Below are 53,634 nucleotides of genomic sequence, written 5' to 3'. Positions count from 1 at the left end.
CGTGCGCAACCAGCGGGCCGCTTCGGGGGCGTTGTGCAGCATCTGCATCAGAACGACTCCTCGACCGATTGGGCCACGATTTGTGGCTTGACGGCCATGTCGGGCTGCACACCCATCATGCGCAAAGTTTGCTGCACCGTCTGGCTGAACACGGGCGCCGCCACATCGCCGCCGTAATAGCGGCCATTGCTGGGTTCATCGATCATCACCGCGACAACAATGCGCGGTGCCTCGATCGGTGCCAGACCAACAAAGAAGCCACGGTATTTTTTACCGGCATAGCCTTTGCCTTCTTGTTTGTGTGCCGTGCCGGTCTTACCGCCCACGGAATAGCCCATGGTCTGGGCTTTTTGTGCGGTGCCACCGGGGCCTGCAGCCATTTGCAGCATCTTGCGCATGGCTTTGGCATTTTCTGCGCTGATGACGCGCACACCCGCCACCTGTTGCTCAGCCTTCATCAAGGTGGCAGGCACCACCTCACCGTCGCGTGCAAACACGGTATAAGCCCTGGCCACCTGGAACAGGCTGCTTGAAATGCCATAGCCATAGCTCATGGTGGCCTGCTCGATGGGTCGCCAGGTTTTATAGGGGCGCAAGCGGCCACTGACGACCCCGGGGAAAGGCAGTTGCGGCTTTTGTCCAAAACCCACCTGTGCAAACATCTCCCACATCTCGCGGGGCTGCATTTGCATGGCCATCTTCACCGTACCCACGTTGCTCGATTTCTGAATCACCTCGTTGACAGTGAGCACGCCATGCGGATGGGCGTCGGTGATGGTCGAGCCGGTGATGGTGATGCGGCCAGGGGCGATCTGAATGGGGGTCTCCGGCTTGACCAAACCTTTTTCCAGCGCCAAGGCCACGGCAAACGGTTTCATGGTCGAGCCGGGCTCGAAGGTGTCCGTCAAGGCCCGGTTGCGCAACTGCTCACCACTCAAATTGACGCGTTTGTCCGGCGAATAGCTCGGGTAATTGGCCAGCGCCAAAATTTCGCCTGACTGCGCGTCGAGCACGACCACGCTACCGGCCTTGGCTTTGTGCTCCAGCACGGCCTCGCGCAACTTTTGGTAGGCAAAAAACTGGACCTTGCTGTCAATACTTAGCTGCAAGTCTTCGCCGTCGATGGGCGGTACGGTCTCACCCACGTCTTCGACCACGCGACCCAAACGGTCCTTGATCACACGGCGCGAACCCGGCTTGCCAGAGAGCTGTTTTTGGAACACCAGTTCCACACCCTCCTGGCCTTGGTCTTCCACATTGGTGAAGCCCACGATGTGCGCAGCCGCTTCGCCTTCAGGGTACAAGCGCTTGTACTCCTTGATGTCGTACACACCCTTGATGCCCAATGCCAAGATTTCTTTGACCACCGGCTCATCGAGCTGCCTGCGCAGCCAGACAAAGGTCTTCTCGTCGTCCTTGAGTTTTTTGTCCAGCTCAGCGGAGCTGATGCCCAACAGGCGCGCCAGTTCACGCAGTTTGGCGGGGTCGCGCTCGATGTCTTCCGGGTTGGCCCAAATGCTGGGCGCCGGCACACTCGACGCCAGCAGCATGCCATTGCGGTCAAGCACACGCCCACGGTTGGCGGGCAAAGTCAGCGTCCTGGTAAAACGAACTTCGCCTTGGCGCAAGAAAAAGTCATTGGCGAAAACCTGCACATAGGCCGCACGTGCGATCAAGCCCGTGAAACCCAGCGCAATGGCCGCCACAATCAGTTTGCTGCGCCAAACCGGGGTCTTGCTGGCCAGCAGCGGGCTCGATGAGAGCTGGACACTGCGGCTCATGGACGCGTCTCCTGGCCTGCTGCACCTTGGGTGGAAACGTATTGGGTGATGGCGGGTGACGCCGTGCGCATTTGCAACTGCTGACGCGCAATTTGTTCCACACGCAGCGGTGTGGCCTGGGCACGGCGCTCCACCTGCAGGCGATCGTGGTCCACCTCCAGACGCTTGGCCTCTTTTTTGGCCGACTCGAGCGCCATGAACAAACGACGCGTCTCGTACTGGCTGTGCACCAAGAGCAACGCACTGACCAAAGCGGCCAACAACAGAAAGATGCTCAAGCGGGTCATGCTGGCACCTCGGTGCGCTCAGCCATGCGCATGATGGCGCTGCGCGAGCGGGGGTTGCCGCGCACCTCCTCCTCGCTGGGTCGCACGCGACCACAGGCTTTGAGGCGCATTTTCACAGGCGCTGCAAAGGGCACACGTCGGTCCACCACTTCTTTGGAATGCTTGGCGATGAACTGCTTGACGATGCGGTCCTCCAGCGAATGGAAACTGATCACCACCAAACGCCCACCTGGTGCCAGCACCTGCAAGCTGGCCTCTAGCGCCTGTTCGAGCTCTTCAAGCTCGGCGTTGATGAAAATCCGAAAAGCCTGAAATGTCCGCGTTGCAGGGTTCTGACCCGGCTCGCGGGTTTTGACCGTGTCAGCCACGAGCTGGGCCAGATCGGTGGTGGTTGAAATTGGGCCCCGCTCTTGTCGGCGAGCCACAAGCGCCTTTGCAATCTGAAAAGCAAACCGTTCTTCGCCATAGTCACGTATCACCTCCGTGATTTGATCCACCTCTGCAGTGGCCAGCCAATCGGCCACACTTTGTCCGCGCGTGGTGTCCATGCGCATGTCCAGTGGTCCGTCAAAACGAAAAGAAAAACCCCTCTCGGGGCTGTCAATTTGGGGAGAGCTGATGCCCAGGTCCATCAAGACGCCATCGACACTGCCGGATGGCAGCTCACCCAGATTCGAAAAGCCTTCGTGGCGGATCGAAAATCGGCTGTCTGCAATCCGTCCAGCCTCTGCAATCGCTTCGAGGTCTTTGTCAAAAGCCTGCAAACGACCTTGCGCCGAAAGGCGCGAAAGAATCAAACGGGAGTGCCCACCACGCCCAAAAGTAGCATCTACATACGCGCCGTCGGCACCCGCAGTGGCCTCAAACAACTCGTCCACGGCCTCATTCAAGAGCACAGTGGTGTGGGTCAGTGCAGATTCAGTCATCGCGTTCAGAACGAAAAATCCTTGAACACATCGGGCATCTCGCCCTGCATGGCCTGCGCCTCTTGCGCGTCATAGCTGGTTTTGTCCCACAACTCGAAATGGTTGCCCATGCCCAGCAGCATGGTGTCTTTGGAGATGCCAGCGGCCTGGCGCAACTCGGGCGAGATCAGCACGCGACCCGTGCCATCCATCTCCACATCCATGGCGTTGCCCAAAAAGATGCGCTTCCACCACTGGGCAGACATGGGCAATTGGGCAATGCGCTCGCGGAATTTTTCCCACTCAGGGCGAGGAAACACCATCAGGCAGCCGTGCGGGTGCTTGGTGATCGTCAGCTGACCCTGCGCCGTGGCGCTCAGGACGTCACGGTGCCGGGTCGGTACAGACAACCGCCCCTTGGCATCCAGACTCAGCGATGAAGCCCCTTGAAACACAGCCACGACCTTTTTCAGTTGAAAGGCACCAGCAGAGACACTTTTCCCCACTTAATTGCACTTTTTTGCACTGTATCAGGAATTCAGTGCAACTCAACAGGTGTAGATCGATTTTTTTCAATGAAATCAAGGGCTTAGCGGTGAAATTGAAGCCTAATGAAAGCGGAATTTCTTTGTAAATTAGACACTTACAGACGGCTCTGAAAGTAACCTGTGAAGGATTTTAAAAAATCAAAAATAACAAATGCATTAAAAGCAAATAAGCCTTTCCAGGCCCGACCGGTACACCCCGGACATGAAAAAGCCCCTGTTCAGGGGCTTTTTCATGCATGAGCCGAGGGTCCGCCGCGTCAATCACCGAACATTTTTTGCTTGAGCTCACGGCGCTGCTGCGCTTCAAGGGACAAGGTCGCGGTAGGACGAGCCAACAAACGCCCCACACCAATGGGTTCACCCGTTTCGTCGCAGTAGCCGTATTCGCCACCATCGATCAAGACAATGGATTGTTCGATTTTCTTGAGCAACTTGCGCTCACGGTCGCGGGTGCGCAACTCCAGGGCATGCTCTTCCTCGATCGTGGCACGGTCGGCGGGATCGGGCACCACCACGGTGTCCTCGCGCAAGTGCTCGGTGGTGGCACCGGCACTGTTCAGAATGTCCTGTTTGAGAATGGCCAACTTGCGGCGGAAATACGCCATCTGCACGCTGTTCATGTACTCCGCATCAGGCATCGCCAGAATTTCGGCATCACTCAAAGCCTCCACTGGCTTGCTCTGCCAGTTGTTGGCCAGCTTGGGGTCTTTCTTGATCGGTGCAAAAGGAGCAGATAGCGTCGCCACAGGGGCGCTGGGCATGAAACTGGCCTTGGCGGCCGTAGAGGCCACTGCAGGTGGCAAGGAAGGCACAGTGATCTGGGCAAGACGTGCAGAGGGCCGGGTGGCACGAATCAATTGATCGGGGGCCGCCGCCACAACAGGCACCGCTGCCGGTGTGGCAGCTTGGGCGACCTCAGGAGTCGGTGTCGCCACTTTTTTTACAGTCATAGGTTTCGCTTCAGGTACAGAGATCATCTTGGGAGCAGCAGGCTTCGGGGTCGCCTTGGCCTTGGGGGCCGGAATGGGCTTGGGGCTGACAACACGCGCTTTCGGAGCGGCTGGCGCAGCAGTTTTTTTGGTGTTCTTGGCTGGTGCGACTTTGGCAGCTGCAACAGGTTTGGCCGTCTTCAGGGTTTTGACAGGTGCCGCCGCCGTTTTGGCTTTCACCTTGACGGGTTTGGATGGCGCAGGAGCAGCAGATTTAACGGGCGATGGCTTTTTGACCGGTGCTGGCTTTTTGACCGCCACTGCCTTTTTGGCGGGTGTCGGCTTTTTGATTGGCACTGCTTTTTTGGCGGGTGTTGCCTTTTTGGTTGGCGCTGCTTTTTTAGCCGGCGCCGCCTTGGCTTTGCTGGAGGTCACTTGGGTGGCCGCTTTTTTGCTCGAGGTCTTCACGTCTTGTCTCCTAGCCGTGTGAAAGGGCAGGCCCAAACCTCTTGCCACACTGCAGCAACCGATTAAAAAACCTGTTCATTTGCATACAAAACCCTTGTTATAGACCTTATGGGGTTCACCAGCCCACCCGTAAAGGGGGGGCTTCAGGCGGGCGATTGTAGCGATAAGAACGATCAAAAAATGTCGCGCAACTTATTAAAGACAAGTTCAAGCCCACCGCCAGACTGGCCAGCCGTCGTGGACAGGCGCCTCAAACCAGACACTGCTCCAAGCCTTGGAGCAAGATATCTTTGGGTAAATCGATGCCAATGAATACCATTTTGCTCGTTTTGACCTCACCGTCCGCCCACATAGGGCCCAAATCGCTGCCCATGAGCTGGTGCACGCCTTGGAAAATCACCTTGCGCTCGGTGCCACGCATGTTCAACACGCCTTTGTAACGGAGCATGCGGGGGCCGTAAATATTGACAATAGCGCCCAAGAAGTCTTCCAGCTTGGCCGGATCAAAGGCTTTGTCCGAGCGGAAAACAAAACTTTTGACATCGTCATCGTGGTGATGGTGGTGGCCCTGCTCGTGGGCGTGCGAGGGATGGTCGCAGTGCTCACCGTGCTCATGGTCATGTGCGTGGTCGTGTTGGTGAGAGGGGTGATCGCAATGCTCGCCATGCGCGTGGTCATGGTCGTGGGCATCGTCCTTCAAAAAGTCCGGGTCGATGTCGAGTTTGGCGTTCAGGTTGAAGCCCTTGAGGTCGAACACCTCAGACAAGGCCACCTCGCCAAAGTGCACCACCTTTTGCGGCGCACGCGGGTTCATGTGTTTCAGGCGGTGCTGCAAGGCGTCCAGCTCCTGGGGCGAGACCAGGTCGGCCTTGCTGATGAAGATCTGGTCGGCAAAGCCCACCTGACGACGCGCTTCTTGGCGGTCGTTCAGTTGCTGTGCCGCGTGCTTGGCGTCCACTAGGGTCAGGATGGAGTCGAGCAAAAAGGTCTCGGCGATCTCGTCGTCCATGAAAAAAGTCTGCGCCACCGGGCCGGGGTCGGCCAAGCCTGTGGTCTCGATCACGATGCGGTCGAAGTTCAACAAGCCTTTGCGGCGCTTGGCGGCCAGCAGTTGCAAGGTCACACGCAGGTCTTCGCGGATGGTGCAGCAGATGCAGCCGTTGCTCATCTGGATGATCTGCTCGTCGGTGTCCGAGACCAAGATGTCGTTGTCGATGTTTTCCTCGCCGAACTCGTTTTCAATCACAGCGATTTTTTGGCCATGGGCCTCGGTCAGCACGCGCTTGAGCAGTGTGGTTTTGCCCGAGCCCAAAAAGCCGGTCAGGATGGTGGTGGGGATCAGGGACATGGCGCGGTTCCAGTTCAGGACAAGACAACAAGAGTTGGGGAGTGTAGCGACGAATTCAAGCTCGGCATGAGCCCTGCGGGGATGGCCTCACAAGGCATTTGCAGCGCAGGCCCCAGCCTCATTTGCGCTTGGCGCGAGGATGGGCCGCATCGTAGGTTTTGGCCAAGTGCTGAAAATCCAGCCGTGTGTAAACCTGGGTGGTGCTGATGTTGGCGTGCCCCAGTAATTCTTGTACGGCCCGCAAGTCGCCGCTGGACTGAAGCACATGGCTGGCAAACGAGTGGCGCAGCATGTGCGGGTGCACCGGGGTGGCCAAGCCCGCCAGCAGGCTGCGGCGCTTGAGGCGCTGCGCCACACCGCGCGGCGTCAGGCGCGTGCCTTGGCGGCCGGGAAACAGTGCCAACGCCAAAGGGGATGCCCCTTTGGCAGGCTGCGTCAGCATGCCCGTCAACTGTGGCCGCACGGCCAGCCAGTGGGTCAGCGCCTCGATGGCAGATCGCCCCAACGGCACGGTGCGGCGCTTGCTGCCTTTGCCCTGCACTTGCACCTCGGCGTTTTGCAGGTCGATCCAGCCGCGCCCTGCACGCGCCGCTTCGGTGCTGGCCACCACGTCCAGCCCGGTCAGCTCGGCAATCCGCAGGCCGCAGCCGTAGAGCAACTCCACCATGGCCGCATCGCGGGCTTCGAGCCAGGGATCGTCGTTGTCTTCTTCGTGCTCGGCCAGTTGCACGGCTTCGTCCACGCCCAGCGCTTTGGGAAGGGGCTTGGCCACACGCGGGGCCCGCACATCGGCCACCGGGTTGTGCGGGATCAAACCCTCGCGCCCCAGCCAGGTGTAAAACCCGCGCCAGCCCGACAAGATGAGCGCAATGCCCCGCCCGCTGCGTCCGGCGCTGTGCATCTGCGCCACCCAGCGGCGCACATGGCCGCTTTGCACCTGCAGCAAAGGCACACCCGATGCCGCTGCCATGTCGGCCAAGCGAATCAAGTCCAGCTGGTACAGGGTGCAGGTGCGCTCGGCCAGGCGTTTTTCAAAGCGAACATGGTCCAAATAGCGGGTCACCAGCGGGTCGGTGGCCTGCTCAGCCGACATGGCTCAGGCCCGCTGATGCAGAACCGACAAGGCCGCTCCGGCCAACTCGGCCAGGCGCTCCAGCAGGTCGGTGCCCATCTGGCTGTTGAAGCGCTGGGCGTCAGGAGATGCCAGCACCAGCAAACCAAAAGCAGGTTGCCCCGGTGCCGCACGCAAAGCGAGCAGCGCCAAAGAAGCCGCCTGAGTGGGCTCATCCAGCCACTGCACGGCTTCGTAACCCGAGTTCGGTCCAACGTAAGGCGTATCCAGTGAAGTGGCCAGTACCTGCACCGCTTCGGTCACGCCCTGCGCATATGCCGCTTGGGCATGCGCATCCTGCAGCGACCACAAACGCAAAGCCACCTGCGGCACCTGAAACAATTCGCGGATGTTGTCCACAGCCGACGCAGCCAGTTGGTCCTGCGGCGTCACCAGCAGCTCGCACGACCAACGGTGCAGCTTGTCGGTCAAGATCATGTTCTCGTTGCCGTGCCGGATCATGTCCATGATGCGGTGCTCCAGACCCTTGATCTTGTCGCGCAGCATTTGCGCCTGGCGCTCTTGCAAGCCCACCGTTCGGTGGCTTTGCGGGTGGGTCAGCTGCACGGTGGCCAAGAGCGAGGCATGGCGCTCGAAAAAGTCCGGTGTGTTCACCAAATAATCGGCGATGTCGTCTTCGGTGATCGGGCTCATGGGTTCAGGCGTCGTCATGGGGAGGCTCCAAAAATTCAAAAGGTCAAAGCGAGTCAGGCACGTCGATGCTGCCCTCAAAAACAGAAGTGGCCGGACCGGTCATCAGCACCGGGCTGTCGGCTTGGCCTGCCCATTCAATGGTCAGCACACCGCCATGGGTCTGCACATCCACTCGCGAGTCCAGCCAGCCTTGGCGAATGCCCGCCACCACGGCCGCACAGGCGCCTGTACCGCAGGCCAGGGTCTCGCCCGCGCCGCGCTCGAACACTCGCAATTTGATCTGGCTGCGCGAAACGATCTGCATGAAGCCCGCATTCACCCGTTTGGGGAAAGCCGGGTGGTTTTCAATCAGCGGCCCTTGGGCCAACACAGGGAAAGTGTCCACATCGTCCACGCGCTGCACCGCGTGCGGGTTGCCCATGGACACCACCCCCACACGGGCAATGCCCAGCTCGCCCAGAGCCAAATCAAACACGGGCCAACCATTGACCTGGTCGCTGATGAGGCCCATGGGGTTAAAGGGCACACGCTCCCAGTCAAACACCGGCGCGCCCATGTTCACGGTGACGCGGCCGTCGGGGTTCATGGTGAGCGCGATCTCACCTTGCTGCACCTTCACCCGCACGGTGCTTTTGTCGGTCAGGCCCTTGTCGCGCACATAGCGTACAAAGCAGCGGGCCCCATTGCCGCAATGCTCCACCTCGCCGCCATCGGCGTTGTGGATCACGTATTCAAAATCCAGTCCTGGCGCTGGCGAAGGCCGCACGGTCAGGATCTGATCGGCCCCCACGCCAAAGTGGCGGTCGGCCAGAAAACGGTACTGGGCCGTGCTCAGCCCCAGGCGGCCTTGGGTCTCGTCGAGCACGACAAAATCGTTGCCGGCCCCTTGCATCTTGGTAAAGCGAATGTGCATGGCGGCGATTATGGCCCGGAGATGGGGCGCAAGCCGCCTGATAATGGGGCATGGCACGCACATCCCAACTCCTTTACCCCCAACGCGAACCTGCCCCTCTGCGCCCAGCGGCCACCGTGCTGCTGCTGCGTGACGGGACACAAGGCATCGAAGTGCTGATGACCCGTCGCTCCATGACGGCCAGCTTTGCGCCAGGTGCCTATGTCTTCCCCGGTGGCGGCATCGATGCCGCCGACGCCCAGGCCCACGGCATGGCGCAGCGCCGCCCCACGCAAAGCGACTTGCACCTGACGCAAGCCATTGCAGCGATTCGCGAAAGCTTTGAAGAACTGGGCATTTTGTTCGCTCGCCATGCCGATGGGCGCTGGGCAGACAACAGCGACATTGCCCACATCGACCGAAAAGCCCCTTTTGCCGCCCAATGCCAGGCACGTGGCCTCACGCTGGCAGCCGAGCAGGTCTTCGTATTGGCCCACTGGATCACCGACCGCGACCTGCCGCGCCGCTTTGACGTGCCCTTTTTGGTGGCCCGCATGCCCGAGGGCCAGACCCCGGTGGCCGACGAGTCCGAACAATTCGAACCCGTTTGGGTGCGTCCAGTTGATGCGCTAAAACGCCACGAAGCGGGTGATTTTTTCATGGTCTACCCGACCATCCGCACACTGGAGCGCCTCAAAGCCTTTGCCAGCGTGGATGCGGTGTTGCAGGCCTGCGCCGTGAATGACGAGCCGCTGTGGACCAGCTGCCCCCGTGCCGGCTGGCTCGCGGGCAACGAAGCGCGCTACATGGAGCACGAGGCCCCGTTTGGCGAGTTGGCCCTGGTCACGCCCGACGGTCAAATTCACCACCACCTGGACTGGCAAACCGACCAGCCGGTGCCACTGCTCAAAAACGTGCAGCGTCTCACAGCCCCCAACCCCGGCGTGATGACGGGCCCCGGCACCAACAGCTATTTGGTGGGCGACCCGAACACCGGCTACATCGCCATCGACCCCGGCCCGGCCGACGACGACCACCTGCAACGCATTTGGCGTGCCGCAGGCGGGCAAATCAAAGCGATCGTTTGCACCCACTCACATCCAGACCACTCACCCGGCGTGGCCCCTTTGCAGGCGCTGTGCACCCACAAGCCGCCCATCCTGGGGCTGGCCTCCAAGCCCACGGCCCGCGCCAACAGCCGCTTCACCCCCGAGCGTGAGTTGGCAGACGGCGAAAAACTGGTGCTGCAAGGCATTGGCGTGGACGGCGAGATGACCCACACCCTGCGCGTGGTGCACACCCCCGGCCATGCGGCCAACCACCTGTGCCTCATGCTCGAAGAAGACGGCCTGATGTTTTCGGGCGACCATGTGCTCAACGGCAGCACCACCGTGATCGACCCGCCCGACGGCCACATGGGCGACTATTTGGATTCGCTGGACAAACTGGCTGCAGCCTGCGTGGCCGGTGGCATCGAATTCATCTTGCCCGCGCACGGCCATGTGCTGGGTTTTGCCCACCAGGCCATCACGCACCTGAAGGCCCACCGCTTGAAGCGCGAGGCCAAAATCGCCGCCGCCATGCAGGCCCTGCCCCAAGGCAGCTTGCAAGAGTGGGTGGAAAAAGCCTACGACGACGTGCCGCCCCGCCTGTGGCCGGTGGCCGCTCGCTCGCTGCAAGCGCATGTAGACCACATCCGCGAACAAGCCCTGTCTTGATTCGCTTTGAGCATTTTTGAAAGCACCGATGATTTCCTCTGAAGAAGGCATTCGCCTGGCCAAACGCGTGGCCGCCGAGCAAAACTGCTCGCGCCGCGAAGCCGAAGCCCTGATCGTGGCCGGTGGTGTGCAGGTCGCGGGCAAAGTCGTGACCGATCCGGCCCGACGTGTGCGTGAAGAACAAACCGTGTTGGTGAACCGCCTGGTCTCCATGGCCGCACTGGCTCCCATGACCTTGGTGCTGTTCAAACCTGCGCACCGGGTGGCCAACCTGGCCTGGCTGCAAGACACCGTGGGCCTCAAAGCCCCCCAGCCGGGCATTTGGGGACCCGAGCGTCTGGCCAAAATGCAAATGCCGCTGCCGCTGGCCAAACCGGCCAGTGGGTTGTGCATTTTCACGGACGATGTGGCGGTACTGCGCCATTTGGAAGACCGCCGCAGCCCGATGGAGCAAGAGTGGATGGCGACCGTGGGCGGCGAAGTGCCCGAGGGTCTGATCAAGTCACTGAACGGCCCTGGCATTCGCACCAGCATCAACCGCCAAACCGACACCCTCACGGTGCTGCGCATCGCCGGCAAAGACATTGACGGGCTGGATCTGGGCCGCTGGCTGGACGAACAATGCCCGTTGCAAGACCTGCGCCGCCAGCGCGTGGGGCGCTTGAGCGTGGCACCACTTGAGCCGGGTCAATGGCGGCAACTTGAGGGCTATGAGCGCTTCTAGTTGATTTCCGACAAAAACACACAGGATTTACCCTTGAAATCAAACGGGCAATCCCCATTTGTGTCAAGAGTCTGAGAAAATTACTGTTCAGTCACATTTGCGTACCCCGCAGCCCGTGACCGGGGCAATCCCATGAGGGCTTGTCCAACGAATTAAGGAGCACACCATGCGTTTGAGCACCAAAAGCCGATTTGCCGTCACCGCCATGATCGACGTTGCACTGCGCGAAGACCGCGGCCCCGTGTCGCTGGCCGCCATCAGCGTGCGCCACCAAATTTCGCTGTCCTATTTGGAACAGCTGTTCAGCAAGCTGCGCCAGCAAGGCTTGGTCGAGAGCACACGCGGACCCGGCGGCGGTTATTCGCTGTCGCGCAATGCAGAAAAGATCACGATGGCCGACATCGTGGGCGCTGTGGATGCGCCATCTGACGACGAAGCCGGTGCCGATGGCAGCTGGATGAACAGCGAGCTGTGGGCCAGCCTGAACGAAAAAATGCTGACCCATCTGCAATCCATCAGCTTGCGCCAATTGGTGGCCGAACAGCGCACCAAAGGCGTCACCGTGGAGCCAGCGCCGCAGCCTGCCGTCAAGCGCGGCGTGTTTGCCAAGCCCAAAAGTGCCTTGAAGATCACGGCCCCCAATTCGGTGTTTGCGTTGGCCGGCACCCTGATGCCTTCACGCGGCTAACACACAGCGACGCAAGTCGAGACAACAAAAAACCCGCTTCGGCGGGTTTTTTGTTGTCTGGGAAAAAGTGTGAAGCCCACCGATAAGCCGGATTCTGTGCACAGCGGTTGCCCGCTGCGTGACCGCCATTACTCTGGGCCGGGGGTTGCCCACCCGGCTCGGTGCTACCTACCCGCCAACTCACCCCGCGGAACCACAGGGAGAAGGCATACGGCGAACCGCACACCCTCAGAAAGGCCTACTTGGTATTGCTGCGCGTAGAGATTGCCCGTTTCACCCGAACTCAATCGGCTCGTCTCTGTTGCTCTGATCCTCACCTCACGGTGGAGAGGTGTTACCTCCTACGCTGTCCTGTGCAGTCCGGACGTTCCTCCAGTGCTTCCTTTCGGAAATTGCACCAGCGACGGTCTGGCGAGCTTCACCAAGTGATTATCGCCTGTGGGCATCAGCTCACGCCGCAATGGGGCATTGAATTTTTGTGGAAGCGACGTCCTCGTCGCGATAATGCATCCTCAGTCCACCCACATTCGTCGGGAGGGCGCGGCTCCCACACACCACCGAGACAGGACCCCTCATGAAAGCCCACTCCATTCTCGACACCATCGGCCACACGCCCCATGTGCGCATCCAGCGCCTGTTTGGTACTGGCGCGAATGTCTGGATCAAATCCGAACGCGGTAACCCGGGAGGCTCCATCAAAGACCGCATCGCACTGGCCATGGTCGAAGACGCTGAAAAATCGGGGGCCTTGAAACCCGGCGGCACCATCGTCGAGCCCACCTCGGGCAACACCGGCATAGGCTTGGCCATGGTGGCGGCCGTCAAAGGCTACAAGCTGGTGCTGGTCATGCCCGACAGCATGAGCGTCGAGCGCCGCCGCCTGATGCTGGCCTATGGCGCGAGCTTTGACCTCACGCCCCGCGCCGAAGGCATGAAAGGCGCCATTGCCCGGGCTCAGGCCTTGGTGGCCAGCACCCCCGGCGCGTGGATGCCCCAGCAGTTTGAAAATCCGGCCAACATCGAGGTGCATGTGCGCACCACCGCGCAAGAAATTCTGGCCGACTTTCCCGGCGGCATCGACGCGCTCATCACCGGCGTGGGCACGGGCGGACACCTGACAGGCGTGGCCCGTGTGCTCAAGGCCAAGTTCCCGAATCTCCAGGTGTTCGCGGTCGAGCCTGCTGCCTCTCCGGTGATCTCGGGCGGGACACCCGCACCCCACCCGATCCAGGGCATTGGGGCCGGATTCATCCCCAAAAACCTCGACACCTCATTGCTCGACGGCGTGATCCAGGTCGATGCTGAAGCCGCCCGCGAATACGCACGCCGCTCGGCCCGCGAAGAAGGCATGCTGGTCGGCATTTCATCGGGCGCCACGCTGGCGGCCATTGCCCAAAAATTGCCCGAATTGCCTGAGGGGGCTACGGTGCTGGGCTTCAACTACGACACGGGTGAGCGTTATTTGTCAGTCGAGGGTTTCCTGCCCAACTGAGCTGCGCACGGCGATAATCATCACTTCTTGCTTGATAACCACAAGCCACAGAGACTGCCATGATCCGAATTTCAGAACTCAAACTCCCCTTGTCGGCCCTGCCGGTCGACGTGCGCCGCGCTGCCGATGCGCCCTCCGAAACCGACGAAGACCGGTTGCCCACGCCGCACCCCATCGATGCGTTGCGCCAACTGGCGGCGCAAGCACTGGGCATCAGCGCCGCCGACATCACCACACTCAACGTCTTCAAACGCAGCTTTGACGCCCGCAAGGCCGACTTGCTGGCGGTCTACATCGTGGACCTGTCGCTGGCCGATGCGCAGACTGAAGCCGCCTTGCTGCACAAGTTCGAACAAAACCCGCACATCCAAGCCACACCCGACATGGCGTGGCACCCGCCCTGCCAAGCCCCAGCCAGTTTTGGCGCTGCACAAGGCGAGCGGCCTGTGGTGGTTGGCTTTGGTCCTTGCGGCATGTTCGCCGCCCTGGCCTTGGCGCAGATGGGCTTTCGGCCCATCGTGCTGGAGCGCGGCAAGCCCGTGCGCGAGCGCACCAAAGACACCTGGGGCCTCTGGCGCAAAAAGGTGCTCAACCCCGAGAGCAATGTGCAGTTTGGCGAAGGCGGTGCAGGCACATTCAGTGACGGCAAGCTCTACAGCCAGATCAAAGACCCGCGCCACTTGGGTCGCAAGGTGATGGACGAGTTCGTCAAGGCCGGTGCGCCTACCGACATCTTGTACGCGGCGCACCCGCACATCGGCACCTTCAAGCTGGTCAAGGTGGTCGAGCACATCCGCGAGCAGATCATTGCGTTGGGCGGCGAGATCCGCTTTAAGCAGCGCGTGAGCGATGTGTTGCTCGCGCCCACCGCAAATGGCCAGCAACTCACCGGCTTGCAGGTACAAGACCTACGCACGGGCGAACACCACACCCTGCACACGCACCACGCCGTCATGGCCCTGGGCCACAGTTCGCGCGACACCTTTGTCATGCTGCACCGCCGGGGCGTGGCCATGCAGGCCAAAGCGTTTTCGATTGGCGTGCGCATCGAGCACCCACAAAGCGTGATCGACCAAGCCCGTTGGGGTCGCCACGCTGGCCACCCGCTGCTGGGTGCAGCCGATTACAAGCTGGTGCACCACGCGCAAAACGGCCGCGCTGTCTACAGCTTTTGCATGTGCCCCGGCGGCACGGTGGTGGCCGCCACCAGCGAGCCGGGCCGTGTGGTCACCAACGGCATGAGCCAGTACTCGCGCAACGAGCGCAATGCCAACGCAGGCATGGTGGTGGCCATCGACCCGCCCGATTACCCGCTGGACACCGCCGCCTGGCAAGCCGCCTTTGGTGAATCAGATGGCGCGCAGTTGGCGCAAGAAGCCCACGGCTTGGCCGCGCATCAACCGCCCCAAGCGCATCCACTGGCAGGCATCGTGCTGCAACGCCAACTCGAAACGCGGGCCTTTGAAGTGGGTGGCAGCAACTACGAAGCACCTGGCCAATTGGTGGGTGACTTTTTGGCGCAGCGCCCCTCCACCACTTGGGGCAGCGTGCTGCCGTCTTACAAACCCGGCGTGAAGTTGGTCGATTTGGCCGATGTGTTGCCGGGCTACGCGGTCGAAGCCATGCGCGAAGCGCTGCCCTTGTTTGGCCGCAAGATCAAGGGCTACGACATGGCGGATGCGGTGATGACTGGGGTGGAAACACGCACCTCGTCGCCCCTGCGCATTCCGCGCGGCGAGGACCACCAAAGCACCAACACCCACGGCCTGTACCCGGCGGGCGAGGGTGCCAGTTATGCGGGCGGCATTTTGTCGGCGGGCGTGGATGGCATCAAGGTGGCAGAGTCTTTGGCTCGGCACATCACGGCCCGACTCAACCCGGCTTGACCGACCTCAACTCAAAGCGGTGCGGAATTCGGGTGGGGCATGCTGGCGTGACACGTGCAGGCCTGATTCAAGAGTTGTAAAGGGTTGGTGGTGCGCAAGCAGCCATCTTTCACGATGTAGCCTTGGTCTTTGATGGCCTGCGCACCCACAGCGTCCGATGAGTTGAGCCAATCCTGCATGCCACGCGGCAGGCTCTGTAAACGCAACAACAACTCGGGCTTGGGAGATTGCGCCAAGCCATGCAGCAGCCAACTGGCCAAGCGTTGCGAGGGGCTGTGGTGCTGCGCACAAAATGACCACTGTGCCAATTGACCGATGAGGCTTTGCGCGGCCGATGTGGTGTGCCAAAGCCATGACGCAAAACGCGAGGGGTTTTGGCGCACCAAAGTCCAGTCCAACCGGTAAACATGCCCCGGCGATACCACATGCACCTGAACAGGCGCACTCTGGGCCGAAGGCAGCAGAACACAGCCGCGGTGGCCCACCAACGCCACTGCTGCCTGCATCGAATGCGTCGGCACCCAACTGATCAGGGCATCCACCGGGAAATACACCCATTCGCCGTGTTCTTCTTGCAAGGGGCCTGACGGCAAATTCAAGCGCATCACTTGTACATCATCGCCCCGGGCGCGATCACTCAGCATCGTGGCCAGCAAGGCGTTTTCAATTTTTACCATGGATAAGGGATTCACTCCGGAAGCCCTGCTGGGCATTCTGGAATTTTATGTTCTTTAACGAACACACAAGCCCTTCGCTAAATGTTCAACTCCATCTGGCCGGGGCATATACTTTCTGGACATCAAAAATCTCCCCTTCCGCTGGCCTTTTTATTCACTCGGCAACGCCTTTCGACCGCCGTGCTTTCGGGTAACTTTCAGTGACGCTCTCGACCAACGGACTCATCTTTCAACTGGCCAAGGAAGATCAGAAACAGTTGCAGAGCATCTGTCAACCGGTCGCGCTCAAGGCTGGTCAGGCATTGGGGCAATCCAGCCTGAATGACAGCCCAAGAGTCTATTTTTTGACCGGTGCCTCTGTCGCCCTGCTGGTACAAAGTCCTGAACAACAGACACTGGCTGTCGGCCTGGTTGGACAAGAAGGCGCGATTGGTCTGGGTGCCTTGCTGAGTTCAGCGCCTGGCTTTTTGCATTACCGTGTTCAGACCGGAGGCCATGCGTGGTGCGCCAACAGCCAAGAACTGGCCTTGCTGCTGCACCAAAGGCCCGGCATGCTTTGGACGGTTTCGCAATACTTGTGGCAACTGGCCGAACATGTCGCGGCGATGTCGGCCTCCATCCAATTCGACGCCATCGACACCCGACTGGCCCATTGGCTGGTGTTGTCGAGTGAGCGTGCGCAAAGCACCCGCTTGCCCTTGACCCACGAGCACCTGGCCCAAATGCTCGGGGTTCGCCGGGTCAGCATCACTCTCGCAGCAGGCGCACTCAAAGAGCGGGGCTTGATCGATTACCAAAGAGGCGTAGTCAACATCCTGCATCTGGCGGGTTTGCGCGAGGTGGCGTGGCCCCAACAAGCCCTCCCCGTCAAGCCACAGGTGTGAATCGCGGCTTCGAAAAAAAATCCCCAATTGGGGATTCGCATGTTCGGCAACGCACATAAAAACCAGGATTCACGCACTTTTACCCAGCCTGAACAAACTGGATTTTTAAAACCCAATGAATTTTTGATGGCCACAAGGCTAAACAGACACCATCTGGTTGCGAATGGCATAGCGCGTCAGATCAGCCACCTTGTGCAAACCAATCTTTCGCATGATGTTGCGGCGGTGCACCTCGACCGTGCTGGGTGCAATTTGCAGATTGCGGGCAATTTCCTTGGAAGAATACCCATCGGCAATCAGGCGCAGCACCTGCTCTTCACGACCGCCCAAGTGGCCCTTCACGACGATGTCACCCGAGCGGGCTTTGCGCACACTTTCCATCATTTCTGACGCCGCCGCTTGGCACAAATACACACGCCCCGCCGCAGCCGCACGAATCGCCAACATCAGTTCGTCCATGCTGCTGGTAGTAGAGACATAGGCTTTGGCACCCGCATCCAAGATTTCGATGATCGAGTGGCGATCCGAGTCGCTGGAAAAAGCAACCATCGTCTTGGATGGCTGGTGCTGAGCGATTTTTTGCATCAACCGCAGGCCCTGCGCGTCATTAGCCTGCATGCCGATCAGCACCACATCCGGGTCCACCTCGTCACACATGGCAGGGGTCTGCTCGCTGTTATCTGACAAACCCACCACATCCATGTCATGGTGTGTGCGCAATACGGCAGCAATGGCTTCAGACACGAATGTGTGTTTGGAAGAAAGCAAAACTCGAATGGACATATCAACATCTCCAGATGGGGGCGACAAGGCCCTGCAGTGACCAAGACAAACCATGTATTCATGGCGACCCACTGATACAACACGGCTTCGCAGCAGGTTGTTGACACAGTCTATGCGTGGGCTGTCCTGATCAATGTGCGATACGGCACAGATGAAGATGAATGAAACCAATTTTTCACCGGATCACTGAAACAAGTCTCCCCCCTTAGAAACCAAAAGATTGCTCGCAGATGCAGGGGTGGCGTTGATTTTTTCATGAATGCTCAACACCTCCTTCAAATGTTCATGCGCATTGAATACATGGTGCTTGGACAGCTTGGCATGGTGCAGCGCCGCCTTCAAAGCACCCGCCTCATGGTGCCTGCCCGCTTCCTTGTTGCGCTGGTAAGCATGGAGCAGCTCTTCGGATGCGCGCTGATAGTGCTCACCGATATGCTGTGCAAACGCATTCTCAATGAGCTGGTTTTCATGTGCCATATCCATTCCTTGTTCGACCTGTTCAAACCATTCGTGCCATCAAACCAAACCATGCTCTTGCATGTAGCGTTGCAATGACATGCGTCCTGGACAATTGAGCTTTTGGTAAATGTGGTGCAAATGCAATTTGGCCGTGCCCTCACTGATGAACAGCTTGTTGGCGATCTTTTTATTGGGCCACCCCTCGGTGACCATGCGTGCCACCGTCAATTCACGGGGTGTCAACAGGTGCGAAGCTTGGGCATTTTTCTTTTGTTGCTCCAGCAAAAGCGACATGGTCTTGACAGACAGGTCCCGATCCAGCCACTTGACCCCTTCATGCACCGACTTGATGCAGCGGGTCAGCACATGCTGAGGTTTTTCTTTGGATACCAGTCCCGGAACATCGAGGTCCATTGCACGCATGACCTCTCCGATGGGTGCACCCGTGAACACCACAGGCCGTGTTGGCAACTTCTGCACTTTGATCTCTTCGAGCAAGGCCAGGCCGTTTCTGTGCGACAAAGACAAGTCCATCACCAAGATGTGTGGCCGATGCTTCTGCACAGCGTGCAAGGCCTCATCCCCGTTCCTGACACACGACTTGACTGAAAAATCAGACGATTCTTGGAAAACATGGGTCAGGCCTTCCAGCATCACGGGATACGGATCAGCCAGCACAAGATCAATGCGCATGAGAAAAAGTCCTCTTCCTTTTTAAGGTCCTCAGCCCATGGCGGTCATCTAAATTCATGATCTGATCCTTGCATCCAGAATAGGTCACCGCAGCTTGGTGCGTGATCCTCTGAATTGGTGAGCCGCGCTACATTCAAACCAGTAATGGCAGGAAAACAGGTAACTGGGCCGGTCCAACCCACCCAGGCAACATCTTGCAAAAATCAAGAGACAATCAGGTCATGCAAGTCCCAGCCCACGACACCCCTCAACCACGCAACCCACTGCATGGACTGACCCTTGAGACCATCGTCACCCGATTGGCCGACCACTACGGCTGGGCAGAATTGGGCGTACAGATCCCGATTCGCTGCTTCACCCACGACCCGAGCGTAGGCTCCAGCCTGAAATTTCTGCGCAAAACACCTTGGGCCCGCGAGAAGGTGGAGAGCCTTTACCTGTTCATGCTGCGTGAGATCAAACGCCAACAAGCTTCAGAAACTTGAAGCCCGGTGTGACAAATCACAGACAAACGCGTCTGCCGCTTTTATCGTGAGGGCTTGTTCTTCTCTCACCTTGAAAGCGAGTTCACATGAAAGACCCTCAGACCACCATCGACAAAATGGCCACCGCAGCCGCTGACGTTTCGGCCAGTGTGCAAGAGGCAGCGCACGAGGCCAAACCCGCCTTCGAAAGGCTGGCCGAACGGCTCTCGGACAGCATCAGCGACATGGCACACCACAGTCGGGACATGGCCATCGAAACCCGAAAATTGCTGGCCCAAAAAACACATCAAGCGACCTCAACGGCCGAGCACTGCATCCAGCGTGCGCCCTTCAAATCCGTGTTCATTGCCGCAGGTGTGGGCGCAGTTGCGGCCACGCTGGCCAGCTGGCTGATGCGCCCACGCGATCGTTGAGATCTGGCCGATCAAACGGCACGGGAGTACCCGGTCAAACCACAAATCGCCTGATGCCATGTGTCTGTCAGCGCAAGGCCAACATCGTGCCTCGGCACTTTTTGGTCCCACAGCGGCAGGCATAGCGGGCCTTCAGGTTTTCGCTCATGGGCTCGTCGCTGAACAGACCATAGTCAAACGTCAGCTCTTCACCCTTGAACACGGGCCTGCGCGTCAAGATGAAGATGCGGCCCCGGTCCTCGTCGGGCACGCAATTGGGACGGCACGAGTGGTTGATCCATTTCGAGGCGTTACCGCCATACAGCGCATCAATCACCCGACCATCGTCCAGATGAAAGTAAAACGTGTGGTCAGGGTTGGCTGCGTCATGCGGGTGACGGCGGATCGCCTCGGACATGGTGATGACCTCGCCCACATATTCAATGACCCGCTCGCCTGCGGCCAGGTGACGCGTGGCGAACACGCCTTTGCCGTGCACGCGAGAGGTCAATACTTCGATGTCACTCAACGGTAACTGACTTCGCCAAATTGCGCGGCTTGTCCACATCCGTCCCCCGCGCACACGCCGTGTGGTAACTCAGCAGCTGCAGCGGCACCACATGCAAGATGGGTGAGAGCACGCCGTAGTGCTCAGGCATGCGAATCACGTTCACACCTTCGCTGCTCTCTATTTTTGTGTCGCCATCGGCCAGCACATAGAGCACGCCGCCACGGGCGCGGACTTCTTGCATATTGCTCTTGAGCTTTTCGAGCAGCTGGTCGTTGGGCGCGACGGTGACCACCGGCATGGCGCTGGTCACCAAGGCCAGCGGGCCGTGTTTCAGCTCGCCCGCAGCATAGGCTTCGGCGTGGATGTAGGTGATCTCTTTGAGCTTGAGCGCGCCTTCGAGGGCGATGGGGTAATGCGTGCCCCTGCCCAAGAACAGGGCGTTTTCTTTGCTGGCAAATTCCTGTGACCAGGCGATGATTTGCGGCTCCAGCGCCAGCACGGCTTGCAGCGCGGCGGGCAGGTGGCGCATGGCTTTGATGTGCGCGGCTTCTTCTTCGTCGCTGAGGCGCCCTTTGGTCTGCGCCAGCGCCAAGGTCAGTAAGAACAAGCCTGCCAACTGCGTGGTGAAGGCTTTGGTCGAGGCCACACCGATCTCGGCCCCGGCGCGGGTCACGTAAGCGTGTTTGCACTCACGCACCATGGCGCTGGTGGACACGTTGCAAATGGTGAGCGTGTGCACCATGCCCAAGCTTTGTGCGTGGCGCAGCGCGGCCAGGGTGTCGGCGGTTTCGCCGCTTTGGGTGATGGTAACGATCAGCGTGTTGGGGTTAGGCACCGATTCGCGGTAGCGGTATTCGCTGGCGATCTCGACCTGGCAGGGCACTTTGGCAATCGCTTCGATCCAGTACTTGGCCACGCAACCGCTGTAGTAGCTGGTGCCGCAAGCCAAGATCAACACGTTGTCGATGGCTTTGAAGGTGGAATAAGCGCCGTCGCCAAACAGCTCGGGCGTGATGCCCTCCACGCCTTCGAGCGTGTCGGCAATGGCGCGGGGCTGCTCGAAGATTTCCTTTTGCATGTAGTGGCGGTACGGCCCCAGTTCGGCCGCGCCGCTGTGGGCGTGCACGGTCTTCACGGCGCGGGTCACGGCCTTGTGATCGCGGTCCACCACCCAGTATTTGCCCAGCTGGATGTCGACCACGTCGCCCTCTTCCAGATAAACAATCTGGTCGGTCACGCCCGCCAATGCCATCGCGTCACTTGCCAAGAATGTTTCGCCCTGGCCCACGCCCAAAATAAGCGGTGAGCCCGCACGGGCACCGATCACGCGCTGTGGCTCGTCTTTGTGGAACACGGCAATCGCGTAAGCGCCGTGCAGCTGGGGGATGGCGGTTTTGACGGCTTCAAAAATGTCGCCGTCGTACACGCTGTCCACCAGGTGGGCGATGACTTCGGTGTCGGTCTGACTCAAAAACACATAGCCCTTGGCTTGCAGGGCAGCGCGCAATTCTTCGTGGTTTTCGATGATGCCGTTGTGCACCAGCGCCACTTTGCCTGGCTTGGCCTCGGCCGCACCCGTGCCGTGGCTGAAGTGCGGGTGCGCGTTGTGTACGGCGGGCGCGCCGTGCGTGGCCCAGCGGGTGTGGGCGATGCCGGTGCCGCCTTCGATGTGGTCGGCGGTGACTTGGTCCATGAGTTCTGCCACACGCGAGGTGCTGCGGGCGCGTTGCAAGCCACCCTTGCCCCCCAGACTGGCCGCGTGCACGGCCACGCCACACGAGTCATAGCCCCGGTATTCAAGCCGTTGCAGGCCTTGCACGAGGATGGGAACGATGTTGCGGGAAGAGACTGCGCCGACGATGCCACACATGTTGAAGCTCCAAAACAGGGAATATGCTGGATGCTAGAACGATCAGAAAGAAATTTCACATCAATTTATTGATTTAATTTAAAGAATAATTTCATAAATTCAATACATTGAAATTTAATTTCAATAAAATGATTTTTATGGAACCCAATGAACTCGATGCGATTGATCTGCAACTGCTCGACAGCCTGCAACGCGACGCCAGCTTGAGCAATGTGGCGCTGGCCGAAAAGGTCAACGTCTCACCCCCCACTTGCCTGCGCAGGGTCAAGCGCTTGGTTGAAGGCGGTTGGGTTGAGCGGCAGGTGGCCGTGCTCAGCACCGACCGCCTCGCCGCCACCTTGGGACACGGCCTGACAGCGATGGTCGAGGTGTCTCTGGACAAACAAGGCAGCGAACACCTGGACGCATTTGAAGTCCGGGCCGTGGCGCACGATGCGGTGCAGCAGTGCTGGCGTGTGTCGCCCGGGCCTGACTTCATGCTGGTGGTGCAAGCGCGCGACATGCCGCATTACCTGGCCATCAGCCAGACGCTTTTCACGCAAGACGCCAATGTGCGCAATGTGAAAGCGTTTTTTGCGACCAAGCGAGTCAAGTTCAGCACCACTTGGCCAGTGCTGAAGCCGCCTGCCGCTTAATGCACGGATCGCAGCCGTCGACGGGTCGGGCTTAGTGAGATTGCGCCCCTGCGCGCGAATGCATGTTCAGAGAAAGCGCCTGAAAAAAGAAGCGATCCATTCAACATTCGGCTGCAGGGGCAGCCTCCCACAAAAAATCGGTGAGGCTACAGCCCCACCCCATAGAACAGCTTCAGGCCTTCGGCTTTTTCACAGGCCGCGCCCAATTGGCGATGCTCACTTGTTTGCCCCGCGCCACGCTGAGCGAGCCGGGTTCGGTGCTCTTGGTGATGGTCGAGCCGCCGCCCACGGTGCCGCCCGCGCCAATCGTCACCGGGGCCACCAGCACGCAGTTGCTGCCGATGTGCACATCGGCTTCGATCACGGTGCGGTGTTTGTTGGCCCCGTCGTAGTTGGCGGTGATGGTGCCTGCGCCGTAGTTCACGCGCTCGCCCACGGTGGCATCGCCCAGATAGGCCAAGTGGTTGGCTTTGGCGCCTTTGGCCATCGTGGAGTTTTTCACCTCAACAAAGTTGCCGATGTGCACTTCAGAGCCCAGCTGCGCGCCGGGACGCAAGCGGGCAAACGGGCCTATCAAAGCGCCCTCGCCCACCGACACGCCGAGTTTTTCGCCGTCGATGTGGGTGAAGGGGTGAATGACCGCGTCTGCGGCGATGGTGCAGTTGGCCAGCACGCAGTTCGCGCCGATCCTCACACCCTCGCCCAAAGACACCTGGCCTTCAAAAATGCAGTTCACGTCGATCTCGACGTCTTGCGCGCAATCGAGCTGGCCACGCAGGTCAAAGCGAGCGGGGTCTTTCAGGCGCACCCCTTGCTCCATGAATCTGTGGGCTTGGCGCAGTTGGTGGGCGCGTTCCAGTTCGGCCAATTGCACTGGGCTGTTGATGCCCGCCACTTGCAGCGGATCAGAGATTTTGTGGGCCACCACAGGCACGCCGTCGGCCACGGCGAACTTGACCACGTCGGTCAGGTAGTACTCGCCTTGGGCGTTCTGGTTGTCCAGCCGGGCCAGCCAGGCTTTGAGCAGGCGGGCTGGCACGGCCATGATGCCGCTGTACACCTCTTGAATCTGGCGCTGCGCGTCGCTGGCGTCTTTGTGCTCGACGATGGCCTTGACGGCATCGCCATCGCGAACGATGCGGCCATAACCCGTGGGGTCGGCAAAGTCGATGGTGAGCAGTGCCAGCTTGTCTCCGCCGCATTGCGCGATCAGCGCCTGCAGGGTGTCGGCCTGGGTCAGCGGCACATCGCCCGAGAGGATCACCACCACACCATCATCGGCCAGCGCAGGCACGGCCTGCTGCACGGCGTGGCCTGTGCCCAGCTGTGGCTCTTGGCGCACGCATTGCACCGCCAGTGCTTGGCCTGGGGCCAGCAGTAACGGCTCGACCTGGTCAGCGCCGTGGCCGGTGATGACCACCGCCGAGCGAGCGTTGAGCTGCGCTGCTGTGTTGAGCACATGCTGCACCAGCGGCACCCCGGCCAAGCGCTGCAAGACTTTGGGCAGACGGCTTTTCATGCGGGTGCCTTTGCCAGCGGCCATCACGACGACATCGACAGGAAATGGGGTGTTTGCACTCATGGATTTCTTTCAAAAGCAGGGCCGAGCTCAGGGCGCGGCGCACTCGGGGATTATCGCCAGACTGACGCCCCTCATTGCCACTTGAACCCGTTCAAGTCTCGGGTTTGGTATTGGGTGGACAATGTCTGTGGGTATTGGCCGCCCAAGCCGATACAAACCCCCTACCTTTCGGAGTTTTGCATGCGATCACCTTTATGGCTGGCACCCCTCTTTGCGGTGGCCTGCTTTCTGGCGGCTTGCGGGGGCGGCGGGGGTGGCGGGTCGCCTACCAGCGACGCACCGAGCAAGCCGTCCGGCACTGCCAGCACCACATGCGATTCCAGCACTTTATGGGCCGCCAATCCAGCGGCATCGGGCACACGCATACCGGATAACAGCACAAGTGGCATCTCAGTGAATTGGGACAATCAAAATTGCAACTTGAAATCCGTCTCAGTTGCCACACTCGAAATCTGCTTGAACCACCCACGCCCTTCGGACCTCGTGTGGACCATCACACCGCCTTCAGGCAACCCGCTGACCGTGACCGCACCTGCCGACTGGAACGGGACAGGAACGGCCTGTGATTCCGGACAAGGCAAGCTCCAACGCATCGACCTGTTGCCAACGGTTCAATCCACCGTCAAAACCATCGGTCAATGGACACTCAGCGTCAGCGACCAAAATGCAGGCGATTCAGGAACATTGATTCAATGGCGGATAGTTGTTCAAGGGCTCAACTGATGCGCACATTCTTGATCTGCCTCTCGCTGCTTCTTTTGCAAGGCTGCAGCGCCATCAAGCTGGGCTACCAACAACTGCCTACGCTGTCGTATTGGTGGCTGGACAGCGCCATCTCCTTCAACAGCGAACAATCCTTGCGCGCCAAAGAGACGCTGGAGCAACTGCACCAATGGCACCGCCGCGAAGAGTTGAGCGGTTACGCCGACTTTTTGCAGCGATCGGCTCAGTGGAGCCAAGGCACCGTGGAAAACACCCAGGTGTGCAGCGCCTTGACCGAAGTGCAAACCCGGCTCGACCGATTGATGCGCGAGGCGGTGCGCCAAGCTGCCCCGGTGGCCATGATGATGGGGCCGCGCCAGCTCAGCCACATGGCACGCCAGTGGGAAAGCAAGAACGAAGAGTGGGAAAAAGACTGGCTGCGCGGCGATGAACAGGCACGCATGGAGCGGCGGGTGGAACGGGTCGTGAACCGTTACAAGGATTTTTACGGTGGACTCAATGCTGAACAAAACGCCTTGATCAAAGCCCAACTGGCACAGTCACAGTGGACCGCCGAGTGGGGCCGCCAAGACCGCCAACGACGACAAAAAGACCTGCTGGCCACGCTGCAACGGGTGTCACAAGGTCAGATGCCCGTGGCCCAGGTCGAGACCGAGTTGTGGAACGTTTGGCAGCGCTGGCTCAAACCACCAGACGCTGCAGGCGCGGCTTTGATGCAGGCCATGTCCCAGCAGGCCTGCAACAACCTGACCCAGCTGCACAACACCACCAGTCCTGAACAGCGTCAGCGTGCCGTACGCCGCATCCGCGCCTACGAACGCGACTTGCGCGACCTGATCCTGCCCTGAGGGGCATCCCGGGTTGGCCCCGGGTGCCCAAGCTCAGTCAGCTTTGCAGCGCTTTCCACATCTCCATGTCGCGCTCGGCCGTCCAGATGCGGGGGTTCTTGATGCCGCTGGCCTCGTCGTAGGCACGGGTCACGTCAAACGGCAGGCAGTGCTCATAAATGAACACATGGCCAAAGACCGGGTCCATGCTTTGGCGGGTGTGGGCCATGGCGGCTTTGAGGTCCATCTTGGCGGCCACAGCCTCTTTGCCTGCTTTGTAGAGGGTCTCGACCCAGCGCTTGGTGTAGTCCAGCGCCTTGTTGACGTTGGCGTTGCCCTTCATGGCTTCGCCGCGGCCAGGCACGATGAATTCGGCATTCAGGGCGCGCAGGGCTTCGAGCGTGGCGGGCCACTCTTCGAGCTGAGCGTCACCGGTGTAGACACCTGCTTCGTATTCGACCAAGTCGCCTGAGAACAGCACTTTTTCTTCGTCGACCCAGGCGATGGTGTCGCCACGGGTGTGGCCAGGGCCCGGATGCCAGATTTGCACGACCACACCGCCCAAGTTGATGCTGAGCTTGCCAGGCACTTCGCTCTTGGTCGGGTCGCCGCCGCCCACCACCATGGTCGGCCAGGTCAGGCCAGGCACGCTGTCTGCACCACGGAACAGGCGGGGGAAGCGCTCCATCTCGCTTTTCATGTCTTGCGCGCCGCGCTCTTTGATCAAGCCCAAAGTGCCTTCGCTGGCGATGATCTCGGTTGCGCCTTCGGCGGCATAGGCATATGCGCCCAACACACGCACCGCGTGGTAGTGGGTCAGCAGCACGTATTTGATGGGCAGGTCGCTGACGGTGCGGATCTTTTGGATCAGGTCCTGCGCCATGGCCGGTGTGGCCGTGGCGTCGCTCACCATGATGAAACGGTCACCAATGATCACCCCCGAGTTGGGGTCGCCTTCGGCGGTATAAGCCCAGCAGTGCTGGCTGAGTTGCTCAAAGGTGATCTTTTTTTCGCTCAGGTCGGCTTGGCTGGCGAAGGCCTTGGTTGGGGCCTGGGTCGATGGTGTGGACATGGAAATTTCTCCGGTCAATGAATGGCGTGGATTTTACCTAAACGAAATGCATTACGGATTGGTAAATTCTAGGACCATCAGCCCAAACCCTTTTCCAGCATCGCAATTACTTCTTCGGCAAAGGCCGCGTAGCTGATCGGGCCACCCGGACGCAGCCAGGTGAAAGTCCAGTTGATCATGCCCAGCAGCATCATGGTCAAGGCGGTCTGGTTGGTCGGGGTCAGGCGGTCGGGGTAAGCGCGTTTCATGAAACGCGTCATGGCCGCGACGATGTCGCGCTGGCGGTTGAGGATCAAATCTCTGGGCGAAATCTGAGCCGCGCCCAGAGCGGGGTCGGGCGCATCGCTCAAAAACTGTGTGTCGTTCAACAGCGCCGCGTGCCGGGTGGCCGAGGTTTCGTATTCCTGCAAAAACGCCCGCACCAACTCGTGCAGCGTGGCGCGCTCGTCCAGATTCTTGCGCTGCGCTGTCGCCTCCGTCTGCGCAATCAGCGCCAGCAAGCGCTGGGTGTGGCGGTCCAACAGGTCAAACAGAATCGCTTCTTTGCTCTCGTAATAGTGGTAAAGCCGCGCCTTGGAGGTGCCACACGCGGTGGCGATCTCGTTCATGCTGGCCGCAGGGTAACTGCGCTGGGCAAAGCATTGCGCCGCGATGTCGAGGATCGCATCGCGTTTGATGTCGTGGGTTGCTGATTTGGGTCGGGCCATGGCGGCATTCTGCCAGCCATGGCCCCACGCCATGCGCAAGCCTGCTTGTCAAACTGCGGGCCTGCAGGCTCAGACCGGAAAATCGCCTGCCTTGCGGCTGTGGGGCCTCTCAGCCCACCACCGAAGCCCAGCCAGCGCACCGCTGGCCAAACGGGCCGTAGCCCAGCCCACTTGCCACCAGGCCTGCAGCCACTGCCCCATCAACAGCGACAAGCTGGCCTGCTGGGAACCCTGCAGCACCATTTCAGGGGGCATTTCACGCCAATCAAAGTGCAAGGTGTCATGGGCATGACGGGCCTCCATCACCAAGCGGGCCCCGGCAGGCACGTCGATGATTTGCCCTGCCGTCAAAAAATGGTCGCCATCGGTACGGGCCCAATGCTCGATGGGTTTGTCCCAGGTGATCCATGCGCAACCTTGCACGATCAACAACTGGCTGTTTTTGTGGGGCAACAGACTCATGGCACGCTGAGGGGCCAAGCGCCAAGTGCCTGCCCGGCGGACAGCTTTGAGTTTTTGACAGTCTTGCAAAGAAGCACAAAGTTCGGGTTCGGACATTTCCATCTCCTGGTTTCCATCGGCACCGACAACCTCGTCGGTCACCCCATGGTGCATCCCAAAGTATTCAGCGTCCAATGCCAATTTTTACCTGCATTTATGCACCAAAAGCATTAATTAACGCGGGCACCCCCCGTATCATTCACCTCACCATGCCAACCCACTTAGCGCCCGCCGCCCGCACCCGCCCCATTTCCATGAGCCACGTGCGGGCGTTTGACGCGGTCGCCAGGCACCTGAACTTTCGGGTGGCCGCAGAAGAATTGGCGCTGACCCAAAGCGCCGTGAGCCGGCAAATTCAGGCGCTGGAGCACGAAGTGGGCACAGCGCTGTTTTTGCGGCACACACGCTCGGTGGAGCTGACCAGCGCGGGCAGTTTGCTGCACCGCTCGGCGGGCGCTTCACTGGAGCGGATTGACTCGGCGGTACGGCAAATCCGCCAAAGTACGGGTCGCAAAAGCGTGTCGATCACCACCTGGGCTTCGTTTGCCAGCATGTGGCTGATTCCCCGGCTGGAAGCGTTTCAGCGCGAGCACCCGGACATCGACATCCGCATCGACGCCACCGATGCGGCTGTGGACATGCACAATACCGATGTGGATCTGGCTTTACGCTACGCCAACCCCAACCACATCAGCGAATCCGCTGAACGCCTGTTTGGCGAACAGCTGACCTTGGTCGCCAGCCCCTGGCTTTTGAAATCACAGCCCATCCGCAACGTGGCCGATTTGATGCGCTGCACGCTGATTGAAGCGGGCGACGCCTACCGCACCCAACACATGAAATGGCTGAGCTGGCAGCGCTGGCTGGAGACCTTCAGCCCCCATGCCCACGGCAAAACAGCCGCCCCATCTCCGGCGCGCTGGCTGTATTTCAACTATGCCCACCAGATCGTGCAGGCAGCGCTCACCGGCCAAGGCGTGGCGCTGGCGCGTCAGCCGCTCGTGGCGGAAAGCCTGGCCAACGGTGACTTGGTGGAAGTGTTGCCAGAAATGCAGCTGAGTTCACCGCTGGCTTATTGGTTGCTGGTGGCGCCCCGCAGCAAGCTGCGGCCCGAAGTGAGCGCTTTTTGCGACTGGCTGCGCCAACAAGCACACAACACCCGCCTGGCCACGGGCGATGTGCCTGACCCGGAGACGCTGACCTCACCCGATTGAGGTCAATCGCCCAAAATCACCCAAGCCCACATCAAACGGGCCAGACCACGCCGTTGTCGTTCAGGATTGCATCCAGCGGCTCGTCGTGGTCTTCGGGCTCCAGATCGTCCAAAAACCCATGGGTGTAGCCCAAACCCACCGTGAACGGCTTGGGCTGTAAGGTGGCCAGCGTGCGGTCGTAAAAACCACCGCCGTAACCCAAGCGGTAGCCGCCAATGCCATAACCCACGCAGGGCACAAACAGCAAGGTGGGCACGATGACTTCAGTGTCTTTGGGTTTGGGGATGCCGTAGGCGTCTTCTTCCATCGCACAGCCGGGGTACCAGGTGTGAAACGTCAAGGTTTTGTGCAGCTTGTTGACCACCGGCAAGCCGATTTGGCGGCGCTGCGGCTCGCCGTTCAACTCACCATCTTCCTTCCAGCGGTGCAGCACCGGCAGCGGATCAAACTCGCCCTTGATGGGCCAGTACGCGCCAATCACGGTATCGGGACGGTCAAACAGCCAAATGCGCATGACGCGCTGCAAGGCTTCGGCCCGCGCCAAGCGGTCGGGCAGGTGCAACCTTTCTTCAATCAAGGCTTTTCTCAAGGCGCGTTTAGCTTCGGCTTTGTCCATAATCGACCCATGAAATTCACTCAGATTCTGACACTGCTTTGTGCCATGTCCGCAACAGGCCTTTGGAGCCCCCACGCACACGCCCAAGCTCAACCCGCCAACAAGGGCGACGAGCTCATCCTGGAGATGCACCAAGCCTTCAGAAAAGGCGATAAAAACCGATTATCTGCACTGCTGCCCCAAGCCCGTGGCCATGTGCTGGAGCCTTTGGCCGCTTATTGGGAAATGCGCGTGCGCTTGGACACCGCGCCCGAGACTGAAATTCGCGGTTTTTTGAACAGCTATGCAGGCAGCTACTACGAAGACCGCCTGCGCAACGACTGGTTGCTGCAGTTGGGCAAACGCCGCAACTGGGCGACTTTCACCGCCGAATACCCCCGTTACCGCATGCGCGATGACCGCGAATTGCGCTGTTATGCCTTGGCCACCGAGGCGATGAACAGCAAAGCCGACGTGGCCGAAGAAGCCAAGCGTCTTTGGTACAGCCTGCGTGAAGCCGATGACGGCTGCACCTACGTGGCCGACCACTTGCATTCGGGCAAACAGATCAACGGCCTCGATTTGTGGCGCAAAGCCCGCATCGCCATGGACGCAAACCGTCCAAGGGCGGCACAAGCGGCGGTGGACATCGAAGCACCCCGACTGTCCGAACAAGTGGCCCTGATCCACGCCGACCCGGCCAAATACCTGGACAAACACATCCTGGCCATCACCAAGAGCCGCAAAGAGTTGGCGGTGCTGGCCCTGATCCGTCTGGCCGCCAAAGACCCGGATGAAGCGGCCGATTTGCTGAACCGGCGCTGGGCGATCCAGCTGAGTCAGGAAGAGCGCAACTGGACATGGGGCGTGATCGGCAAGCAAGCCGCCCAAAAACTGCAAGACAACGCCGCCAGCCACTTTGCCAAAGTGCAAAAAGACAGTGATCTGAACGACGACCTGCTGAGTTGGAAGGTGCGCGCTGCACTGCGGCAGGGCCAATGGCGGCAGGTGCTGACCGCCACCCAGGCGATGAGCCCAGAATCGCAAAAAGACCCTGCCTGGGTTTATTGGCGTGCCCGCGCCCTGATGGCCACAGCGCAAGACACGGCCCAGCGACAAGAAGCACAAAGCCTGCTGCGCAGCATCGCCAGCGTGAAGGGTTTTTACGAACAACTGGCATTGGAAGATCTGGGTCAGCCCATCACCGTCCCCGAGCGCCCCATGGCGCTGACGCCCCAAGAGAAAGCCGCGGCCCTGATCAACCCCGGTCTGCAACGCGCCTTGTACGCCATCCAGATGGGTCTGCGCCCCGAGGGCAACCGAGAGTGGAACTACAGCACCAACCTGCACACGAGCGGCGGCATGAACGACCGCGAGTTGCTGGCTGCTGCCGAGCTGGCTTGTCAGCGCCAAGTGTGGGACCGTTGCATCAACACCAGCGAGCGCACCAAAGATGCCATCGACTTGGAGCAGCGCTTTCCGATGCCGCTGCGCGAGATCGTGGTGCGCCGCGCTGGCGAGATCAAACTCGATCCGGCTTATGTCTACGGCCTGATCCGCCAGGAAAGCCGCTTCGTCATGGACGCACGCTCACATGTGGGTGCGTCGGGCCTGATGCAGGTCATGCCCGCCACCGCGAAATGGACCGCCAAAAAGATAGGCCTCACCAACTTCACGCCGGACCAGATCACCGACCGTGAGGTGAACGTGGCCATAGGCACGGGTTATTTGAAACTGGTGCTGGACGACTTCGAGGGCTCGATGCCTTTGGCCACAGCGGCCTACAACGCCGGGCCGGGTCGATCGCGCAACTGGCGCAACGGCCCGGTGCTGGAAGCCGCGATCTGGGTCGAAAACATCCCGTTTCAGGAGACGCGCGATTACGTGAAGAAAGTGCTGTACAACACCACCAACTACGCCGCCATCCTGACGCGCCAGCCGCAGTCTCTCAAAGCGCGCTTGGGCAACGTGGGTCCCCGCAATTCACCCCTGGCCGAGGTGAACAAAGATTTACCTTGAGTCAGGCCCACCCCTGTTTTCAGGCCACCGGGCCCAGGAGTGCATCCAAATTGGCCTGGATTTTTTCTTCGATCTTGCCGCTGTAAGCCCCCAGCAGAAAGCCCAGCTTGATCTGCAGGTCAAAACGGGACGCCGTCACCGTCAGCTCGCCATTGACCCCACTGCGCTCAAATCGCATGCGGTCCAAGGTCTCTCCAGGCTCTGACGCGCAGGTCATGCCCCAGTCTTTTTCGGCCTGCTCGCGCCAGCGTTGGGCCACCATGCGCGCGCCGTCCAGGCCCAAGGTGTGTTCACGTTCAATTTTCAATTCAGGCATGGGGTTCTTTCGAAGTGACTCCGGCGGCGATGGTGGCCGCGAACTCGGCATCGGCAGCCACCTCCACCAGGCAGTCGTAAAACACGGGCGCACGGCCCAAATCGGTCAGGTGCTGGCTGGTCAGCTCGTTCACATTGGTACCGTTCAGGCCCAGCTTGCGCCACCAAATGCCCAAGCCATGGACCACGCCGGCTCGCGCACGCTGATTTAGCCGCGCTTTGCAGTGGTAGGTGCCCCGGTCGTTGAACACACGCACCACCGCACCGTCGGCGATGCCCCGCGCTGTCGCATCTTGCGGGTGCATCTCCAACACGGGCTCGGCTTCGATGTCGCGCAGGCTTTGCACGTTGACGAAGGTGGAGTTGAGAAAGTTGCGCGCAGGCGGTGAGATCATGGCCAACGGGTAACGGGCATCGCTGCCAGCCGCTTCGTAATTGGGCAGGTGGTCGGGCAGGCCATCCAGGCCCTGATCGGCCAAGCGTTGGCTGAAAAACTCGCACTTGCTCGAGGGCGATGGAAAGCCGCCTTGCGCAAAAGGCGCATCGGGCACGGGCAAAGAAACAAAGCCATGCGCCAGCAGCTGCTCGAAGTCTTTTTCATCGCCGATGGCGCTGCGGCAAAGACTTTCGTCGCTCTCGGCAAAACACGGGGCGTCAAACCCAATGCGCTGGGCCAACGCACGGAAGATGTCGGTATTGGTGCGTGCACCGCCCACAGGGGCAATGGCGGGGCGGTTCAGCAGCACGTCGGTGTGGCCGTAACTGGTGTGGATGTCCCAGTGCTCCAGCTGCGTGGTGGCGGGCAGGATGTAGTCGGCGTAGTCGGCCGTGTCGGTCTGAAAATGCTCCAACACCACGGTGAACAGGTCTTCGCGCGCAAAGCCTTGCACCACCTTGCCCGATTCGGGGGCCACGGCCACCGGGTTGCTGTTGTAAACGATCAAAGCCTCAATCTGCGGGCCGAATGCGGGGGACGCCGGGCGCAACAAATCGTCACCAATCGTGCTCATGTTGATCGTGCGCGGACGCCGTTCGCCCAGCAAGTCGGGCCTTTGCAAAGCCGCGCGCCGCACCGGGAAATGCCCCGAACTGCTGAGCAGCAAGCCGCCAGCCCGGTGCCGCCAGGCCCCAGTGAGCGCAGGCAAGCAAGCGATCGCCCGCACCGCGTTGCCCCCCCCGCGCACGCGCTGCATGCCGTAGTTCAGGCGGATGGCAGCGGGCTGGGTGGTGCCCCAGTCGCGGGCCAGCTGACGGATTTGTTCAACCGGCAAGCCGCACACTTCTGCTGCGCGCTCCGGCGTCCACTGCAAGGCCCGCGCTTTCAGGGCGTCCCAGCCCAGGGTGTAGCGTTCGATGTAGTCTTGGTCGAGCCAGCCATGCACGATCAGCTCGTGCATGAGGGCCAGCGCCAATGCAGCGTCGGTGCCGGGGCGCAGGGCGATGTGTTCGTGGCATTTTTCGGCCGTTTCGCTGCGCCGGGGGTCGATGCAGACCAGCTTGGCCCCGTTGCGCTTGGCCTCTTGCGCGAGGCGCCAAAAATGCAGATTGCTGCCAATCGAGTTGCTGCCCCAGATGACGATGAGCTTGGATTCGGCAAAAAACTCGACCTTCATGCCGACCTTGTTGCCCAGAGTCTGGGTCAGGGCTTCGGCCCCGGCCGAGGCGCAAATCGTGCGGTCCAGCAGCGATGCACCCAGCTGGTGAAAAAACCGCGCTGCAATCGACTCGCTTTGCACCAAGCCCATGGTGCCCGCATAGCTGTAGGGCAAGATGGCTTGCGGGTCGCGGGCCGCAATGGCTTGCAGCCGTTGGGCGATGTCCGCCAGCGCCTCGTCCCAGCTGATCGGCACAAAGTGACCCGCACCCTTGGGGCCGATGCGCTTCAGGGGCTGCAAAAGGCGGTCTGGGTGGTAGGTTCGTTCGGTGTAGCGCGACACCTTGGTGCACAGCACGCCGTCGGTCTGGGGGTGCATCGGGTTGCCTTGCACTTTGGTGGCGCGGCCGTTCTCCACTGTGGTCAGCAAGGCGCAGGTGTCGGGGCAATCGTGCGGGCAAGCGCCGCGCACCACGTGGGCGGAGGTGTCGTTCATGGGTCGCGTCCTGTCAAAAGTCGATTGTCGTACTGCGTGTCAGCGAGGCACAGGGCGTTGCCCAGCCACACACTGGCCTACCACCGCGTCGCCGCGTTGCCAGCAAGGGCTGGCCGCACGGTCATCGCGCTCGGGCACGCCGTCCATGCGGATTTGGGCCACCCGGGTGTCGAGCAGGCGCACGCCTTGTTTGTCCAGCACCAGACGCAACACCCAACCACGGCGCTGGTTGGCGTTGTCGGTTTCTTTCATCACGAAATTGCCCACACTGTAAATGACGGGTTTGCCCTCGATGTGTTCGATGTCTTGCGTCACATGCGGGTGCCCTCCGATCACGGCATCGGCCCCTGCAGCCACCATCAAGCGGGCCAGTTGGCGCTGACGGCGGTTGGCCACCAATTCGTTCTCCCAGCCCCAATGCATGATGGGAATCACCAGGTCGGCGCGATGCACCTGGCGGGCACGGCGGATGTCGTCCACCACTTGTTCGTCTTCGCTCCAGGCCACCCCGGGCGCATTGTGGTCCGCTTCAAAACTGCGGGGCATGAATTCGTTGTAACCCAAGAATGCAATGCGCAGCCCGTTGCGCTCCACCACCCACGGCTCATGAGCCTCCGATAAATGGCGACCACCACCCAGCTTGCCCAAACCTGCTTGCTGGAGCAAACCGAGCATTTCGGCAAATGCCTCGCGGCCAAAATCGCCCGAATGGTTGTTGGCCAAGGCCACCGCATCAAAATGCTTCTTCACCACCGGCAAAACCCGCGGATGCGCCCGGAAGGTGAAGTTTTTGTCCCCCGCGCTCCCGGTGGTGGCCACCACGCACTCCAAATTGGCGATGCGGATATCGGCAGCGGCCAACACCGCAGCAAAATCAGTAAAAGGATCGCCACCGCCCGCAATCAAGGCACCCGGGGCGTCATCGAGTACTGTGTCACCGGCAAACACCAAGGTGACCTGCTTGTCACCGGCAGCGGCCCCTTGTGCACACGCCAACGCCCAACAACCCAAGGCTGCACAAAACAAGAGCAACTTTTTCATGGCGCCAAACCCTCCAGCGTGCAGCTGTAAATCAATTCCCGCTCCAAAGGCCCTGCATACAAATGCTGCTGACCCGTGATGGGCCAGGGCTGCGCACTGCGGGGGTAAGGCGGCAAATATTTGGCCTGATGGATCAACACTGGGTTGGGGGTAGCGTCTTGGTAGGCATACAGCAAGATGCGGCTCACATGCCCCGCATCTCCCACCATGACCGCTTTGAATCCAAAACGCCCACCAATGTCTACCGAAGGCACGGGATATGGATCGGCGACCGGACGGGCCAGCACGGTGTGCGTGCTTCCAGCGTAAGTGACTTGGCAGGTCAACAGCGGGGCGGCTGTGGCCAAGCCGCAAAAAAAGAAGGCTCCCAGGGCACTTGCCACTGAACGCCAAGGCTTATGGATGAAGAAATGACACATACAAACAGAGATGGGATCTGTGCACGATTTTGCACCTTGTCTCGGGCACACAGGCGACAGTCGGGTCATTTGTCGCATTGGCTTGGCAAAGATCGCCAAGTCCCGCTAGACTGTATTCATGAAAATTCTCGACTCCATCCTCACCGACGCGGCCAGCATCGCGGCCATCCGCAAAGACATTCATGCACACCCTGAGTTGTGCTTTCAGGAAGTGCGCACGGCCGATGTGGTGGCCCAGCAGCTGACTGATTGGGGTATCCCCATCCACCGCGGTATGGGCACCACGGGCGTGGTGGGCATCGTGCACGGGCGTGACGGCGGCGCGTGCGGGCGCGGCATTGGCTTGCGGGCTGACATCGACGCGCTGCCCATGCAGGAATTCAACACCTTCGCCCACGCCAGCAAACACCAAGGCAAGATGCACGCTTGCGGCCACGATGGTCACACGGCCATGCTGTTGGCAGCAGCCAAACACTTTGCCAAGCACCGCGACTTTGATGGCACGGTGTATTTGATCTTCCAACCCGCCGAAGAAGGCGGCGGTGGCGCCCGCGAGATGATCAAGGATGGCCTGTTTGACAAGTTCCCCATGCAGGCCGTGTTCGGCATGCACAACTGGCCCGGCGCTGCCGTGGGCACCTTTGCCGTGAGTCCCGGCCCTGTCATGGCATCCAGCAACGAATTCAAGATCACCATCCGTGGCAAAGGCAGCCACGCCGCGCTCCCGCACAACGGCATCGACCCAGTGCCGATCGCCTGCCAAATGGTGCAAGGCTTTCAGACCATCATCACCCGCAACAAAAAGCCGGTGGACGCAGGCGTGATCTCGGTCACCATGATCCACGCGGGCGAAGCCACCAACGTGGTGCCCGACTCCTGCGAGTTGCAGGGCACGGTGCGCACTTTCAGCATCGAGGTGCTGGACCTGATCGAATCGCGCATGAAACAGGTGGCCGAGTCGCTTTGCGCCGCTTTTGGCGCGCAATGTGAATTCGAGTTCGAGCGCAACTACCCACCCACCATCAACAGCCCAGCTGAAGCCGAGTTTGCGCGGCAGGTGATGTCGGGCATCGTGGGCGCAGAGCAGGTGATGCATCAAGAACCCACCATGGGTGCCGAAGACTTCTCTTACATGCTGCAGGCCAAGCCGGGCGCGTATGTGTTCATCAGCAACGGCGACGGCGCGCACCGCGAAATGGGCCACGGTGGCGGTCCCTGCACCTTGCACAACCCCAGCTACGACTTCAACGACGACTTGATCCCATTGGGCGGCACGTATTGGGTGGAACTCGCCACGCAATGGCTGGCCAATCCGACACAAACCGTTTAAATCAAAAATCCGCATGACCGATATCCAAACCGGCTTTTCTAAAAGCTATGCCGAAGCTCGTCAGAAATTCCTGAACGCCGCCCATGCTGCGGGCCTGACCGTTGATTCCAACATCCACCCCCTGAAGGGCCGGGATGGCGAAGAGCTGGCCATGGACGTGGTGCTCGACGGCGCGCCCGACGCCAAGCAGCTGCTGATCATCAGCAGCGCCTGCCACGGGGTCGAGGGTTACTGCGGCTCGGGCGTGCAAATCCACGCCCTGCAAAACACCGCTTGGCGCGACGCTGCCAAAGCCAATGGCGTGGCCGTGCTCTACATCCATGCGCTCAACCCGCACGGGTTTTCGCATGTGCGGCGCGTGACCCACGAAAACGTGGACATCAACCGCAACTTCCAGGATTTCACGAAGCCTCTGCCCGAAAACGCGCCTTACAAAGAAGTGCAGCCGCTCTTGCTGCCCGAGGTTTGGCCACCGGACGCGGCCAACACAGCCGCAATTCAGCAGTACATCGCCGAGCGTGGCATGGACGCGCTGCAAGCAGCGGTCTCCAAGGGCCAGCACGACTTTCCGGAAGGCCTCTTCTTCGGCGGCAAAGCACCCACCTGGAGCAACCTGACCCTGCGCCAAGTGCTTCAAAAATATGGTCAAAACTGCCAAAAATTGGCCTGGATTGATTTGCACACCGGCCTGGGTCCGAGCGGCTTGGGTGAGCGCATTTTTGCTTGCGCCGACGATGCTGCGGCCTACAGCCGCGCCAAAACTTGGTGGGGCCAAGGCATCACCTCGATTTACGACGGCTCATCCACTTCGGCCTTTCTCACGGGTTTGATGTGGATGTCCGCTTACCAAGAATGTCCACAGGCGGAGTACACCGGGATTGCCATGGAATATGGCACCCAAGCTCAGTTGCAGGTCATGACCGCCTTGCGCGGTGACCACTGGCTGCACTTGCACCCCGAAGCGCCCGAAGCCCTGCACCAAAAGATCAAGCAAGACCTGATGGATGCTTTCTACGTCGACACCGACGCATGGCGCACACAGATCATCGACCAAGCCATGGATGCCATGCACCAAGCCGTCAGTGGCTTGAGCGCGGCATGAGCACACCACGCGTTCTGGTTTTGGGTGGCAGCGGTTTCGTCGGTCGCCACGTCTGCGAAAAACTGGCCCGCCTGGGCTGGCACATCACCGTGCCCACACGACGCGCCGTGAATGCGGCCAGCGTGCAAAGCTTGCCCGGTCTGACCGTGATCGAGGCCAATGTTCACAAAGAGGCCGATCTGGCCCGCTTGATCCCCGGCCATGATGCGGTGGTCAATCTGGTGGCTGTGCTGCATGGCACTGAAGAGCGCTTTGAAAACGTACACGTTGATTTGCCCGGCAAGATTGCCAGCGCCATGAAAAAAGCGGGCGTGCAGCGACTGGTGCACATCAGCGCTTTGGGTGCCGATCCGCAAGGCCCCTCGATGTACCAGCGCAGCAAGGCGCGCGGCGAAACCGTTTTGCACAACGCAGGGCTGCAACTGACGGTGTTGCGCCCCAGCGTGATCTTTGGTGCCGAAGACAAATTCCTCAACCTGTTTGCCGACCTGCAGGCCATCGCGCCCTTCATGCCCTTGGCGGGCAGTGGCACACGTTTTGCCCCTGTGTGGGTGGCCGATGTGGCCAGCGCCGTGGCGGTCTGCCTGCAAAAGCCGGACACCATCGGCCAGACTTACGAGCTGTGCGGCCCGGATGTGTTGACGCTGGGCGAGTTGGTCAAACGCTCTGGACAGTGGGCAGGCGTGAACCACGGCCGAGGTCGCCCCGTCATCGGCTTGCCGATGTGGATGGGCTGGCTGCAAGCCGCGGTCATGGAGCTGGCGCCGGGCGAGCCGTTGATGAGCCGAGATAACCTGGCTTCGATGAAAGTGGACAACATTGCCACGGGCCAACACCCAGGGCTTTCAAACTTGGGCATCAGCGCAGCATCTGCAGCGGGTGTAGCACCCAGCTATTTGGGCCGCCGCGGCCCACGCAGCCGTTTGAACGGCTGGCGCGAACGCGCTGGGCGCTGAAATCGGGCAACGGCTGACGTTCGCGGTCTCAGGGGGAACGTGAGGGGATGCGGCGGGTTCTTCATGACGGGGTACCGTAAATCGTCACCCGCCGCATCCCCGTCACACACCTTGGCGGTGCAATCTGTCTCTTGTTAACCACTGTGAGCGCTAACATGTGGGCTTCGCCTCAAGAGAGAAAAGAATGATCCAGCTCTACATCGCCAACAAGAATTATTCGTCCTGGTCCATGCGACCTTGGGTGCTTCTGCGCCAGGCGGGCATCGACTTTGCAGAAATCTATGTCCGCTTTGACAGCTTTGCGCCCGACTCGCAATTCAAGACGACGCTCAAAGACGTGAACCCTGTTGGCAAAGTGCCCGTGTTGGTACACGACGGCTTGGCCGTGTGGGACACGCTGGCCATTGCCGAATATGTGGCCGAACAGTTTCCGGATAAAAAACTGTGGCCGCAAGACCGCGCTGCCCGAGCGCGTGCACGCAGCATTTGCGCCGAAATGCACAGCGGTTTCACAGGCCTGCGCAGCGCCTGCCCGATGAACATCGAGGCACACCTCCCAGAGATCGGCGCTTTGGCACTGCGTGACAAGCCTGCCGTGCACGCCGACTTGGACCGCATCTGCAGCCTTTGGAGCGGCCTGCTGGCAGAGCACGGCGGCCCCATGTTGTTTGGCCACTTCACTGTGGCGGACGCCTACTTTGCCCCCGTGGTGATGCGCCTGAAAACCTACGCCTTGCCCGTGCCTGCCGACGTGGCCGCCTACATGGAGCGCGTGTGCGCCCTGCCCGGCGTAAAAGCCTGGATAGACGACGCCATGGCCGAGCAGGACTTCATCGACTTCGAAGAGCCCTTCCGGGTGGCTCGCTGAGCAAAGCAGCAGCCATGCAAGTGTTTGTCGTCGGCGGTGCGGTGCGCGATGCCTTGATGGGCCTAAGCGTGAACGACCGCGACTGGGTGGTGGTGGGCAGCACGCCCGAGGCCATGAGCGCGCAGGGCTATGTGCCCGTGGGCAAGGACTTTCCGGTCTTTCTGCACCCACAGACCCGCGAGGAATACGCCTTGGCCCGCACCGAGCGCAAGACGGCGCGGGGGTACAAAGGCTTTGCAGTGCAAGCCGCGCCCGACGTCACGCTTGAAGAAGACCTGGCCCGGCGTGACCTCACCGTGAACGCTATGGCGGTTCCCGATGCGTTGGCCCATGCTGCTCCCAGCGCATGGTCAGGTCAGATCGTCGATCCGTATGGTGGCGAGCGTGACCTGCAAAACAAGGTACTGCGCCATGTGACCAACGCCTTTGCCGAAGACCCGGTGCGCATTTTGCGCGTGGCACGCTTTGCAGCGCGCTTTGCCGATTTCACCGTAGCCGACGAGACGATGGCATTGATGCGCCAAATGGTCGAGGACGGCGAAGCCGACCACTTGGTGCCCGAGCGCGTGTGGCAAGAACTGGCCAAAGGCCTGATGAGCGAAAAACCCTCGCGTATGTTCGAGGTGCTGCGCGCATGTTGTGCCCTGCGCGTGTTACTGCCCGAGCTGGACCGCCTGTGGGGTGTGCCCCAACGCGCCGAATACCACCCCGAGGTGGACACGGGCGTGCACATGATGCTGGTGATGGACATGGCTGCACGATTGAACATGCCGCTTTCGGTGCGTGTGGCCTGCCTGATGCACGACCTGGGCAAAGGCACCACGCCCGCCGACGTATTGCCCCGCCACATTGGCCACGAAGGCCGCAGCGTGAAGCTTTTGCAGCAAGTGTGCGAGCGCCTGCGCGTGCCGACCGATTGCAAGGAGTTGGCCGAGGTGGTGGCGCGTGAGCACGGCAACATCCACCGCAGTGCAGAGCTGGGGCCAGAAGCATTGATGCGCTTATTGGAGCGCTGCGACGCCATTCGCCAAGCGGAACGCTTTGCACTCGTGCTGCAAGCGTGTGAGTGTGATGCACGGGGACGCCTGGGGTTTGAAGAAGCGGCTTACCCACAGGCTGGGCGCTTGCTCAAAGCGCAACAAGCAGCGCTGTCGGTGGAGACCGCGCCCATTGCACAGACAGCAGCGGCAGAGGGCCTCAAAGGCCCGCAAATTGGCTTACAAATCGCCCAAGCACGGATCAAAGCCATCGCACTGGCGTCGCTGTAAACCTGTCCTTGTGGGCGTGAGCGCCTATCAGCACTCAAAGGTGCGAACGCGTCCAGTCGGCGATGTCTTGAGCCGTGCGGAATGCACCGGCCTGGCGGGCGACTTCTTTGCCGCCGACAAACAAAGCGAGTGTGGGGATGCTGCGGATGTTGAAGCGGGCGGCGATGGCTTGCGCTTCTTCAGTGTTGAGTTTGGCCACCCGCACTTGGGGCTCCAAAAGGCCTGCGGCCTGCTCATAAGCCGGGGCCATCATGCGGCAGGGGCCGCACCACGGGGCCCAGAAATCGACGAGCACCGGCAAATGGCTGCGGCCGATGTGCTTGTCAAAACTGGCCTGATCCAGCGCCAGCGGATGGCCGTCAAAAAGCGGTTGGTGGCACTGTCCGCAATCGGGTGCGTTGTGCAGGTCAGCCTCACGCACCCGGTTGGTGGTGTGGCAGTGAGGACAAACAATGTGCAAGGCGCTGGCTGAATCGGTCATGGAATCCCCTGTGTTTCAAAGTCACTTGGGGACCATGCTGCACGATTCAAGACCCGGGAACCCTGACTGAGGTCAAGACCCGGCGCAGAACCAGCTCAGCGTGCGGGAGGGCGACGCGGCGCCATGGGCGCGCGACCTGCCAAGTGACGGAAACTGATGCGGCCTTTACTCAGGTCATAAGGCGAGAGCTCGAGCGTGACACGGTCACCCGCCAAAATGCGGATGTGGTTCTTGCGCATCTTGCCTGCGGAATAAGCAATCAATTGGTGACCGTTGTCCAGGGTCACGCGGAAACGGGTGTCGGGCAACACCTCGTTGACCACGCCCATCAGTTCAATCAGTTCTTCTTTAGCCATTTAAAACGTCTTTCTCAAAGCAGGATCGGTTTCGTCGTCTGGCGCTCCACCCACAACATGCCTTCATCGAGGGCGTATTGGCTGGCGGCGGCCGGTGTGGCGAATTCGGGCACAAACCGCATCACGCGGTCGGTGCTGGCACTGCCGCGGCCACTGGCCACGGACACTTGTGCGCCAAATGCGCCATTAGGCAAAGCCCTGGAGCACGGCTGAATTCGGAATTTTCCCATGGAGATGGGTTGGTGTGAACAATATGAAATGGTCATGTATTTTAACGAAGGGGGTCGAGCCGCTTTTTTCGGCCCTCTTGGGGGCTGTGCAGCGGCACGGGTCTTGGCATGTCCTGCTGCCAAAAAAGCGCCCCCATATGCAGACCGTAAGGCCTGCCCAACAACAGCACCGTGCAGAGGTGCGTCAAAAAGGAAGCAATAAATCGTCTGGGCCCAGCTTAAGAAAGCATGGCGGGCGATGTGCACAGTGGAGGACAAGACTGGCATCCCTCTGCCGGGATGCGCTATCGGCTCGGCTAGAGCGAGATGGGCATAAGTCGCCAATGGCGTGCCGCACTGTAACACGTTCGTGTGGGGTGTGCTTTTGCCGGCTGGCCAGCTCACACACAGCGCGCGATGCCCGCTGCCACCATGCTCAGCAGCAAGGTGCTGGTGATGGGAAGGAAGAACTCGCGCCCGAACAAGCGAAATCTGAAATCTCCGGGCAGTCGACCAAAGCCGAGTTTTTGCAGCCATTTTTGCAAGCCACTGAAAATGATCAAGGCCAAAAACACCACGATGAGCCAGCGCAACATAGCGTGCCTTGATGCCGTTTACAGGCGATGTGACCGGTCGCCCAGGGCAAAGCCCTGAGCGGACCAGTCGGCCGAGGTGCAAAAACCGACCACTTTGAACAACTCGCCCATTTCGTGCTCGTTGACCAGGCGCTGGGCTTGGCTGCGTTCGGCCAAAGAGGCCTCGGCCATGCGCTCGGCCAGGCCCAGATTCAGCAAAAACCAAGCTTGGCTGGCGTAGCCCAGCACATGCAGCCCGGCGTTTTGCGCGGCCAGCGCGACCCCGGTGAAGTTCACATGGGCGGTGATGTCTTTTTGGCCCACCACCACCAGCGGGTTGTCGTCGGCTTGGTGCAGCTGATGGCACATGACGGTGCCCATGTGGCGCTGGGGGTGAAAGTATTCGCCCTCGGGAAAGCCGTAATCGAGGAAAAACGCCGCCCCGCCTTTGCCGGCGAGCAAGCGCTCAGCCAAGCTGCAAATGAAGGCTTCGGCTTGGGGGTGGATTTCGGTCAAATAGTCGTGCTCGCCTTCGATGTCCACGGGCGGGCGCAGGTCGGTCAGGCGGTCTTGCCAGGCGAAGTCATTGCCCGAACTGACCACACCACGTTCATGCCAGACGCCTTGCGTGCGCTGCAGCAGCTGCACGGGCATGGCGTCCAGTACCTCGTTGCCCACCACCACGCCATCCATGGCGTCGGGCCAGGCGTCGAGCCAGCGCACTTTGTCGGCGTGTTTCAACAAGGTGTCGGCCTGACGGGCGCGCAAAGTGCCTGACAAATCGATGATGGTGTAGCGGCGAACCGCATCGCCCAGGCTGTCCAGCAGTTGCAAGGCCAAGGCTCCGGTGCCCGCGCCAAACTCCCAGACTTCATCGGTGCCTGTGGCGTCCAAGGCCTCACGCACCTGCACCGCCAAAGTCTGGCCAAACAAGGGCGACATGCCCGGCGCGGTCACAAAATCGCTGCCCGAGGAAGGCATGGCGCCGAACTTTTGCAGGGCATTGGTGTAATAACCCAGCCCCGGCTCGTACAAGGCCATGGCCATGAAACGGTCAAAACCGATCCAGCCACCGGCTTGGGCGATGGCCTGGTGGATACGCGAGGTCAATTCGGAAGGGGAATGGGGATTGGGCGTGCTCACGCGTTGATTGTCGCCGAAGGTGTACGGGCGTTTGCCGGGGTCCCGAGGGTCAAATCCATGGCTTGCCCGATAATTCAGCCCTTTGTCACCCTTTGATGTGCTTGCGCAATCCCATCTGCCCAGCCCCCGATTCATGAAACAAGTTCTGGTCACCGGAGGCGCTCACCGCCTGGGCGCAGAGATCGTTCGCCAATTTGCGGCGGCGGGCTGGCGCGTGTGGTGCCATTACCAACGTTCGGCCGATGCGGCCAAGGCGCTGCAGTCTGAACTGCAGGCTGCAGGGCGCCATGTGGAATGCGTGCAAGCCGATCTGGCCCAGAGCGACCAAGTCGAACAGATGATGGCGCAGATCGCGCAAAGTCACGGCCCGCTTGACTGCTTGATCAACAACGCCTCGCTGTTCGAACCCGATGAAGGCACAAACATGGACTTGGCCGGAGCTCGCCAGCAAATCGAAGTGAATCTGATCGCACCCATGCTGTTGGCCTCGCTCATGGCCCAGCAAGCTACGCCCGAAGCCAAGCCTGGCCAGCGCAGCGTGGTCCACATCCTAGACCAGAAGGTGTTCAACCTGAACCCGGACTATTTCTCTTACACCGTGTCCAAACTGGCGCTGGAGCGAGCGGTGGCCTTGCAAGCCCAAGCCTTGGCCCCCTTGCGTGTGTGCGGCGTGGCCCCTGGACTGATGTTTTTGAGCGGCCCACAAACCCAAGAGAACTTTGACCGCAACAGCCGCGTGAACCTGCTGCGCGAGCCGATCGACCCGGCACAGGTGGCGGCCACTTGCGTGTTTTTGGCACAGAACCCTTGCATCACCGGCACCACAGTGTGCGTGGACAACGGCCAGCACCTGGTGCCTTTGGCGCGCGATGTGATGTTTTTGGGTGAACCGAAAGACCCTGTATGAGCGACCTGATGACCGATTTGGCGCTGAACTGTCGCCGCCTCTTTCTGCGCAACCACACGGTGGACGTGCGCATCGGTGCGCACGACTTTGAAAAGCTGGGGCCCCAGCGCATTGTCTTCAATGTGGAGTTGTTCGTGCCCTACAGCGCGTCCACCCCCACACAAGACGATCTGGCCGAGGTGGTGGATTACGACTTCATCCGCGAGGTGATTGCCCGCCGCGTAGCCCAGGGCCACATCGTGCTGCAAGAGACTTTGTGCGACGACCTGATGCGCGAGCTGATCGCCCACCCACAGGTGCAGGCGGTGCGCCTGTCCAGCTGCAAACCCGATGTGTACCCGGACTGCGAAGCGGTTGGGGTTGAAATCTTCCAGACCAAAACTGCCTCATGAAAACCCCTGCTGGCCAACAAACGCTGGAGCTGACCGGTTTGCGCTTTGACGCCAACCTGGGCATCCTGGAACACGAAAAAACCGATCCACAACCGATACAGGTGGACGCCGAGCTGAACCTGGGCACGCAACCCCTGCTGCCCAGCGACGACGACATCCATTCGGTGCTGGACTACCGAAAAGTGCGCAAAATCATCATCGACGAATGCACGGCTGAGCACATCAACCTGCTGGAAACGCTGATCGGCAAACTCTCCAACCGCCTGATGCAGTTGCCCGGCGTGTTGGGTGTGCGCGTCAAGATTGCCAAACTTGAAATTTTTGAAGACTGCGAAGTGGCCATTCGCATGGAAACCGGACAGTGGTGAACCTCATGAACACAGACACAGCAGCAGACAACGCCTGGGTACAAGCGCAAGCCGACTCAGAGGCCGCCAAAGCCATCAAGATCGAGCGCGAAACCCACAAACTCGAAAAACGCCTGTGCCGCCAGATGGGCCAGGCCATCAGTGACTTCAACCTGATCGAAGCGGGCGACCGCATCATGGTCTGCATGTCGGGCGGCAAAGACAGCTACGGCATGCTCGACATCTTGCTCAAGATGAAGGCCCGCGCCCCGGTGGACTTTGAGCTGGTGGCGGTCAACCTGGACCAAAAGCAACCTGGCTTTCCGGACCACATCCTGCCTGCGTACCTCAAAGAGCTGGGCGTGGAGTTCCACATCGAAACGCAAGACACGTACTCGATCGTGAAGGACAAGATCCCCGAAGGCAAGACCATGTGCAGCCTTTGCTCGCGCTTGCGCCGGGGCATTTTGTACCGCGTGGCCCGTGAGCTCAAATGCAACAAACTCGCGCTCGGCCACCACCGCGACGACATGCTGCAAACCTTCTTCTTGAACATGTTTTTTGGCGGCAAGCTCAAGGGCATGCCACCGAAACTGGTCAGCGACAACGGCGAGTTCATGGTGATCCGTCCACTGGCCTATGTGGCCGAAACCGACCTGATCCGTTGGGCAGAGCACCGACAGTTCCCCATCATCCCGTGCACCCTGTGTGGCAGCCAGGAAAACCTCCAACGCCTGCAAGTGGGCAACATGCTGCGCGAGTGGCAAAAGAAGCACCCTGGCCGCATTGAAAACATGTTCTCGGCTTTGCAAAATGTGGTGCCCTCTCACTTGATGGACGCCAAACTGCATGGCTTCAAGGACCTGAAGATCACTGGCATCGCCGACGACGCAGGCGACAAGGCTTTTGACGAAGAAGAGTTCAAGGAGCACTCATTGCCGGGCATTCAGGTCATCTCGATGTAAACCTCAGGAGTACAGGTCATGCGCACAGAAACTCGACAGCTCACGCGGTGGTTTTCGATGGCCTTCATCGCGCTGGCCTTGACCGGGTTGACAGGCTGCGCCTCGATGCGCCTGATTGACAGCGATGTGGTTTCTGTGGCGGCGGTGCCGTCCGGCATGAGCCTGCAAGGGGCCAAGTACCGCTTTGAACGCCTGCCCTCGCAACTCAACAACCCTGAAGCAGGCTTGGCCGAGCAACAAGCCCAAGCGGCCATGACGGCCGTGGGGCTGGTGCGTGACGATGCAGGGGCTCGCTTGAGCGTGATGGTGGGCTTCAGTGGTTCTCAGTACCAGGCCGACCCGTGGGGCCGCCCTATCGGGCCGGGCTGGACACCCTATGGCAACGTCTCTATCGGTTCGGGTTTGGGCTCGCACATCGGACTGGGTGTGGGCATGCGCTTTCCACCACCCACACACTACCGCCGTGAAGTCAGCCTGATCCTGCGCGACCTCCAATCAGGCCAAGTGGTCTACGAAACCCGCGCGAGCCACTCTGGGCCCTGGAGCGACAGCGTACCGATCTTTGCCACCTTGTTCCAGGCTGCGCTGGCCAACTTCCCCAACCCGCCCAATGGCCCGCGACGGGTCAACATCGAAGTGCCGCGCTGAAGCCAGGAATTTATGGAACCGACACGAATTTTGGCGATTCGCCATGGCGAAACCGCATGGAACGTGGACACACGCTTGCAAGGCCATCTGGACATCCCACTCAATGAGGTGGGTTTACGCCAAGCCGAACACCTGGCCCGCGCTCTGGCCGAACGCGAAGATGTGGATGCGATTTATGCCAGCGACCTGTCGCGGGCACACACCACGGCCCAAGCCATAGCGCAAGCCATGGGTAAGAAGGTGAGCACACACGCTGGCTTGCGCGAGCGTCACTTCGGGGTGTTTCAAGGACGCACTTTTGGCGAGGTGGAAGCCGAATTACCCGACCACGCTTGGCACTGGCGCAAACGCACGCCGGACTGGACGCCGCCTGAGGGCGGGGAATCGCTGCTGGCTTTGCGCGATCGCATTGTGCGCACGGTGGACGAGTTGGCTGCGCGCCACGCCGGTCAGCAAATCGTGATGGTGGCGCACGGTGGCGTGCTGGACATCCTGTACCGCGCGGCCACCCGGTTGGATTTGCAAGCCCCGCGCACTTGGCAACTGACCAACACCGCTGTCAACCGATTGCTTTGGACTCCACAAGGCCTGTCACTGGTGGGCTGGGGCGACACCTCGCACCTGGATGCGCTGGGCAAGGACGAAACCTCGGCCTGAAGCCTTTGTGGGAGGCCGCCCCTGCGGCCGAATGTTGGCTCAAGCTGGGCAGGCCTTGGCGAGCAGGGACCCGCTTCCTCAAAAGTCACAATGGCTTCGGGTTTTAAATCCTGTCACCAAACGACTTGGGCGGCGTGACGCCCAAGTGCTTGAACGCGGCCAAGGTGGCCATGCGCCCACGAGGGGTTCGCTGCAGATAGCCTTGCTGAATCAAATACGGCTCGATCACGTCTTCGATCGTGTCGCGCTCCTCGCCGATGCTGGCGGCGATGTTGTCCAAGCCAACCGGACCGCCGTCAAAACGGTGAATCACCGCTTCAAGCAGTTTGCGGTCCATCAGGTCAAAACCCTCGGGGTCCACGTCCAGCATGGTCAGTGCTTTTTGTGCGATGCCTTTGTGGATGGTGCCGTCACCCTTCACGTCCGCATAGTCACGCACCCGGCGCAGCAGGCGGTTGGCAATGCGGGGCGTGCCGCGTGAACGGCGGGCGATCTCAAAAGAGCCTTCCGGGTCAATCGGGGCCTTGAGCAAACCACTGCTGCGCGTGACGATGCGCGAGAGCTCCTCGGGCGTGTAGAACTCCAGGCGCGACACAATGCCAAAACGGTCGCGCAACGGGTTGGTGAGCATGCCCGCACGGGTGGTCGCACCCACCAGCGTAAAGGGCTGCAAATCGAGCTTGATACTGCGAGCCGCCGGGCCTTCGCCGATCATGATGTCGATCTGGTAGTCCTCCAGCGCAGGGTACAAGATCTCTTCGACCACGGGCGAGAGGCGGTGGATCTCATCGATGAAGAGCACATCGTTGCGCTCCAGATTGGTGAGCAGCGCGGCCAGATCCTTAGGTTTTTCAAGCACGGGGCCGCTGGTCTGGCGCAGGTTCACGCCCAGCTCGGCGGCAATGATGTGGCTCAATGTGGTCTTGCCCAAGCCCGGTGGGCCAAACAACAACACATGGTCCAGCGGCTCTTCGCGCATCTTGGCGGCGCTGATGAAAATCTCCAGCTGCTCGCGCACCTTGACCTGGCCGACGTATTCATCGAGCAGCTTGGGGCGCAAGGCGCGTTCAATGGCCTCTTCTTGGTGAGAAACCGGGGCCGCTGAAATGACCCGGGGTTCGGGTTGCGGGGCGAAGTCGTCGGTGCGGATGCTCATGGCTCAGTTCGTCTTCATTTGTTCAGGGCTTTGAGCGCCAGCTTGATGCCCTCGCTCACGCCCACATCGGCGGGCAAGTTCTTGAGCGCAGCGGCAGCCTCTTTGTCGCTGTAGCCCAGCGCCAGCAAAGCTTGCTGGATGTCGCTTTGGGTATCGGGGGTGTTCACGGCGAACAAGCCGCCCAAGTCGCCGCCCAGCTTGCCCTTGAGTTCAAGCAGCAAACGCTCGGCGGTCTTTTTGCCAATGCCCGGCACTTTGACCAAGCGCCCCACTTCTTGCGTGGTGATGGCCTGCGCCAAGTCATCCACGCTCATGCCGGACAACACACTCAATGCTGTGCGAGGGCCGACGCCCGAGATTTTGATGAGCTGGCGAAAGGCTTCGCGCTCGGCCAAGGTGGCAAAGCCGTAGAGGATTTGCGCGTCTTCGCGCACCACAAAGTGCGTGACCAGACTGACTTTGTCGCCCGTGGCGGGCAAGTTGTAGAACGTGCTCATGGGCACATTGACTTCGTAGCCCACGCCATGGCAGTCCACGATCACCTCGGGTGGGTTTTTGTCGCTCAGGATGCCGGTGAGTTTGCCAATCATGGGGGGTGACGCCTTAAATGCCTGTGATGGGAGAAAATGCACGGTTTCCGACCACTCGTGACCGCGCCAATTCAGGATTATCAACTTGATCGTCAGACACACCTTCACGCCGCACAACAACAACCGCTTGTCGCACCTGTGCGGCCCCATGGATGCGCACCTGCGCACCATCGAAGCGGGCTTGCAGGTGAGCATCGCGCACCGCCATGAGCAGTTCAAGGTAGACGGCCCCAAGGCGGTGGCCATACGGGCCATGGAGATTTTGCAGGCGATCTACGAACGGGCCGACCGTCCGATTTCGCCTGACATGGTGCAGCTGATGCTGGTAGGCGACAGCGGAGGCGAAGAAGCCGACCTGCCCCCACTGCAAACCCGCCGCGCCGACCTGAAGGCGCGCACACCGGTGCAGGCGGCCTATCTGGAGAGCATCGCCACCCACGACATCAGCTTTGGCATCGGGCCTGCGGGCACGGGCAAGACCTATCTGGCCGTGGCCTGCGCGGTGGACGCGCTGGAGCGCGCCAGCGTGCAGCGCATTGTGCTGACCCGCCCGGCGGTGGAAGCCGGTGAGCGGCTGGGCTTTTTGCCGGGCGACCTGTCGCAAAAGGTGGATCCGTACCTGCGTCCGCTGTACGACGCGCTCTACGACCTAATGGGTTACGACAAGGTGCAAAAGGCCTTTGAGCGCAACGCGATCGAAATCGCACCGCTGGCCTTCATGCGCGGGCGCACCCTGAACAATGCGTTTGTGATTCTGGACGAAGCACAAAACACCAGCACCGAACAGATGAAGATGTTTTTGACCCGCATTGGCTTTGGGGCCAAGGCGGTGGTCACTGGCGATGTCAGCCAGATCGACTTGCCCAAAGGCCAGCTGAGCGGATTGATCGACGCTGAACGGGTCTTGAAACGCGTCAAGGGCATTGCCTTCACGCGCTTTTCGAGTGCCGACGTGGTGCGACACCCGCTGGTGGCCCGCATTGTGGACGCCTACGAGGCGCAAGGCAGCGTCCCAATGCGAGCGGGCGTCGTGACCCGCCGCAAACCTGTACCCACAGACGATTGAACACCCATTCAAACCCCATGCCCTTGAAACAACTCCAGCTGTCCCTGCAATTTGGCGACATTCCCTATGCCGCCCGTCACCGCGCCGCCCTGCCCCGCCACGCGGTGACCCGCGCCATTCGTCACGCCCTGGCCGATGACGCCGAAATCACCGTGCGCATCGTGGGTGAAGAGGAAGGCCGCGCGCTGAACCTGGGTTACCGCAAAAAGGATTACGCCACCAACGTGCTGACCTTCGACTACGCGCAAGAGCCGGTGGTGATGGCCGACTTGGTGCTGTGCGCCCCCGTGGTGGCACGCGAAGCTAAAGAACAAGGCAAGACATTGGCCGCGCATTACGCGCATTTGCTGGTGCACGGCACCTTGCATGCGCAGGGTTGGGACCACGAGACCAGCACGGCGGATGCTGAGGAGATGGAAGCCTATGAGATTGCGATCTTGGCGGGATTGGGGTTGAAGAACCCTTACCTTTGAGTTCTTTTGCTTGGCTTTTGAGGTGAGGCCTGGAATGGGGTGGGGCCGGGTTCCTCATGACGGGGTACCGAAAATCGTCACCCTGCCCCACCCCATTCGAGGCCGTTGTGCATTTTTTAAACCCGCCGGAAATCTAAGCAGCGTCGAAACTGCCAGCTTCAAACCGAAAACCACTCAACACCAGCCTCTCTCACGCCCAAACCACCACTCAGGTGTGTGAGGGGGTGCGGCGGGTGACGATTTTCGGTACCCCGTCATGAGGAACCCGCCGCATCCCCTCACACACCGCCCCAGCAAAAGGCGAAAGGCAAAGACGTCAGAGCAACCGAACCTTCACACTCTTGCCCTTGATCTTGCCGTGTGACAACTGAGACTCGACCTTTTTGGCCAGAGCCGCCTGCACCGCCACATAGGTCGAGAACTCGTTCACATTGATCTTGCCCACCTGCTCACGGGTCAAACCACATTCACCCGCCAAGGCGCCCATCACATCACCCGCGCGGATTTTTTCCTTGCGGCCACCCACGATTTGCAGCGTGCGCATGGGCGGTTGCAAAGGTCCACCTGCGGCAGGCGTCAAGCCAGACAAGGGCTCCCAATTCGATTCGCGGCCTTGCATCACCTCGATCTTGCCGACCGAGCCCATCTCGTCCATGCTCGCCAACGTCAGCGCCAGGCCTTCGGCATCGCCCCGACCGGTGCGGCCGATGCGGTGGATGTGGATTTCTGCGTCGGGCGTCACGTCCACATTGATCACGGCTTCGAGCCCTTCCACGTCCAGCCCGCGCGAGGCCACATCGGTGGCCACCAGCACCGAGCAACTGCGGTTGGAGAACTGCACCAGCACCTGGTCACGCTCGCGCTGTTCCAGCTCGCCAAACAGCGCCAGCGCACTGTAGCCCTGGGCTTGCAAAACCGCCACCAAATCGCGGCACTGCTGTTTGGTGTTGCAAAAGGCCAGCGTCCGCTCAGGGCGGAAGTGCGCCAACAGTTTGGACACGGCATCCAGTCGCTGGCTTTCGCTCACTTCGTAATAAACCTGCCGAATTTTGTGCGCGCTGTGCTGCGCCTCCACTTTCACGGTTTGCGGCGCACGCATGAACTGCGCGGCCAGCTTGGCGATGCCTTCGGGGTAAGTGGCCGAAAACAGCAGGGTCTGGCGGTCTTTGGCGCACTGGCGCACCACTTTGGCGATGTCATCGAAAAAGCCCATGTCCAGCATGCGGTCGGCTTCGTCCAACACCAGGGTGTTGACGCCCGCCAGACTCAGCGAGCCGCGCTCCAGGTGGTCCAAGATGCGGCCAGGTGTGCCCACCACCACGTCCGCGCCGTGCTCCAGACTCAGCGTCTGGCCACGCAGGGCCACGCCTCCACACAAGGTGACGACTTTCACGTTTTGGCGGGCACGGGCCAAGCGGCGGATTTCCTGCGTGACCTGGTCGGCCAGCTCGCGGGTGGGGCACAAAATCACCGCTTGAATGGCGGCGCTGGGCGAGCCTGCGGTTTGCAGGCGCTCGATCAGGGGCAGGCCAAAGGCGGCGGTTTTGCCGCTGCCAGTGCTGGCCTGGGCGATCAGGTCTTGCCCCGCCAAGGTCAGCGGCAAGCTGGCAGCCTGGATGGGGGTCATCTGGGTGTAGCCCAGTTGTTCGAGGTTTTGAAGGGTGGCAGGGGCCAGCGTGAGCTGGTCAAAGCGAGCAGAACTCGCGGCAGGAGAAGTTGCAGTCATGAGGGGATTATCGTTGCCCACCTCAAGCAGCCACTCAAGCCGTCATGCGCATCGGGATGGTGATGGGGCCGTCGTTGATGAGCGCCACTTTCATGTCGGCGGCAAAGCGGCCCGTTTGCACCAGTGGGTGGGCTTTTTGTGCCTGCGCCACAAAATGCTCGTACAAGCGCCGCCCCTCATCGGGCGCGGCCGCCTGGGTGAAGCTGGGGCGGTTGCCCCCGGCCACATCGGCAGCGAGGGTGAACTGGCTCACCACCAGCATGCCACCCCCCACATCCTGCACGCTCAAATTCATCTTGCCTGCCTCGTCACTGAAGATGCGCAGTTTCAAAATTTTGGCCAACATCTTCCCGGCTACCGCATCGGTATCGCCCTTTTCGGCGCACAGCAGCACCAGCAAGCCCGTGCCGATCTGGCCGATCACGTCGCCATCCACACGCACACTGGCTTCACTCACCCTTTGCAACACAGCGATCATTTCAAGTCCCTCGCAT

The 53,634-nt window shown here is 60.5% G+C and carries 62 protein-coding genes and 1 other RNA gene (2 of these 63 cut by a window edge); 27 read left to right on the top strand and 36 right to left on the bottom strand.

What is annotated here, in order from left to right:
• The 6 genes from ACZ5SR_RS03970 to dksA form a co-directional block, all read right to left on the bottom strand.
• On the bottom strand, positions 1-48 hold the beginning of the coding sequence (locus tag ACZ5SR_RS03970) for a UDP-N-acetylmuramoyl-L-alanyl-D-glutamate--2,6-diaminopimelate ligase (RefSeq protein ID WP_464450277.1). Its footprint begins 1,485 nt before the window's first position; the window shows 48 of its 1,533 coding nt (coding positions 1-48); its start codon is at positions 46-48; the stop codon falls past the left edge of the window.
• On the bottom strand, positions 48-1,781 hold the full coding sequence (locus ACZ5SR_RS03965; RefSeq protein WP_464450276.1) for a peptidoglycan D,D-transpeptidase FtsI family protein: 1,734 nt from the start codon (positions 1,779-1,781) through the stop codon (positions 48-50). The genes ACZ5SR_RS03970 and ACZ5SR_RS03965 overlap by 1 nt, the downstream gene beginning before the upstream one ends.
• On the bottom strand, positions 1,778-2,068 hold the full coding sequence (gene ftsL / locus ACZ5SR_RS03960) for a cell division protein FtsL (RefSeq protein ID WP_464450275.1): 291 nt from the start codon (positions 2,066-2,068) through the stop codon (positions 1,778-1,780). The genes ACZ5SR_RS03965 and ftsL overlap by 4 nt, the downstream gene beginning before the upstream one ends.
• Positions 2,065-2,994, bottom strand: coding sequence for a 16S rRNA (cytosine(1402)-N(4))-methyltransferase RsmH (gene rsmH / locus ACZ5SR_RS03955; protein ID WP_464450274.1), 930 nt, complete (start codon positions 2,992-2,994; stop codon positions 2,065-2,067). The genes ftsL and rsmH overlap by 4 nt, the downstream gene beginning before the upstream one ends.
• 5 nt (positions 2,995-2,999) lie before the next feature.
• Positions 3,000-3,428, bottom strand: a complete 429-nt coding sequence (mraZ, locus tag ACZ5SR_RS03950; RefSeq protein ID WP_464451009.1) for a division/cell wall cluster transcriptional repressor MraZ — start codon at positions 3,426-3,428, stop codon at positions 3,000-3,002.
• A gap of 350 nt (positions 3,429-3,778) precedes the next feature.
• A complete protein-coding gene (dksA, locus tag ACZ5SR_RS03945) occupies positions 3,779-4,498 on the bottom strand; it encodes an RNA polymerase-binding protein DksA (protein WP_464451008.1) in 720 nt (239 codons plus the stop codon).
• Position 4,499: 1 nt separating this feature from the next.
• On the opposite strand from dksA, the gene ACZ5SR_RS03940 reads away from it, so the two are divergent.
• A complete protein-coding gene (locus tag ACZ5SR_RS03940) occupies positions 4,500-4,940 on the top strand; it encodes a hypothetical protein (protein WP_464451082.1) in 441 nt (146 codons plus the stop codon).
• A gap of 228 nt (positions 4,941-5,168) precedes the next feature.
• On the opposite strand, the gene ACZ5SR_RS03935 is transcribed toward ACZ5SR_RS03940, so the two are convergent.
• From ACZ5SR_RS03935 to dapF, 4 genes are all read right to left on the bottom strand, one after another.
• Positions 5,169-6,266 carry a CobW family GTP-binding protein gene (locus ACZ5SR_RS03935; RefSeq protein ID WP_464450273.1) on the bottom strand — a complete coding sequence of 366 codons (1,098 nt, stop codon included), beginning with the start codon at positions 6,264-6,266 and terminating at the stop codon, positions 5,169-5,171.
• A gap of 118 nt (positions 6,267-6,384) precedes the next feature.
• Positions 6,385-7,359 carry a tyrosine recombinase XerC gene (locus tag ACZ5SR_RS03930; protein ID WP_464450272.1) on the bottom strand — a complete coding sequence of 325 codons (975 nt, stop codon included), beginning with the start codon at positions 7,357-7,359 and terminating at the stop codon, positions 6,385-6,387.
• Positions 7,360-7,362: 3 nt separating this feature from the next.
• Positions 7,363-8,049, bottom strand: a complete 687-nt coding sequence (locus ACZ5SR_RS03925) for a DUF484 family protein (protein WP_464450271.1) — start codon at positions 8,047-8,049, stop codon at positions 7,363-7,365.
• A 25-nt stretch (positions 8,050-8,074) separates the two neighbouring features.
• Positions 8,075-8,944 carry a diaminopimelate epimerase gene (dapF, locus tag ACZ5SR_RS03920; protein WP_464450270.1) on the bottom strand — a complete coding sequence of 290 codons (870 nt, stop codon included), beginning with the start codon at positions 8,942-8,944 and terminating at the stop codon, positions 8,075-8,077.
• Between the two features lie 50 nt (positions 8,945-8,994).
• Between dapF and ACZ5SR_RS03915 the strand changes: the two genes are divergently transcribed.
• The 3 genes from ACZ5SR_RS03915 (at position 8,995) to ACZ5SR_RS03905 (ending at position 12,053) form a co-directional block, all read left to right on the top strand.
• On the top strand, positions 8,995-10,641 hold the full coding sequence (locus tag ACZ5SR_RS03915) for an MBL fold metallo-hydrolase (RefSeq protein ID WP_464450269.1): 1,647 nt from the start codon (positions 8,995-8,997) through the stop codon (positions 10,639-10,641).
• 28 nt (positions 10,642-10,669) lie between these two features.
• Positions 10,670-11,365: a S4 domain-containing protein gene (locus ACZ5SR_RS03910; RefSeq protein ID WP_464450268.1), complete on the top strand. Its 696-nt coding sequence runs from the start codon at positions 10,670-10,672 to the stop codon at positions 11,363-11,365.
• A gap of 166 nt (positions 11,366-11,531) precedes the next feature.
• Entirely contained in the window at positions 11,532-12,053 is a 522-nt protein-coding gene (locus ACZ5SR_RS03905) for an Rrf2 family transcriptional regulator (protein WP_090044906.1), read from the top strand.
• Positions 12,054-12,120: 67 nt separating this feature from the next.
• On the opposite strand, the gene rnpB is transcribed toward ACZ5SR_RS03905, so the two are convergent.
• Positions 12,121-12,473: RNase P RNA component class A (gene rnpB, locus ACZ5SR_RS03900), an RNA gene on the bottom strand.
• Between the two features lie 154 nt (positions 12,474-12,627).
• Between rnpB and cysK the strand changes: the two genes are divergently transcribed.
• Positions 12,628-13,545, top strand: coding sequence for a cysteine synthase A (gene cysK, locus ACZ5SR_RS03895; protein ID WP_464450267.1), 918 nt, complete (start codon positions 12,628-12,630; stop codon positions 13,543-13,545).
• Between the two features lie 59 nt (positions 13,546-13,604).
• Positions 13,605-15,431, top strand: coding sequence for an NAD(P)/FAD-dependent oxidoreductase (locus ACZ5SR_RS03890; protein ID WP_464450266.1), 1,827 nt, complete (start codon positions 13,605-13,607; stop codon positions 15,429-15,431).
• Positions 15,432-15,442: 11 nt separating this feature from the next.
• Here ACZ5SR_RS03890 and ACZ5SR_RS03885 read toward each other — a convergent pair whose 3' ends face one another.
• Positions 15,443-16,108: a cyclic nucleotide-binding domain-containing protein gene (locus tag ACZ5SR_RS03885; protein WP_464450265.1), complete on the bottom strand. Its 666-nt coding sequence runs from the start codon at positions 16,106-16,108 to the stop codon at positions 15,443-15,445.
• A 344-nt stretch (positions 16,109-16,452) separates the two neighbouring features.
• Here ACZ5SR_RS03885 and ACZ5SR_RS03880 point away from each other — a divergent pair, with 344 nt between their 5' ends.
• Complete coding sequence (locus ACZ5SR_RS03880; RefSeq protein WP_464450264.1) at positions 16,453-16,992, top strand: Crp/Fnr family transcriptional regulator; 540 nt, start codon at positions 16,453-16,455, stop codon at positions 16,990-16,992.
• A gap of 138 nt (positions 16,993-17,130) precedes the next feature.
• On the opposite strand, the gene ACZ5SR_RS03875 is transcribed toward ACZ5SR_RS03880, so the two are convergent.
• The 3 genes from ACZ5SR_RS03875 to ACZ5SR_RS03865 form a co-directional block, all read right to left on the bottom strand.
• Positions 17,131-17,775, bottom strand: coding sequence for a LuxR C-terminal-related transcriptional regulator (locus ACZ5SR_RS03875; protein ID WP_464450263.1), 645 nt, complete (start codon positions 17,773-17,775; stop codon positions 17,131-17,133).
• A gap of 183 nt (positions 17,776-17,958) precedes the next feature.
• Complete coding sequence (locus ACZ5SR_RS03870; protein ID WP_464450262.1) at positions 17,959-18,252, bottom strand: hypothetical protein; 294 nt, start codon at positions 18,250-18,252, stop codon at positions 17,959-17,961.
• A gap of 39 nt (positions 18,253-18,291) precedes the next feature.
• Positions 18,292-18,927, bottom strand: a complete 636-nt coding sequence (locus ACZ5SR_RS03865) for a LuxR C-terminal-related transcriptional regulator (protein WP_464450261.1) — start codon at positions 18,925-18,927, stop codon at positions 18,292-18,294.
• Between the two features lie 221 nt (positions 18,928-19,148).
• On the opposite strand from ACZ5SR_RS03865, the gene ACZ5SR_RS03860 reads away from it, so the two are divergent.
• Together ACZ5SR_RS03860 and ACZ5SR_RS03855 are read left to right on the top strand one after the other, a co-directional pair.
• Positions 19,149-19,412: a VF530 family protein gene (locus ACZ5SR_RS03860; RefSeq protein ID WP_464450260.1), complete on the top strand. Its 264-nt coding sequence runs from the start codon at positions 19,149-19,151 to the stop codon at positions 19,410-19,412.
• A gap of 86 nt (positions 19,413-19,498) precedes the next feature.
• Entirely contained in the window at positions 19,499-19,825 is a 327-nt protein-coding gene (locus tag ACZ5SR_RS03855; protein ID WP_464450259.1) for a hypothetical protein, read from the top strand.
• A 67-nt stretch (positions 19,826-19,892) separates the two neighbouring features.
• Here the strand turns inward: ACZ5SR_RS03855 and ACZ5SR_RS03850 are convergent, their stop codons facing one another.
• A complete protein-coding gene (locus ACZ5SR_RS03850; protein WP_464450258.1) occupies positions 19,893-20,333 on the bottom strand; it encodes an SET domain-containing protein in 441 nt (146 codons plus the stop codon).
• Complete coding sequence (gene glmS / locus ACZ5SR_RS03845; protein ID WP_464450257.1) at positions 20,326-22,185, bottom strand: glutamine--fructose-6-phosphate transaminase (isomerizing); 1,860 nt, start codon at positions 22,183-22,185, stop codon at positions 20,326-20,328. Before glmS ends, ACZ5SR_RS03850 begins: the two co-directional genes overlap by 8 nt.
• 137 nt (positions 22,186-22,322) lie before the next feature.
• Between glmS and ACZ5SR_RS03840 the strand changes: the two genes are divergently transcribed.
• Positions 22,323-22,820: an Lrp/AsnC family transcriptional regulator gene (locus ACZ5SR_RS03840; protein ID WP_464450256.1), complete on the top strand. Its 498-nt coding sequence runs from the start codon at positions 22,323-22,325 to the stop codon at positions 22,818-22,820.
• Between the two features lie 172 nt (positions 22,821-22,992).
• Here ACZ5SR_RS03840 and glmU read toward each other — a convergent pair whose 3' ends face one another.
• Positions 22,993-24,402, bottom strand: coding sequence for a bifunctional UDP-N-acetylglucosamine diphosphorylase/glucosamine-1-phosphate N-acetyltransferase GlmU (glmU, locus tag ACZ5SR_RS03835; protein ID WP_464450255.1), 1,410 nt, complete (start codon positions 24,400-24,402; stop codon positions 22,993-22,995).
• 180 nt (positions 24,403-24,582) lie between these two features.
• Between glmU and ACZ5SR_RS03830 the strand changes: the two genes are divergently transcribed.
• Both ACZ5SR_RS03830 and ACZ5SR_RS03825 read left to right on the top strand, forming a co-directional pair.
• Positions 24,583-25,125, top strand: a complete 543-nt coding sequence (locus ACZ5SR_RS03830) for a proprotein convertase P-domain-containing protein (RefSeq protein WP_464450254.1) — start codon at positions 24,583-24,585, stop codon at positions 25,123-25,125.
• Entirely contained in the window at positions 25,125-25,973 is an 849-nt protein-coding gene (locus ACZ5SR_RS03825; protein ID WP_464450253.1) for a DUF6279 family lipoprotein, read from the top strand. Before ACZ5SR_RS03830 ends, ACZ5SR_RS03825 begins: the two co-directional genes overlap by 1 nt.
• Positions 25,974-26,010: 37 nt before the next feature.
• Here the strand turns inward: ACZ5SR_RS03825 and ACZ5SR_RS03820 are convergent, their stop codons facing one another.
• The 3 genes from ACZ5SR_RS03820 to ACZ5SR_RS03810 form a co-directional block, all read right to left on the bottom strand.
• Complete coding sequence (locus ACZ5SR_RS03820; RefSeq protein WP_464450252.1) at positions 26,011-27,024, bottom strand: MBL fold metallo-hydrolase; 1,014 nt, start codon at positions 27,022-27,024, stop codon at positions 26,011-26,013.
• A gap of 77 nt (positions 27,025-27,101) precedes the next feature.
• Positions 27,102-27,731: a TetR/AcrR family transcriptional regulator gene (locus tag ACZ5SR_RS03815; protein WP_464450251.1), complete on the bottom strand. Its 630-nt coding sequence runs from the start codon at positions 27,729-27,731 to the stop codon at positions 27,102-27,104.
• Between the two features lie 69 nt (positions 27,732-27,800).
• A complete protein-coding gene (locus tag ACZ5SR_RS03810) occupies positions 27,801-28,289 on the bottom strand; it encodes a DUF2917 domain-containing protein (protein ID WP_464450250.1) in 489 nt (162 codons plus the stop codon).
• Positions 28,290-28,441: 152 nt separating this feature from the next.
• Here ACZ5SR_RS03810 and ACZ5SR_RS03805 point away from each other — a divergent pair, with 152 nt between their 5' ends.
• Positions 28,442-29,446: a LysR substrate-binding domain-containing protein gene (locus ACZ5SR_RS03805; RefSeq protein ID WP_464450249.1), complete on the top strand. Its 1,005-nt coding sequence runs from the start codon at positions 28,442-28,444 to the stop codon at positions 29,444-29,446.
• Between the two features lie 31 nt (positions 29,447-29,477).
• Here the strand turns inward: ACZ5SR_RS03805 and ACZ5SR_RS03800 are convergent, their stop codons facing one another.
• Complete coding sequence (locus ACZ5SR_RS03800; RefSeq protein ID WP_464450248.1) at positions 29,478-30,062, bottom strand: 5-formyltetrahydrofolate cyclo-ligase; 585 nt, start codon at positions 30,060-30,062, stop codon at positions 29,478-29,480.
• 9 nt (positions 30,063-30,071) lie between these two features.
• Here ACZ5SR_RS03800 and ACZ5SR_RS03795 point away from each other — a divergent pair, with 9 nt between their 5' ends.
• Positions 30,072-32,060 carry a lytic transglycosylase domain-containing protein gene (locus ACZ5SR_RS03795; protein ID WP_464450247.1) on the top strand — a complete coding sequence of 663 codons (1,989 nt, stop codon included), beginning with the start codon at positions 30,072-30,074 and terminating at the stop codon, positions 32,058-32,060.
• Between the two features lie 19 nt (positions 32,061-32,079).
• Here ACZ5SR_RS03795 and ACZ5SR_RS03790 read toward each other — a convergent pair whose 3' ends face one another.
• The 4 genes from ACZ5SR_RS03790 to ACZ5SR_RS03775 are packed head-to-tail and all read right to left on the bottom strand — an operon-like array spanning position 32,080 to position 35,853.
• Positions 32,080-32,376 carry a polyhydroxyalkanoic acid system family protein gene (locus tag ACZ5SR_RS03790; RefSeq protein ID WP_464450246.1) on the bottom strand — a complete coding sequence of 99 codons (297 nt, stop codon included), beginning with the start codon at positions 32,374-32,376 and terminating at the stop codon, positions 32,080-32,082.
• Entirely contained in the window at positions 32,369-34,465 is a 2,097-nt protein-coding gene (locus tag ACZ5SR_RS03785) for a molybdopterin-containing oxidoreductase family protein (RefSeq protein ID WP_464450245.1), read from the bottom strand. The genes ACZ5SR_RS03790 and ACZ5SR_RS03785 overlap by 8 nt, the downstream gene beginning before the upstream one ends.
• Before the next feature lie 39 nt (positions 34,466-34,504).
• Positions 34,505-35,506 (bottom strand): CapA family protein, encoded by a 1,002-nt coding sequence (locus ACZ5SR_RS03780; protein WP_464450244.1) that lies wholly within the window; start codon positions 35,504-35,506, stop codon positions 34,505-34,507.
• Positions 35,503-35,853 carry a hypothetical protein gene (locus ACZ5SR_RS03775; RefSeq protein ID WP_464450243.1) on the bottom strand — a complete coding sequence of 117 codons (351 nt, stop codon included), beginning with the start codon at positions 35,851-35,853 and terminating at the stop codon, positions 35,503-35,505. Before ACZ5SR_RS03775 ends, ACZ5SR_RS03780 begins: the two co-directional genes overlap by 4 nt.
• A 190-nt stretch (positions 35,854-36,043) precedes the next feature.
• Between ACZ5SR_RS03775 and ACZ5SR_RS03770 the strand changes: the two genes are divergently transcribed.
• From ACZ5SR_RS03770 to ACZ5SR_RS03750, 5 genes are all read left to right on the top strand, one after another.
• Positions 36,044-37,255, top strand: a complete 1,212-nt coding sequence (locus ACZ5SR_RS03770; RefSeq protein ID WP_464450242.1) for a M20 aminoacylase family protein — start codon at positions 36,044-36,046, stop codon at positions 37,253-37,255.
• Positions 37,256-37,268: 13 nt separating this feature from the next.
• The gene (locus tag ACZ5SR_RS03765) at positions 37,269-38,357 is read left to right on the top strand and encodes a M14 family metallopeptidase (RefSeq protein ID WP_464450241.1); all 1,089 of its coding nucleotides are present in this window, start codon (positions 37,269-37,271) and stop codon (positions 38,355-38,357) included.
• Positions 38,354-39,313, top strand: a complete 960-nt coding sequence (locus tag ACZ5SR_RS03760; protein ID WP_464450240.1) for a complex I NDUFA9 subunit family protein — start codon at positions 38,354-38,356, stop codon at positions 39,311-39,313. Before ACZ5SR_RS03765 ends, ACZ5SR_RS03760 begins: the two co-directional genes overlap by 4 nt.
• A gap of 184 nt (positions 39,314-39,497) precedes the next feature.
• On the top strand, positions 39,498-40,181 hold the full coding sequence (locus ACZ5SR_RS03755) for a glutathione S-transferase family protein (RefSeq protein ID WP_464450239.1): 684 nt from the start codon (positions 39,498-39,500) through the stop codon (positions 40,179-40,181).
• A gap of 14 nt (positions 40,182-40,195) precedes the next feature.
• Positions 40,196-41,449 (top strand): multifunctional CCA addition/repair protein, encoded by a 1,254-nt coding sequence (locus ACZ5SR_RS03750; RefSeq protein WP_464450238.1) that lies wholly within the window; start codon positions 40,196-40,198, stop codon positions 41,447-41,449.
• Between the two features lie 34 nt (positions 41,450-41,483).
• Here the strand turns inward: ACZ5SR_RS03750 and trxC are convergent, their stop codons facing one another.
• The 5 genes from trxC to ACZ5SR_RS03725 form a co-directional block, all read right to left on the bottom strand.
• Entirely contained in the window at positions 41,484-41,930 is a 447-nt protein-coding gene (gene trxC, locus ACZ5SR_RS03745) for a thioredoxin TrxC (protein ID WP_464450237.1), read from the bottom strand.
• A 95-nt stretch (positions 41,931-42,025) separates the two neighbouring features.
• Positions 42,026-42,286 (bottom strand): translation initiation factor IF-1, encoded by a 261-nt coding sequence (infA, locus tag ACZ5SR_RS03740; RefSeq protein ID WP_019426546.1) that lies wholly within the window; start codon positions 42,284-42,286, stop codon positions 42,026-42,028.
• A 14-nt stretch (positions 42,287-42,300) separates the two neighbouring features.
• The gene (locus tag ACZ5SR_RS03735) at positions 42,301-42,516 is read right to left on the bottom strand and encodes a hypothetical protein (RefSeq protein ID WP_231624533.1); all 216 of its coding nucleotides are present in this window, start codon (positions 42,514-42,516) and stop codon (positions 42,301-42,303) included.
• 380 nt (positions 42,517-42,896) lie between these two features.
• Complete coding sequence (locus ACZ5SR_RS03730) at positions 42,897-43,091, bottom strand: DUF2905 domain-containing protein (protein ID WP_464450236.1); 195 nt, start codon at positions 43,089-43,091, stop codon at positions 42,897-42,899.
• A gap of 18 nt (positions 43,092-43,109) precedes the next feature.
• Positions 43,110-44,213 carry a class I SAM-dependent methyltransferase gene (locus tag ACZ5SR_RS03725; RefSeq protein ID WP_464450235.1) on the bottom strand — a complete coding sequence of 368 codons (1,104 nt, stop codon included), beginning with the start codon at positions 44,211-44,213 and terminating at the stop codon, positions 43,110-43,112.
• Positions 44,214-44,346: 133 nt separating this feature from the next.
• Here ACZ5SR_RS03725 and ACZ5SR_RS03720 point away from each other — a divergent pair, with 133 nt between their 5' ends.
• From ACZ5SR_RS03720 to ACZ5SR_RS03695, 6 genes are read left to right on the top strand one after another with little or no spacing between them, the layout of a single operon-like run.
• A complete protein-coding gene (locus tag ACZ5SR_RS03720) occupies positions 44,347-45,120 on the top strand; it encodes an SDR family oxidoreductase (protein WP_464450234.1) in 774 nt (257 codons plus the stop codon).
• Positions 45,117-45,512, top strand: coding sequence for a dihydroneopterin aldolase (locus tag ACZ5SR_RS03715; protein WP_464450233.1), 396 nt, complete (start codon positions 45,117-45,119; stop codon positions 45,510-45,512). Before ACZ5SR_RS03720 ends, ACZ5SR_RS03715 begins: the two co-directional genes overlap by 4 nt.
• A complete protein-coding gene (locus ACZ5SR_RS03710; protein WP_409755002.1) occupies positions 45,509-45,880 on the top strand; it encodes a dihydroneopterin aldolase in 372 nt (123 codons plus the stop codon). The genes ACZ5SR_RS03715 and ACZ5SR_RS03710 overlap by 4 nt, the downstream gene beginning before the upstream one ends.
• 5 nt (positions 45,881-45,885) lie before the next feature.
• Positions 45,886-46,824, top strand: coding sequence for a tRNA 2-thiocytidine(32) synthetase TtcA (gene ttcA, locus ACZ5SR_RS03705; protein WP_464450232.1), 939 nt, complete (start codon positions 45,886-45,888; stop codon positions 46,822-46,824).
• 18 nt (positions 46,825-46,842) lie between these two features.
• Entirely contained in the window at positions 46,843-47,472 is a 630-nt protein-coding gene (locus ACZ5SR_RS03700; RefSeq protein WP_464450231.1) for a DUF4136 domain-containing protein, read from the top strand.
• A 12-nt stretch (positions 47,473-47,484) separates the two neighbouring features.
• Positions 47,485-48,129 (top strand): histidine phosphatase family protein, encoded by a 645-nt coding sequence (locus ACZ5SR_RS03695; protein WP_464450230.1) that lies wholly within the window; start codon positions 47,485-47,487, stop codon positions 48,127-48,129.
• A 103-nt stretch (positions 48,130-48,232) separates the two neighbouring features.
• Here the strand turns inward: ACZ5SR_RS03695 and ruvB are convergent, their stop codons facing one another.
• Both ruvB and ruvA read right to left on the bottom strand, forming a co-directional pair.
• On the bottom strand, positions 48,233-49,285 hold the full coding sequence (gene ruvB, locus ACZ5SR_RS03690; RefSeq protein WP_464450229.1) for a Holliday junction branch migration DNA helicase RuvB: 1,053 nt from the start codon (positions 49,283-49,285) through the stop codon (positions 48,233-48,235).
• 14 nt (positions 49,286-49,299) lie between these two features.
• The gene (gene ruvA, locus ACZ5SR_RS03685; RefSeq protein ID WP_464450228.1) at positions 49,300-49,875 is read right to left on the bottom strand and encodes a Holliday junction branch migration protein RuvA; all 576 of its coding nucleotides are present in this window, start codon (positions 49,873-49,875) and stop codon (positions 49,300-49,302) included.
• Between the two features lie 85 nt (positions 49,876-49,960).
• On the opposite strand from ruvA, the gene ACZ5SR_RS03680 reads away from it, so the two are divergent.
• Positions 49,961-50,941 (top strand): PhoH family protein, encoded by a 981-nt coding sequence (locus tag ACZ5SR_RS03680; RefSeq protein ID WP_464450227.1) that lies wholly within the window; start codon positions 49,961-49,963, stop codon positions 50,939-50,941.
• 17 nt (positions 50,942-50,958) lie between these two features.
• Positions 50,959-51,414, top strand: coding sequence for an rRNA maturation RNase YbeY (ybeY, locus tag ACZ5SR_RS03675; RefSeq protein ID WP_464450226.1), 456 nt, complete (start codon positions 50,959-50,961; stop codon positions 51,412-51,414).
• Positions 51,415-51,730: 316 nt separating this feature from the next.
• On the opposite strand, the gene dbpA is transcribed toward ybeY, so the two are convergent.
• The 3 genes in view from dbpA to ACZ5SR_RS03660 are tightly spaced (at most 34 nt apart) and all read right to left on the bottom strand, a layout consistent with a single transcriptional unit that may run on beyond the window.
• Entirely contained in the window at positions 51,731-53,140 is a 1,410-nt protein-coding gene (gene dbpA, locus ACZ5SR_RS03670) for an ATP-dependent RNA helicase DbpA (protein WP_464450225.1), read from the bottom strand.
• A 34-nt stretch (positions 53,141-53,174) separates the two neighbouring features.
• Positions 53,175-53,618, bottom strand: coding sequence for a D-aminoacyl-tRNA deacylase (gene dtd, locus ACZ5SR_RS03665; RefSeq protein ID WP_464450224.1), 444 nt, complete (start codon positions 53,616-53,618; stop codon positions 53,175-53,177).
• Positions 53,615-53,634, bottom strand: partial view of a cation diffusion facilitator family transporter gene (locus tag ACZ5SR_RS03660; protein WP_464450223.1) — the final stretch only. It continues 907 nt past the right edge of the window; the window shows 20 of its 927 coding nt (coding positions 908-927); its start codon lies beyond the right edge, outside the window; the stop codon is at positions 53,615-53,617. Before ACZ5SR_RS03660 ends, dtd begins: the two co-directional genes overlap by 4 nt.

The organism is Limnohabitans sp. TEGF002, assembly GCF_055395845.1.
Note: the sequence above shows the minus strand (reverse complement) of the source record. Positions and strands in the feature narration are given on the sequence as shown.

Bases quoted from the DNA above. Each gene is read 5' to 3' on its own strand.
- ybeY (WP_464450226.1), top strand. From the start codon at position 50,959: ATGCCCTTGAAACAACTCCAGCTGTCCCTGCAATTTGGCGACATTCCC.
- dtd (WP_464450224.1), bottom strand. From the start codon at position 53,618: ATGATCGCTGTGTTGCAAAGGGTGAGTGAAGCCAGTGTGCGTGTGGAT.
- ACZ5SR_RS03905 (WP_090044906.1), top strand. From the start codon at position 11,532: ATGCGTTTGAGCACCAAAAGCCGATTTGCCGTCACCGCCATGATCGAC.
- ruvA (WP_464450228.1), bottom strand. From the start codon at position 49,875: ATGATTGGCAAACTCACCGGCATCCTGAGCGACAAAAACCCACCCGAG.
- ruvB (WP_464450229.1), bottom strand. From the start codon at position 49,285: ATGAGCATCCGCACCGACGACTTCGCCCCGCAACCCGAACCCCGGGTC.
- ACZ5SR_RS03865 (WP_464450261.1), bottom strand. From the start codon at position 18,927: ATGCGCATTGATCTTGTGCTGGCTGATCCGTATCCCGTGATGCTGGAA.
- ACZ5SR_RS03820 (WP_464450252.1), bottom strand. From the start codon at position 27,024: ATGTCCACACCATCGACCCAGGCCCCAACCAAGGCCTTCGCCAGCCAA.
- ACZ5SR_RS03825 (WP_464450253.1), top strand. From the start codon at position 25,125: ATGCGCACATTCTTGATCTGCCTCTCGCTGCTTCTTTTGCAAGGCTGC.
- ACZ5SR_RS03735 (WP_231624533.1), bottom strand. From the start codon at position 42,516: ATGGGAAAATTCCGAATTCAGCCGTGCTCCAGGGCTTTGCCTAATGGC.
- dbpA (WP_464450225.1), bottom strand. From the start codon at position 53,140: ATGACTGCAACTTCTCCTGCCGCGAGTTCTGCTCGCTTTGACCAGCTC.
- ACZ5SR_RS03930 (WP_464450272.1), bottom strand. From the start codon at position 7,359: ATGTCGGCTGAGCAGGCCACCGACCCGCTGGTGACCCGCTATTTGGAC.
- ACZ5SR_RS03855 (WP_464450259.1), top strand. From the start codon at position 19,499: ATGAAAGACCCTCAGACCACCATCGACAAAATGGCCACCGCAGCCGCT.
- ACZ5SR_RS03935 (WP_464450273.1), bottom strand. From the start codon at position 6,266: ATGTCCCTGATCCCCACCACCATCCTGACCGGCTTTTTGGGCTCGGGC.
- glmS (WP_464450257.1), bottom strand. From the start codon at position 22,185: ATGTGTGGCATCGTCGGCGCAGTCTCTTCCCGCAACATCGTTCCCATC.
- ACZ5SR_RS03765 (WP_464450241.1), top strand. From the start codon at position 37,269: ATGACCGATATCCAAACCGGCTTTTCTAAAAGCTATGCCGAAGCTCGT.
- ACZ5SR_RS03755 (WP_464450239.1), top strand. From the start codon at position 39,498: ATGATCCAGCTCTACATCGCCAACAAGAATTATTCGTCCTGGTCCATG.
- ACZ5SR_RS03790 (WP_464450246.1), bottom strand. From the start codon at position 32,376: ATGCCTGAATTGAAAATTGAACGTGAACACACCTTGGGCCTGGACGGC.
- glmU (WP_464450255.1), bottom strand. From the start codon at position 24,402: ATGAGTGCAAACACCCCATTTCCTGTCGATGTCGTCGTGATGGCCGCT.
- ACZ5SR_RS03795 (WP_464450247.1), top strand. From the start codon at position 30,072: ATGAAATTCACTCAGATTCTGACACTGCTTTGTGCCATGTCCGCAACA.
- ACZ5SR_RS03870 (WP_464450262.1), bottom strand. From the start codon at position 18,252: ATGGCACATGAAAACCAGCTCATTGAGAATGCGTTTGCACAGCATATC.
- rsmH (WP_464450274.1), bottom strand. From the start codon at position 2,994: ATGACTGAATCTGCACTGACCCACACCACTGTGCTCTTGAATGAGGCC.
- ttcA (WP_464450232.1), top strand. From the start codon at position 45,886: ATGAACACAGACACAGCAGCAGACAACGCCTGGGTACAAGCGCAAGCC.
- ACZ5SR_RS03860 (WP_464450260.1), top strand. From the start codon at position 19,149: ATGCAAGTCCCAGCCCACGACACCCCTCAACCACGCAACCCACTGCAT.
- ACZ5SR_RS03810 (WP_464450250.1), bottom strand. From the start codon at position 28,289: ATGTCCGAACCCGAACTTTGTGCTTCTTTGCAAGACTGTCAAAAACTC.
- ACZ5SR_RS03785 (WP_464450245.1), bottom strand. From the start codon at position 34,465: ATGAACGACACCTCCGCCCACGTGGTGCGCGGCGCTTGCCCGCACGAT.
- ACZ5SR_RS03885 (WP_464450265.1), bottom strand. From the start codon at position 16,108: ATGGTAAAAATTGAAAACGCCTTGCTGGCCACGATGCTGAGTGATCGC.
- ACZ5SR_RS03760 (WP_464450240.1), top strand. From the start codon at position 38,354: ATGAGCACACCACGCGTTCTGGTTTTGGGTGGCAGCGGTTTCGTCGGT.
- ACZ5SR_RS03770 (WP_464450242.1), top strand. From the start codon at position 36,044: ATGAAAATTCTCGACTCCATCCTCACCGACGCGGCCAGCATCGCGGCC.
- dksA (WP_464451008.1), bottom strand. From the start codon at position 4,498: ATGATCTCTGTACCTGAAGCGAAACCTATGACTGTAAAAAAAGTGGCG.
- ftsL (WP_464450275.1), bottom strand. From the start codon at position 2,068: ATGACCCGCTTGAGCATCTTTCTGTTGTTGGCCGCTTTGGTCAGTGCG.
- ACZ5SR_RS03830 (WP_464450254.1), top strand. From the start codon at position 24,583: ATGCGATCACCTTTATGGCTGGCACCCCTCTTTGCGGTGGCCTGCTTT.
- ACZ5SR_RS03875 (WP_464450263.1), bottom strand. From the start codon at position 17,775: ATGTCCATTCGAGTTTTGCTTTCTTCCAAACACACATTCGTGTCTGAA.
- ACZ5SR_RS03720 (WP_464450234.1), top strand. From the start codon at position 44,347: ATGAAACAAGTTCTGGTCACCGGAGGCGCTCACCGCCTGGGCGCAGAG.
- ACZ5SR_RS03915 (WP_464450269.1), top strand. From the start codon at position 8,995: ATGGCACGCACATCCCAACTCCTTTACCCCCAACGCGAACCTGCCCCT.
- ACZ5SR_RS03815 (WP_464450251.1), bottom strand. From the start codon at position 27,731: ATGGCCCGACCCAAATCAGCAACCCACGACATCAAACGCGATGCGATC.
- ACZ5SR_RS03890 (WP_464450266.1), top strand. From the start codon at position 13,605: ATGATCCGAATTTCAGAACTCAAACTCCCCTTGTCGGCCCTGCCGGTC.
- ACZ5SR_RS03925 (WP_464450271.1), bottom strand. From the start codon at position 8,049: ATGACGACGCCTGAACCCATGAGCCCGATCACCGAAGACGACATCGCC.
- ACZ5SR_RS03965 (WP_464450276.1), bottom strand. From the start codon at position 1,781: ATGAGCCGCAGTGTCCAGCTCTCATCGAGCCCGCTGCTGGCCAGCAAG.
- ACZ5SR_RS03700 (WP_464450231.1), top strand. From the start codon at position 46,843: ATGCGCACAGAAACTCGACAGCTCACGCGGTGGTTTTCGATGGCCTTC.
- dapF (WP_464450270.1), bottom strand. From the start codon at position 8,944: ATGCACATTCGCTTTACCAAGATGCAAGGGGCCGGCAACGATTTTGTC.
- cysK (WP_464450267.1), top strand. From the start codon at position 12,628: ATGAAAGCCCACTCCATTCTCGACACCATCGGCCACACGCCCCATGTG.
- ACZ5SR_RS03710 (WP_409755002.1), top strand. From the start codon at position 45,509: ATGAAAACCCCTGCTGGCCAACAAACGCTGGAGCTGACCGGTTTGCGC.
- ACZ5SR_RS03730 (WP_464450236.1), bottom strand. From the start codon at position 43,091: ATGTTGCGCTGGCTCATCGTGGTGTTTTTGGCCTTGATCATTTTCAGT.
- ACZ5SR_RS03695 (WP_464450230.1), top strand. From the start codon at position 47,485: ATGGAACCGACACGAATTTTGGCGATTCGCCATGGCGAAACCGCATGG.
- ACZ5SR_RS03805 (WP_464450249.1), top strand. From the start codon at position 28,442: ATGCCAACCCACTTAGCGCCCGCCGCCCGCACCCGCCCCATTTCCATG.
- ACZ5SR_RS03780 (WP_464450244.1), bottom strand. From the start codon at position 35,506: ATGAAAAAGTTGCTCTTGTTTTGTGCAGCCTTGGGTTGTTGGGCGTTG.
- ACZ5SR_RS03715 (WP_464450233.1), top strand. From the start codon at position 45,117: ATGAGCGACCTGATGACCGATTTGGCGCTGAACTGTCGCCGCCTCTTT.
- trxC (WP_464450237.1), bottom strand. From the start codon at position 41,930: ATGACCGATTCAGCCAGCGCCTTGCACATTGTTTGTCCTCACTGCCAC.
- infA (WP_019426546.1), bottom strand. From the start codon at position 42,286: ATGGCTAAAGAAGAACTGATTGAACTGATGGGCGTGGTCAACGAGGTG.
- ACZ5SR_RS03750 (WP_464450238.1), top strand. From the start codon at position 40,196: ATGCAAGTGTTTGTCGTCGGCGGTGCGGTGCGCGATGCCTTGATGGGC.
- ACZ5SR_RS03800 (WP_464450248.1), bottom strand. From the start codon at position 30,062: ATGGACAAAGCCGAAGCTAAACGCGCCTTGAGAAAAGCCTTGATTGAA.
- ACZ5SR_RS03910 (WP_464450268.1), top strand. From the start codon at position 10,670: ATGATTTCCTCTGAAGAAGGCATTCGCCTGGCCAAACGCGTGGCCGCC.
- ACZ5SR_RS03840 (WP_464450256.1), top strand. From the start codon at position 22,323: ATGGAACCCAATGAACTCGATGCGATTGATCTGCAACTGCTCGACAGC.